Raw genomic sequence first — 53275 nt, 5'->3', positions numbered from 1 at the left:
GCGGTGGAGGCCGCGACGGGCGCCGGGCTGTAGATCGCCTCCAGCGCTTCCAGGGTGTCGATGATCGCCATGCGCCGTCTCCCGTTCGGCGGGGAGCCTAGCAGCGGCAGGCCGCGCCTGTCAGGCCCGGCGGTCCAGGGCCTGCTGGCACGCCTCGGCCAGGCGGCGGGGCGAGATCGGCTTGTCGACGATGGTGCGGCGGGCGTCGGCCAACTGGTTGGCGTTGCCGGTGACGAACACCGTCGGGATGCGCCCCAGCTTGGCCTCGATGGCCTCGACCGCCTCCAGCCCCGTGCCGCCGATGATGCGGAAGTCGGCGGTGATCAGGTCGGGCGCGCGGGCCAGGGCGCAGGTCAGGGCTTCCTGCGGACTGTCGGCGATGTCGAAGCTTGAATAGCCCTGGGCGGCCAGGAGGGCCTCGACCTCGAGCGCGATGAGGATCTCGTCCTCGATGATGAGCGCGTGGCCTTGGGACCGTTTCACTGCACTTAACGCCAATCCGCTGTCGTCCCTTACAAGACTACAACCCGAACTTTCAGTTCTCGCCAATCGATTTCGCGTGTTGGTCCTCAGAAATGTGTTGCTGCACGCACGAGCGGTCACGCCGCCGTGATGGCGCCGCCCGCGAGGCGAGAGCGTCGCCGGGCCGTTTCCCTCCCTGGCCGAAAGCCTTTATGCAGTGGGAAAAACAAGACGAGCAGGAGCGCCCCACACCCATGACCCAACCGCTGGTCCTCACCGAGAAGCGCGGCCATGTCGCCATCCTCACCCTCAACCGTCCCGAGGCGATGAACGCTCTGGGCGCGCCGGGCGACGGCGACCAGGTGGCGGCCGCCTGCGAGGCGATCAACGACGACCAGGAGATCCGCTGCGTGATCCTGACCGGCGCGGGCAAGGCCTTCTCGGCGGGCGGCGACGTCAAGGCGATGAAGGCCCGCGAGGGCGCCTTCGGCGGCAACGGCGTGGCCGTGCGCGACGGCTACCGCAAGAACATCCACCGCATCGTGCGGGCCATCTACGGCCTGGAGGTCCCGTCGATCGCGGCGGTCAACGGCGCGGCCATCGGCCTGGGCTGCGACGTGGCCTGCATGACCGACATCCGCATCGCCGCCGATACGGCCAAGTTCGGCGTGACCTTCCTCAAGCTCGGCTTGATCCCCGGCGACGGCGGCGCCTGGCTGATGCCGCGCACCGTAGGCATGAGCCGCGCGGCCGAGCTTCTGTTCACCGGCGACGTCATCGACGCGGCCAAGGCGGCCGAGTGGGGCCTGATCAGCCGCGCCGTGCCCTCGGCCGACCTGATGGGCGAGGCCCTGGCCCTGGCCGAGCGGATCGCCCAGCAACCGCCTCACGCCTTGCGCATGGCCAAGAGTCTGCTCAAGCACGGCCAGACGGCGAGCTACGACACCCTGATGGAGATGAGCGCCGCCGCTCAGGCCATCGCCCACCACACCGAGGATCACATGGAAGGCGTCGACGCCATTCTCGAAAAGCGCCAACCCACGTTCCGGGGCGCCTGAGGCATGGGCAAGGAAGCGCGGGCCTGGGGCCAGCTCAGCGACGGCGAAAGCGACGGCAAGCTCCTGTGGGAGCCGCCCAAGCTAATCTTCCGCGGAGCCGTACGCGGCATCTATCAGGGCCACGCCCTGCGGGATATCCGCGCCGAGGGCGACGACATCGTCCTGTCCGACGGCACGCGCTTCAGCCTCGATCCCGGCCAGGCCGAAAAGTGGGTGCACGCCATCCTCAATCCGCCCACGCGGCTGGACAAGCTGGGCGTCAAGCCGGGCATGAAGGTGGCGGTCGACGGCGTCGACGACGAGGCCTTCCTCGACGAACTGGCCGACCGCGTCGAGGCCGAGATCGGACCCGGCGAGGACTTCGAGGACCTGGACCTGCTGTTCCTGGCCGCCGACGACCTGGGGCAGCTCGACCGGCTGGAGGACCTGCAAGGGGCGCTGGCCGAGAAGGGCGCGATCTGGGTCGTCTCTCAGAAGGGCAAGACCGCGCCGCTTAAGGACGTCGATGTCATGGCGGCCGCGCGGGGCGTCGGCTTGGTCGACACCAAGGTCTGCGCCTTCTCCAAGACCCACACGGCGCTGCGGTTCGTGCGGCGCAAGGGCTGAGGATTGGGCGCCGCCCTTCCATCCCTCCCGTAATTGGGGCGAGGCGTTCGGGGTTTTGACCGGCGGTCCTGCGAACGGACGCCCTCAGACGGAGCGGGATCATGATCGTAGGGCGTCGCGCTGGCCTTTTCGAAATCGCCTTCGCCCTGCGTGGCTCGATCCTGCCCAGCATCGCTGGAAGGCTGGCGGTGCTGCTTTTGGTGTCCATCGGCGCGGTGCTGACGGCCCAGCGCTGGCCTGCGGCGCTGGAGCGGTTGAACGCGCTGCCCTTCACGCTGATCGGCCTGTCGCTGTCGATCTTCATGAGCTTCCGGAACAACGCCTGCTACGACCGCTGGTGGGAGGCGCGGAAGCTCTGGGGCGGCCTGATCATCGCCGCCCGCAGCTTCGCGCGGCAGACGCAAGGGCTGCCGGCCGAGCAGCGCGAGCCGCTGCTGCTGGGCCTGGCGGGCTTCGCCGGCGGGCTGGCGGCGCGCCTGCGGGGCAAGGACGAACGGGCGGCGATCGCGCGCTGGCGCGAGGTTCCGGGCATAGCGGCCGCGCCCAATCCGACCGACGCGGCGCTGGCCGCCGTCGGCGCCGACTGCGCCCGGCTGGAGGGGCTGGGCGCTGTGACCCCGATCCACCTGTCGGTGCTGGAGACCCGGCTGACCGAGCTCAGCCACGTCCAGGCCGCGTGCGAACGGATCAAGGCCACGCCGTCGCCCTTCTCCTATTCGCTGATGCTGCACCGTACGGCGCACGTCTTCTGCCTGCTGCTGCCGTTCGCCCTGGCCCACGCCTTAGGCTGGTGGACGCCGGCCCTGGTGCTACTGATCGGCTATACCTTCTTCGGCCTCGACGCCCTGGGCGACCAGCTGGAGGACCCGTTCGGCCTGGAGGACAACGACCTGCCGCTGGACGCCATGGTCCGCACGATCGAGCGCGACCTGCTGTTCTCGCTGGGCCGCGAGGAGCTGCCGCCGGTGATCGAGGCCAAGGGGTACCGGCTGACTTAGGAGGCCGGGGGAGGTCCCCCCAGTCGCTCCGCGACAGCTCCCCCAGAGGGGGAGCATCTTGGCGCCGAAGATCCTCCCCCTTCAGGAGGAGGGTCTTTTGTCTCAGAACCGCTGCTTGCAGCCTTGCTTCTGGTGCACGCCGCGAAGGAAGCCGCGACGGGCCAGGCCCGCGTCGCCGAGGGCTTCCAGGTGGCGGTCGGCGGGGGCCGCGCCGGAGATTTCGCGCACCAGGCTGCGGAACGGGATGATCGAGTTGACGATCGCCTTGCCGCCGGCCTCGGCCAGCTTGCCGGTGCGGTTCTCGGTGTATTCGTTGCCGGTCTGGTAGTCGGGGCCCAGCACGTCGTTCAGCCTCTGGATCTCGACCACGAGCTTGGCGCAGGTCTTCAGGCCCTTGAGGCTGTAGGGATCGGCCAGGGCCTCTTCCAGCACCGGCGGGATCTTCTTCTTCGACAGGCCGACATCGCGGGCCGGTTGCGTGCCGATCTCCATCGACTTCTCGCGCCAGCCGTCGGGCCGGCCGTCGCCGTCGGAGTCCTTGGCTGGCGGCGGCGGGGGCTTGCCGGCCGTGGTCGATTGGGCAGGCTTGGCGGGATAGGCCGGCTGGGCCGTGGCGCAGCCCGTGGCCAGGGACGCCGCCGCGCCCAGGATTGCAATCTTCGTCAGAACCGCCCGCATGACACCCCGCTCCACTGCTTCGCGCCCATCATAGGGTGATGAACGCCGATCAGGAACGGCAAGCTGGGCCTTGGGTTCCCGCCGTCCGCCCCGTCTCAGTCCACATTGATTTACATCTCTGTAAATTATATCTTAGGTGGTGTTTCAAGGAAAACATGGAGGAAGAAATGTTCAGGGTTGTTTCAGGCCTGTCCGCGCTCGTCCTTGCGGCGTCGCTCGCCGTTCCTTCGGCTCAGGCCCAGGTCATCCTACCGAACCCGACCACGTTCACCACCACCGGCCAGATGAACGCCTTCTATCCCGGATTCGACTGCCAGGTTTCCATGACCATCGATGTCCCGGCCAGCGGCGCCGGCGGCTTAGCCACCGTCACGAGCGCCAGCGCGCTCGGCCCCGGATCTTGCGACACGGTGGAGTTCCTGGACCTGCCATGGCAGGTGAGCGTCGGAAGCGGCAGCAGGCTCTACATCAACGGATTCAATCTCCGCTATTTTACCGGAGGCTCATACACCTATTGCTCGCCCGGGTACCTGGACGTGCACTGGCAGCATGGCGGGGTCTTCCCGAACAATGGCGGCTACTATTTCTACAACGGCAGCGGATGCACCATTCTCGGCGTCATGCAGGTGACGTCCGGCACGCCGATCTACGTGCTCTGAGGGCGAGCGCCTGGCCGGGCGGCGGCTCTCAGGCCGCCGCCTTGGCGCGCTTGCGCCAGAACCGCATGACCCCGTCGTCCAGCTTGCCCAGGCGTAGGGCCGCCAGGTCCAGGGCGTAGTTCTGGTGCACCTTCCACGGCGCCTTGGTTCCCTGCTTGGGGAACTTGTCCATCGCCCGCTGCACGTATCCCGACGAGAAGTCGAGCCAAGGGGTCGCGGCCATGTCGGGCTGGTCCAGGTGGGGGACGCAGATGTCCATGCCCGCCCGGTCCATGTGGTTGAGAAGGCGGCAGACATACTCGCTGGTCAGGTCGGCCTTCAGCGTCCACGAGGCGTTGGTGTAGCCGAAGGCCGAGGCCAGGTTCGGCACGTCGCTGAACATCATGCCCTTGTAGCTGAAGCCCTTGGCCAGATCGACGGAGCGGCCGTCGACGACGACGTCCATGCCGCTCAGGAGCTGCATGCGCAGGCCGGTGGCGGTGACGACGATGTCGGCCTCCAGCGTCTTGCCCGACTTCAGCCGCAGGCCCTCTTCGGTGAAGGTGTCGATGTGGTCGGTGACCACCGAGGCCGAGCCGTTCTTGATGGCGTCGAAGAGGTCGGCGTCAGGCACCAGGCACAGCCGCTGGTCCCAGGGATTGTAGCGCGGCGTGAAGTGGGTCTCGACGTCGTAGTCCTTGGGCAGCTGGTCGCGCACGAGGTTGATCAGCCGCTCCTTGGTCTTCTCCGGCTTCTTCCGGGCCAGGTTGAAGAACAGCATGGTGATCAGCACGTTCTTCCAGCGCGTGATCCCGTAGGCGGTCATCGCCGGCAGTTTCGCCCGCATCCAGTTGGCCAGGCCGTCCTCGGCCGGGCGCGAGACCACATAGGTCGGCGAGCGCTGCAGCATGGTGACGTGGGCGGCGGTCCTGGCCATCTCAGGCACGATGGTCACCGCCGTCGCGCCGCTGCCGATCACCACCACCGTCTTGCCGGCGTAGTCGAGGCCTTCGGGCCAGTGCTGAGGGTGGACGATCGCGCCCTTGAAGCGGTCGGTTCCCTCGAAATCGGGCGTGTAGCCGGCGTCGTAGGCGTAGTAGCCGGCGCACATGTAGAGGAAGCCGCAGGCGATCTCGACCGTCTCACCGGTGTCGACCCGCTCGGCCTGCACCGTCCAGCTGGCGGTCTCGCTGTTCCATTCGGCGCGGCGCACCTTGTGGCGGAAGCGGATGTGCTCGTTCACCCCGGCCTCGGTCGCCGTCTCGCGCACGTAGTTCAGGATCGACGGGCCGTCGGCGATGGCTTTCGCCTGCCGCCACGGCTTGAAGGCGTAGCCCAGGGTGTACATGTCGCTGTCGGACCGGATGCCCGGATAGCGGAACAGGTCCCAGGTGCCGCCGATGGCGTCGCGGGCCTCGAGAATGGCGTAGGTCTTGCCTGGGCAGCGCCGCGTCAGGTGATGGGCCGCGCCGATGCCCGACAGGCCCGCCCCGACGATCAGGACGTCGAAATATTCCGTGCTCATGGCCGTCTCCGTCCCCGTGGTCCGGTGAGCCCGGATCCTGTTTTAAGTGAACGATGTTCACCAGCAAACGACCGTTTGGACCCGACGTCAATTGCGGCGCGTGCGATGGCGTCGGTTTTCATTGCGCATGGTCCTCGTGCCCGCGTATGCGGGAGGCCATGTCCCTACGCGACTTCGGCCTGTTGGTGCTGATCTGCCTGATCTGGGCCAGCAACAACATCGTCTCCAAGATCGTGGTCGCCCATTGGGGCGTGCCGCCGCTGTTCTATGCGGCGGTGCGCTTTGCGTTGGTCGCGGCTGTGACCCTGCCGTGGCTGCTGCCCGCGCCCCGGCCGACCTGGCGGATGCTGATGGTCGGCGTGCTGATGGGGGCAGGGGGCTTTGCGCTGCTGTTCATGGGCTTCAAGACCGCCTCGCCGTCGGCCGCGGCGGTGGTGGTGCAGGCGGGCGTGCCCTTCACCACCCTGCTATCGGTGCTGATGCTGGGCGAGAAGATCCACTGGCGGCGCGGCGTCGGCATCGCCCTGACCCTGGCCGGCGCGCTGATCGTGATCTGGAACCCGCACGGCTTTTCGCTGTCGATGGGCCTGTGGCTGGTGGTGGCCTCGGCCCTGGCCGGCTCGCTTGGCGCGGTGATGATGAAGCAGATCCAGCGGGTGAAGCCGTTGCAGTTGCAGGCCTGGGTGGGCTTCACCTCGGTCTGGCTGCTGGCCGCCGCCAGTCTGGCGCTCGAGCCCGGCGCCGGCGACAAGGCCTTCGAGGCCGGCTGGCCGTTCGTGGCCGCCGTGGCCTATTCGGCGCTGGTGGTGTCGGTGATCGCCCACACCGGCTATTACGGGCTGATCCAGCGCTACGAGGCCAACCTGATCGCTCCGCTCACCCTGATGACGCCGCTGATGACCATCGGTCTTGGCGTGGCCATCACCCATGACCATTTCGACCTGCGCATGGGCCTGGGCGCGGCCCTGGCCCTGGCCGGCGTGCTGATCGTGGCCCTGCGCCGCAACCAGGTGACGCCGCTTCTGATGTTTCTCAAGGACCGCTCGCAATGACCATCGTCGAGGCCCCGTCGCCGAACTTCGACGCCCGCAAGGCCGTGCCCGACACCGTCGTGCTGCACTACACCGGCATGGAGAGCGGCGAGGCGGCCATCGAGCGCCTGCGTGATCCCGAAGCCAAGGTCAGCGCCCACTATCTGGTGGAGGAAGACGGCCGGGTGTTCCGCCTGGTGGCCGAGGAGCGGCGGGCCTGGCACGCCGGCGCGGCCTTCTGGAAGGGCGTCCGCGACATCAACTCGTCCTCGATCGGCATCGAGATCGTCAATCCGGGCCACGAGTTCGGCTATCGCGCCTTTCCCGACGCCCAGATCGCCTCGGTGATCAACCTGCTGGCCGACATCCGCTCGCGCTGGACCATCGACGACGACCGCATCATCGGCCACTCCGACGTCGCCCCCGCGCGCAAGATCGATCCGGGCGAGCTGTTCCCCTGGAAGCGCCTGGCCGAGAGCGGTCATGGCCTGTGGGTCGAGCCGCCGTCCTCGCCTGGCGCGCCGCTGGGCCGGGGCGAGGAGGGGACCGGCGTCTTCGCGCTGCAAGCGGGCCTGACGCGCCTGGGCTTCGACTGCGCCCCCTCGGGCCAGTACGACGAATGGACCGAGACCGTGGTCGGCGCCTTCCAGCGCCACTGGCTGCAAAGCCGCTTCGACGGCGTGGCCGACGGCGAGACCCGCGCGCGCCTGGTGGGTCTGCTGCGGGCCGCGGCTGGCGCCTGATGCATCCGGCCAGGGCTTTCCACGTCGAGGACCGCGCGCGGCTGCTCGCCTTCTTCGCCGAGCATTCGTTCGTGACGCTGTGCGCCAGCGTCGGCGGTCGGCCGTTCGTGGCCCAGGCCCCCGTGGTGGTGCGCGACCTGGGCGCCGACGGGCTGTTCCTCGATTTCCATCTGTCGCGGATGAACGCCCTGGCCGGGGCGGTGGTGACGGGCTTTTCCGCCGTGGCCCTGGCGAGCGGACCGCACGCCTATGTCAGCCCCGATTGGTACGGGACCGACGATCAGGTCCCGACCTGGAACTACGTCAGCGTCGAGGCCGAGGGCTTCGTGACGCCGCTGTCGGGCGCCGAGACGATCCAGCTGCTCGACGACCTTTCGGCCCAGGAGGAGGCGCGCCTCCTGCCCAAGCCGGTCTGGACGCGGGACAAGATGACGCCCGCGAAGTTCGAGGCCCTGCTGCGCGGCATCGTCGGCGCACGGCTGCACGTCGAGCGCCTCGAAGGCACGTTCAAGCTGGGCCAGAACAAGCGCGACTCCGAACGCGCGGGCGTGATCGAAGCCCTGGGGGATCATCCGGTGGCGGGCTTGATGCGGGGCGAGGGGTAGGGCTCGGCCTTTCCCATTTCTCCCGTCATTCCCGCCCTTGTGGCGGGAACCCCTCTTTCAGCCACAAGGGCGGTCGGGGCGGACTGCTGGGCAGTCCGCTTGCACTTCACCTGCGAACGGAACCAGGGTTTCCCGCCACAAGGGCGGGAATGGCGGGAGGTGGGGAGAGCATCCGTCATTGACCTTCGCCGCCGCTCGGCGCAAACAGCGCGCGGACCAGATGGCCGGGCGATCGCGGTATCCCGCAAGGGAGTCGAGGAAAGTCCGGGCTCCACGGTGACAAGGCGGTGGGTAACGCCCACCGGGAGCGATCCCAGGGAAAGCGCCACAGAAAGCAAACCTCCTCCCTACGGGGCGGGAAGGGTGAAAGGGTGGGGTAAGAGCCCACCGCGGACCTGGCGACAGGGACGGCATGGCAAGCCCCGCCTGGAGCAAGACCGAATAGGGATCCCGCGCCGGCTTGCCGGCTAGGTCGTCACTGGCCGAGAGGATCCGGGTTGGTCGCGAGAGTCGTCCAGCAATGGACGGCCAAGAGGAATGATCGTCGCGTCCCTGTTCACAGGGGCGGCACAGAACCCGGCTTACAGGCCGTCTGGTCCATCAAACTTTCCGCAACCCCAAGCGCCCCAAGGCCCCTGCAAATGGGCCGCGATGGGATGCATCTGTGCGCGAGTCTGTGGATAGAAATTCAGTTGTCTGTATGTTCCGAAATTAACCAATTTCAGCGGTTCGATATTACCGCTAGCGCCTTTGAATTCCTGGCGAAATGGCCGCTGGTGTCATTGTTTCCCACTTCATCCCATGTTAACCCATTCGGGCCGGTCGGACTCGTGCTGGGGCGACCGTGTTTTGGGCAAGGGTTGGCGGGGTGTTCCTCTCGACGTTCGAGAAGCAGCTGGACAGCAAGCGGCGCCTCGTGGTGCCGCAGGAGTTCCGCGCCGCCGTCTCGGGCCCCTTCGACGGCATCTTCTGCTTCCCCTCGATCGAGGCCGACTGCCTTGAAGCCGGCGGCAAGGCCCTGTTCGACCGCTACCAGGCGGTGATCGACGAGCTGCCCTTCGGCGACCCGGTGCGCTCGGCGCTGGAAACCAGCGTCCTGGGCGGCATGGCTCGCCTGTCGTTCGACACCGCCGGCCGCATCACCCTGCCCGACGTCCTGTGCGACATGTTCGGCCTGACGGACGAAGTGACGATCGTGGGCCTGGGCGAGCGCTTCCAGATCTGGTCGCGCGACGCCTTCCAGGCCCACCGCGCGACCCAGCGCGAACTGGCCCGCGACGGCTTGGCCGCCCTGCGCGCCCAGCAGCGCACAGCCCGCCTGGGAGGCGCCGCATGAGCGCCGCCCCGCACATCTCGGTCCTGCTGGGCGAAGTCGTCGCCGCGCTCGACGCCAAGCCCGGCGACATGATCCTGGACGGCACCTTCGGCGCCGGCGGCTACACCCGCGCGATCCTGGGTTCGGGCGCGTCGGTCACGGCCTTCGACCGCGATCCGACGGTGCAGCGCTTCACGACCGATCTTCCCGCGGCGGATGGTCGCTTTCGGCTGATTCAGGACCGTTTCTCGCAAATCACCGCCTATTTTGGGCCTGCGTCGGTGGACGGCGTAACCCTGGATCTTGGCGTGTCTTCCATGCAGCTCGACGAAGCCGAGCGCGGCTTCTCCTTCATGCGCGACGGTCCGCTGGACATGCGCATGGGCGACGACGGCCCCACGGCCGCCGATCTGGTCAACACCCTCGACCAGGTCGAGCTGGCCCGCATCCTCTATGTCTACGGCGAGGAGCACGCCTCGCGCCGCGTGGCCAGCTTCATCGTCAAGCGCCGCGCCGAAGAGCCGTTCACCCGCACGCTGGACCTGGCGGCCGTGATCGAGCGGGCGCTCGGCGGCCGCAAGGGCGCCAAGGTGCATCCGGCCACCCGCTCGTTCCAGGGGCTGCGCATCGCCGTCAATGACGAGTTGGGCGAGCTGGAGGCGGGTCTGGCCGCCGCCGAGGCCGTGCTGAAGCCGGGCGGCCGCCTGGCGGTCGTGACCTTCCACTCGCTGGAAGACCGCATCGTAAAGAACTTCCTGGCCGAGCGCGCCGGCCGCACGCCGGGCGGCTCGCGCCACGCGCCGCCGACCGCCGCCGGCGCGCCCCCCAGCTTCAAGCTGATCTCGACCAAGGCCATCGCGCCGGGCGAGGAAGAGCTTGCCGTCAATCCGCGCGCCCGCTCGTCCAAGCTGCGCGCCGCCGTCCGCACCGAGGCCCCCGTCTGGGAGGCCTCGGCATGAGGATCTCGGAGGTCTTCCATCGCCGCGTGCGCGGCTTCCGCGTCGTCGACATCGTCGGCATCGGGGTGCTGCTGACCCTGGTGCTGGGCGTCTACATGGCCAAGGCCTTCGCCGGTCGCGAGCGCGCCGAGATCGCCTCGGTCGAGCGCCAGATCGAGGAAGAGCGCATCAAGGTGCGCCTGCTGAAGGCCGAGGTCGCGCACCTCGAGCAGCCGCGTCGCATCGAATCCCTGGCCCAGGCCGCCCAGCTGGCCCCGATCGCGCCCGATCGCGAGACCAGCGAGGACGCGCTGATCGACGTCGCCCGCAAGCCGATCCCGGCCTCGAAGCTGCCCGCCCCGCCGGTGGCCGCCGCGGCCGATCCGGCCCTGGCCGCCGCCGACGCTCCCGACGGCGTCACCACCGGCGTTGAGGAGGCTCCGCGATGAGCCTGGCCAACCTCGTTCCCCACGGCGGTGGTCCGGCCTGGCGCTGGCTGGTCGAGCGCGTCTGGCGCCTGGAGCACGCTTTCGAGCGCTCGCGCGCCGCGGCCAAGCCCGAAGACGACACCAGCATCCGCATCTTCTTCGTCCTGGCGCTGTTCGCCTGCGCCTTCATGGTGCTGGCCGTCGGCGCCACTTGGGCGGCGGTGTTCTCCAGCGCCGGCAAGAACGGCGGCTTCCTGGCGGCCATGGAGGGCGCGCGCGGCGACCTGGTCGACCGCGAGGGCAAGCTGCTGGCTGTCGACCTGACCCACTACGCCCTCTACATCGACCCCAAGGAAGTCTGGGACGCCAAGGCCACCCGCGCCGCTCTGGGCAAGGCCCTGCCGCAGGTGCCGGCCAAGCGCCTGGACAAGGCCATCTTCGGCGATCGTCGCACCTTCCTGCTGGGCGGTCTCGACCCGGCCCAGAAGGACGCCATCTTCAACCTGGGTCTGCCGGGCGTGGAGTTCGAGGAACAGGCCCGCCGCGTCTATCCGCTGGGCGTCTCGGCTGCGCACTTCGTCGGCTTCGTCGACGGCGGCGGCAAGGGGCTGGCCGGCGCCGAGGGCGCGCTGAACGACGACATCCACGCGGCCGCCGCCAAGGGCGAGGGCGCGGCCCCGATCGCCCTGTCGATCGACCTGCGCGTCCAGGCCGCCCTCGAGGACGAGCTGCGCAAGGCCGCCCTGGAGTTCGGCCCCAAGGGCGCCGTCGGCATCGTCACCAACGTCCACACCGGCGAGATCCTGGGCCTGGCCAGCTATCCGGACTTCGATCCGAACGATCCGGGCAAGGCCAGCGACGACGCCAAGCTGAACCGCGCGGCCGCCTCGGTCTACGAGATGGGCTCGACCTTCAAGGCCTTCACCGTCGCCATCGGCCTGGATACCGGCGTGGCCACGCCCAGCTCGACCTTCGACGCGCGCGAGCCCTACAAGCTGGGCTACCGCACGATCCACGACTACCACGCCTCGCGGAAGATCCTGACCCTGGTCGAGGTGTTCCAGCACTCGTCCAACATCGGCACCGCGCGCCTGGCCGAGGGCGTCGGCGCCCAGCGGCTGAGCCAGTATTACGGCAACCTGGGCCTGACCAAGCCGGCCAAGGTGGAGCTGCGCGAGTCCGCCCGTCCGCTGACCCCCAAGAAGTGGGACACCGACGCGGTGGCTTCCACCTCGTTCGGTCACGGCATGAACGTCAGCCCGCTGGCGCTGGCCCGCGCGTTCGGCCCGCTGCTGAACGGCGGCACCATGCCGCCGCTGACCATCCGCAAGCTGCCGCCCGGCGTGCGCCCGGAAGGCCCGCGCGTGCTGTCGGAAGAGACCTCGCAGCAGATGCTTCAGATCATGCGCGCCAACGTCACCGGCGGCAGCGGCAAGACCGCCGACGTCAAGGGCCTGTCCGTCGGCGGCAAGACCGGCACCGGCGAGAAGTACGATCCCGCCATCCGCGGCTACAACCACCAGCGCCAGGTCTCGTCCTTCGCCGCGGTGTTCCCGACCGAGGGGCCGCTGGAGGCCGACCGTTATTTCGTCCTGATCCTGCTGGATGAACCGCACGGCACGGCCAAGACCTTCGGCTTCTCGACGGGCGGCTGGGTGGCCACGCCGGCCGCCGGCCGGGTCATCGACCGCATCGCCCCGTTCCTCGGCGTCCAGCGCCGGAACGAACTCATCATCGCCGGCGGCCAGCCGAAAGCCACCACGCCAGGGGCGGGACTTTGACCAAGACGCTTTCACAGATCCTGCACCGTCCGTTCGACGCTGACCCGGCCATCGCCGGCGTCACCGCCGACAGCCGCAAGGTGCGTGAAGGCTTCCTGTTCGCCGCCCTGCCGGGCAGCAAGGTCGACGGCCGCAGCTTCATTCCGGGCGCGATCGCCTCGGGCGCCGCCGCCATCCTGGCCCCCGACGACGTCGCCGACCTGTCGGTGCCCACCGCGCACGCCAACGACATCCGTCGCGCCTACGCCCTGGCCGCCGCCGAGTTCTGGGCGCAGCAACCGGCGACGGTGATTGCGGTCACCGGCACCAACGGCAAGACCTCGGTCGCCGGCTTCGCTCGCCAGATCCTGGCCCTGCTGGGCAAGAAGGCCGCCAGCATGGGCACCCTGGGCGTCGTCGTCAGCGCCCCGGGCGTTCCCGACGAGCAGCTGACCCCGCCGGGCCTGACCACGCCCGACGCCGCCGACGTCGCCGAGATGGCCGCCAAGCTGGCCAGCATGGGCGTGACCCACCTGGCCGTTGAGGCCTCGTCGCACGGCATCGACCAGCGCCGCCTGGACGGCCTGAAGATCAGCGCCGCCGGCTTCACCAACTTCACCCAGGACCACCTGGACTATCACGGCACCATGGGCTGCTATCGGGCCGCCAAGCTGCGCCTGTTCGAGGCCCTGCTGCCGCGCGGCGCGACTGCCGTGCTGAACGCCGACAGCGACGCCTTCCCGGCCTTCGCCGCCGCCGCAGTGACCTCGGGCGAGACCATCCTGTCGGTGGGCGAGCAGGGCCAGGGCCTGAAGCTGGTCTCGCGCGAGCCCACCCCCTGGGGCCAGCTTCTGAAGATCGCCGCCCAGGACCGCGAGTTCGAGGTGAAGCTGCCGCTGGCCGGCGACTTCCAGGCCAGCAACGTGCTGGTCGCGGCCGGCCTGGTGCTGGCCACGGGCGAGGACCTGGACGCCGTGCTCGGCGCCCTGGAAAAGCTGGAAGGCGCGGCCGGCCGGTTGCAGCGTGTCGGCAAGGGGACCGGCAAGGGCGAGGCCTATGTCGACTACGCCCACACCCCCGACGGCCTGGAGACGGTGCTGAAGGCCCTGCGTCCGCACGTTCGTGGGAAACTGGTGGCCGTGTTCGGGGCCGGCGGCGACCGTGACCGCACCAAGCGTCCGCAGATGGGCGAGATCGCCGCGCGCCTGGCCGACGTCGCCATCGTGACCGACGACAATCCGCGTTCGGAAGACCCGGCCAGCATCCGCGCCGCCATCCTGGCCGCCGCCCCCGGCGCGCGCGAGATCGGCGACCGCCGCGAGGCCATCCGCGCCGGCGTCGCCCTGCTGGAGGACGGCGACGTGCTGGTCGTGGCCGGCAAGGGTCACGAGCAGGGCCAGCTGGTGGCCGGCGTCAACCATCCCTTCGACGACGTGGCCGAGACCCTGAGCGCGCTGGAGGCCGTCCATGGCTGAGGCGCTCTGGACCGCCGATGAGATCGCCGCCGCGACGGGCGGGACTGTCGCCGGCGACTTCTCCGCCACCGGCGTGTCGATCGACAGCCGCAGCATCGAGCCGGGCGACCTGTTCATCGCCCTGGCCGGCGTGCGCGACGGCCACGAGTTCGTCGCCCAGACGGCTGAAAAGGGCGCGGCCGGGGCTCTGGTCTCGCAAGCCGTTGCGACCCCCGCCGTCGTCGTCGACGACACCTTCAAGGCCTTGGAAGCCCTGGGCGTCGCCGCCCGCGAGCGCGCCCCCCAGGCCCGTCGCGGCGCGGTCACCGGATCGGTCGGCAAGACCAGCGTCACCCGCGCCGTCGAGGCCGGCCTGCGCCGCGCCGGCAAGGCCCACGCTTCGGTGAAGTCCTACAACAACCACCTCGGCGTGCCGCTGACCCTGGCCCGCATGCCGCGCGACACGCAGCGGGCGGTGTTCGAGGTCGGCATGAACCATGCGGACGAGATCACCCCGCTGTCGAAGTTCATTCGTCCGCACGCGGTGGCGATCACCACGGTCGGCCCGGTGCACCTGGAGAACTTCGCCGACGGCGAGATCGGCGTGGCTCGCGCGAAGGCCGAAATCTTCGACGGGCTGGAGCCCGGCGGCGTCGCCGTGCTGAACGCCGACAACCAGTGGTTCGACCTGCTGAAGGGCGAAGCCGAGAAGGCCGGCGCCGTGGTGCGCAGCTTCGGCCGTGATGGGACCAGCGCCCGCCTCGTCGACTTCGTGGTCGAGGGCGCCGGCGCGACCGTCGTCGCCGAGCTGGACGGCCAGCCGCTGTCGTTCCCGATCCGCCAGACCGGCGTGCATTGGGGCCCCAACAGCCTGTGCGTGCTGCTGATGCTGGAAGCCCTGGGCGTGGATCGCGCCACGGCGCTGGCCGCCCTGGCCGAGTTCGCGCCGATCGAGGGCCGCGGCGCCGAGCAGGTGGTCGCCATCGACGGCGGGGCGTTCACCCTGGTCGACGAGAGCTACAACGCCAATCCGGTGTCGATGCAGGCCGCGTTGGCCACGCTGGGCGCGCGCAAGGTCGCTGGGCGCCGGATCGTGGCCCTGACCGACATGCTGGAGCTGGGTCCCGACAGCCCGCGCTTCCATGCCGATCTGGCGGGCCCGATCGCCCAGGCGGGCATCGATCTGGTGTTCTGCGCCGGGCCGTTAATGATGTCGCTGTGGAACGCGCTTCCGCAGGAGCGCCGGGGCGGCTATGCGGACGCCGCGCCCGCGTTGGCGCAGCAGATCGCCTCGGCCATGCAGCCGGGCGACGTGGTGATGGTGAAGGGGTCGAACGGGTCACGGGCCGGCGCAATCGCCGCCGCCCTGTCCGCGCTCGGCCGGCGGGAACAAGTCTGATGCTGTACTTCCTCTACGAATGGCTCTCGCGCGGCGGGCACGAGCACGTGCCGGTCCTGAACCTGCTCAAGTACCTGACCTTCCGCACCGGCATGTCGATGCTGACGGCCTACATCGTGGCCGTGGCCATGGGCTCGCGCTTCATCCGCTGGATGAAGGCCAAGCAGGGCAAGGGCCAGCCGATCCGCACCGACGGCATCGAGCGCCACGTTCTCGAGAAGTCCGGCACGCCCACCATGGGCGGTTTCATGATCCTGGCCGGCCTGTTCGTCGGCTCGCTGCTGTTCGCCGACCTGCGCAACGTCCACGTCTGGGTGGTGCTGGGCATCACCGCGGCCTTCGGCGTGCTGGGTTTCATGGATGACTACGCCAAGGTCACCAAGCAGACGACCGCCGGCCTTTCGAGCAGCCAGAAACTGGTCGCCCAGTTCATCGTCTCGATCCTGGCGGCCGTGGCCCTGATCATCTTCGCCCCGAAGTCGCAGATGACGCCGGGCCTGGAGACCTCGCTGGTCTTCCCGATCCTGAAGAACCTGGTGATCAATCTGGGCTGGTTCTACGTGGCCTTCGCCGCGATCACGATCGCCGGCTTCTCCAACGCCGTGAACCTGACCGACGGCCTGGACGGCCTGGCCATCGTGCCGGTGATGTTCGCCGCCTCGACCTTCGGCCTGATCGCCTACCTCGTCGGCAACTACAAGTTCGCCGACTATCTGAACCTGCACTTCGTGCCGAGCGTCGGCGAGCTGGCGGTGCTGTGCGGCGCCATCATCGGCGGCGGCATGGGCTTCCTCTGGTACAACGCGCCCCCTGCCAAGATCTTCATGGGCGACACCGGCTCGCTGGCCCTGGGCGGCGCGTTGGGCTCGATCGCGGTCTGCGCCAAGCACGAGCTGGTGCTGGGCATCGTCGGCGGCCTGTTCGTGGCCGAGGCGCTCTCCGTGATGATCCAGGTCGCCTACTTTAAGAAGACCGGCAAGCGCATCTTCCTGATGGCGCCGATCCATCACCATTTCGAAAAGCTGGGCTGGGCCGAGAGCACCGTCGTCGTCCGTTTCTGGATCGTCGCGATGATGCTGTCGTTCGTCGGTCTGGCCACGCTGAAGCTACGGTAAGGGGAGGGCGTAGGATGATCCCGGTCCGTGGGTTCGAGGACAAGACGGTCGCGGTGTTCGGTCTGGGCCGCACCGGCCTGACGGCCGCACGCGCCCTGATCGCCGGCGGCGCCAAGGTGGCGCTGTGGGACGAGAAGGAAGCTGGCCGCGAAGCCGCGCGGGCCGAGGGTCTGCCGGTCGTCGATCTCTCCACGGCCGACTGGAGCCAGTTCGCCGCCCTGATGCTGTCGCCGGGCGTGCCGCTGACCCATCCCAAGCCCCACTGGACCGTCGACAAGGCCAAGGAAGCCGGCGTCGAGATCCTGGGCGACGTCGAGCTCTTTGCCCGCACGGTCAACGCCGCGCCCGAGCACAAGAAGCCGAAGATCATCGCCATCACCGGCACCAACGGCAAGTCGACGACCACGGCCCTGATCGGTCACCTGTGCCGGCAGGCCGGCCGCGACACCCGCGTCGGCGGCAACATCGGAGCCGGGATCCTGGGCCTGGAGGACATGCACGGCGGCGCGGTCTACGTGCTGGAGCTGTCGAGCTACCAGCTGGATCTGACCTCCAGCCTGCACGCCGACGCCACGGTGCTGCTCAACCTGTCGCCCGACCACATCGACCGTCACGGCTCGATGGAAGGCTACATCGCCGCCAAGCGCCGCATCTTCCTGAACCAGGGCAAGGGCGACACCGCGATCATCGGCGTGGACGATCCCTGGTGCCAGCAGATCTGCACCGAGATCACCGCCGCCAACCGCCGCACCATCTGGCCGATCAGCGCCGGCAAGGCCATGGGTCGCGGCGTCTACGCCCTGCAAGGCGTGCTGTACGACGCCACCGGCGAGCGCGTGACGGAAATGGCCGATCTTCTTCGCGCGAGAAGCTTGCCGGGCCGCCACAACTGGCAGAACGCCGCGGCCGCCTACGCCGCCGCCATCGCCATCGGCATCCCGCCGGTCCAGGCCGTCGAGGGCCTGATGACCTTCCCGGGCCTGGCGCACCGGATGGAGACCGTCGGCAAGATCGGCAAGGTCGCCTTCGTCAACGACAGCAAGGCCACCAACGCCGACGCCGCCCGCCAGGCGATGTCGAGCTATCCCAAGTTCTACTGGATCGCCGGCGGCGTGCCCAAGGCCGGCGGCATCGAGGACCTGGTCGACCTGTTCCCGCGCGTGGCTTGCGCCTACCTGATCGGCCAGGCGGCCGAGGACTTCGGCAAGACCCTCGACGGCAAGGCTCCGGTCAAGCAGTGCGGCGACATCGAGACCGCCGTCGCCGCCGCCCATGCCGACGCCGCCGCCACGGGGCAGGACGCCATCGTCCTGCTGTCGCCCGCCTGCGCCTCGTTCGACCAGTTCAGCGACTTCGAGGCCCGCGGCGAAGCTTTCCGCGCGGCGGTCAACGGCCTGGTGAAGCCCAAGGCCAAGCGGGCCTAAGCTCTCTCCTATATCTCCCGTCATTCCCGCCCTTGCGGCGGGAACCCCTCTGTCAACCGCAAGGGCGGATGGGGCGGACTGCTTCGCAGTCCGCTGGCGCTTCACGTGCGAGCGGACCCAGGGTTTCCCGCCACGAGGGCGGGAATGACGGGAAGATGGGGGCTACGCCCTACCTCAGCACGCCCCTTTTCCCCATCGCCCAGGCGTACCAGGTGAAGAACGCCAGCAGAGCGGCGATGACGGCGCTGGTGATCGCCATCTGCTGGCCCATCACCTTGCCGCCGTCGGTCAGGGCGTAGGTGTAGAGCAGGCTGACCAGGAACGCCGCCAGCGAGACGGCGAACACCGGAAACGCCAGCTTCCGGCGCAGCAGCACCAGAACCGAGGCGCAGAAGGCCCCAAGCACGCCGATGGCCCACACGCCGGTCATCCAGGCGGGCATCTCCCGATAGTGCGCGATCTGCTCGGCCGTCATGCCGGCGCTGGCCATGTAGGCCTCGCCCTGGGTCATGCTCATCACGAAGTCGAAGACGCCGATGGCGTTGAACAGGACGGCGACTACGCCGACCAGCCAGACGTGCCACGGGGTCTTGGCGGCGACGCCGCCCAAGCTGTTCACTGCGGTCATCAAGCCCTCCCAAGCTGGACCGTTGAGGCGACAGCATCCGCCGGTTTCGTCGGCGCGTCCAGCAATCGGAGATCGCTGGTATCTCAAGGCCCTCCCCCTGAAGGGTGCGGTGGCCCGAAGGGCCGGAGGGGGAGGCGTTTGACGAAGTCCGCTCGCCCGCAAGGCTCGCAGTCCCTTCCCCCCTCAGTCGCTCCGCGATAGCTCCCCCTTCAGGGGGAGCGTCCTGATGGAAGGGCTCGCGGCTGGCGGGACATGAAAATTACACTTGTAGATTAGATCGCTCCTGTCGCAGTCTACGCGTGTAAATCTTACATCAGGGGCAATGCATGGGCACTCTAAAGACATGGCTGCGGCGGGGCGCGATCGGCGTCGCGGCCGTAGCGATCGCGGTCGTGGGAGGCGCGGCGGCGACGCGGGCGTTCTTCCAGCACCAGACGGCCGAGCGGCTGCGGATCGACGCCAAGGACGGCGTCCAGGAAAGCGGATTCGTCAAGCTGCCCAGCGGCGAGCAGTGGGTCGTGATCCGGGGCGAGAACATCGAGAACCCCGTGCTGCTGGTCGTGCATGGCGGCGGCATGCCGACCTCGTTGTTCGCCGAGGACTACAAGAGCTGGGAGAAGGACTTCACGGTCGTCCACTGGGACCGCCGCGACCATGGCAAGAGCCTGGCCCGGGCGGGTGGCAAGATCGATCCGGACCAGGGCGTCGACAGCTTCGTCGCCGACGGCCTGGCCCTGACCGACCATCTGCGAAACAAGCTGCACAAGCCGCGCATCGCCGTGCTGGGCTGGTCGTGGGGATCGCGCGTGGCCCTGACCATGGCCCGTCGGCGGTCCGACCTGTTCTCGGTTTATGTCGGCACGGGGCAGGCGGTCGACAACAGCGCCCGCGACCGGCACGTCTACGACCACATGCTGGCGGTGGCCCAGACCGGCAAGCATCCGGAGCTGCTGGCCAAGCTGACCGCTCTGGGGCCGCCGCCCTACGACCCGCCCAGCCGCTGGAAGGAGGTCGACGCGCTGGAGCCTGTCTATCTGAAGACCGAAGGCCCGAAGAAGAGCGAGGACGAGCTCTATCGCCAGGCGCTGGCCATGCCTGACTGGAGCATCGGCGATCTTCTCACCCACAAGGACGCCGGCAGGATCATCCGCCGCCAGCGCTCGCTCGCCGTCTACAACGCCAACCACATCTGGAAGGCCGCGCCGCTGGGCCGGGACTTCGCCATGCCGATGGTGCTGATCCAGGGCGAATACGACCATCCCGACTTCGTGCGGCCGTGGTTCGACGGCCTGCGGGTGCCGGCCAAGGACCTGGTGGTGCTGCCGGGCACGGGCCACGCCGCCATCCAGATGCAGTCGGTCCGCTTCGGCCAGGCCCTGCATGATCACGTGCTGCCGCTGGCCAGGGCCTGGGAGTACGGTCCGCCAAAGCGTTAGGCGGGGCGAAACCTCGCCCCCATCGGGTCGCGCCGCTGGCGCGGCCCGCCCGAGGGCATGCTTCGACAGGCTCAGGGTGGGGTTTTCAGCCATCCCGGCCTGTCCCTGGTCCTCTTCCTGAGCTTGTCGAAGGACGAGGGCCACGCAGCGCTCAAGCCTGTGGAATGATAGAAAAATTTCTGCCGGCCGTGATTTGGTCGCGGCCGGCGGCAAGACTCGATTAACCGTAACGCCCGACTCTTGCCCCCATGCGCCAGCAGACCGCCCACGCCTTCGCCCGGACCGACCGCTCGCCCCTCGGGGTGTGGTGGTGGACGACCGATCGCTGGCTCTTGGGCGCGACCGCGATCCTGGTCACCCTGGGCGTCCTGCTGTCGTTCGCCTCCAGCCCGGCCGCGGCCCAGCGGATCGGCATCGACGACCAGTTCCATTTCGCCATCCGCCAGCTGGTGTTCGGCGTGGGGGCGGCGACCATCGTGCTGGCCGTGTCGATGCTCAGCCCCAAGGGTATCCGGCGGGCGGCGTTCTTCATCTACATCGTCGCCATCGGCGTCATGGCGGCCCTGCCGTTCATCGGCCACAGCGCCAAGGGCGCGGCACGCTGGCTGATGATCGGCGGCTTCACCTTCCAGCCGTCGGAATTCATGAAGCCGGCCCTGATCATCCTGGTGTCGTGGATGTTCGCCGAGGGCCAGAAGGGCGAGGGCGTGCCCGGCGTGTCGATCGCCTTCGGCCTTTATTTCATCGCCGTGGCGCTGCTGCTGATGCAGCCCGACGTCGGCCAGACCGTGCTGATCACCATCGCCTTCGGGGCTGCGTTCTGGATGGCCGGGGTGCCGATCTCGTGGATCATGGGCCTGGGCGCGGTGGCGCTCGGGGGCCTCGCCTCGACCTATTTCCTGTTCGACCACGTGCACGCCCGCGTGCAGAAGTTCCTCAGCCCCGACCAGGCCGACACCCACCAGGTGACCCGCGCCGCCGAGGCCATCCACGCCGGCGGCCTGTTCGGGCGCGGCCCGGGCGAGGGCGTCATGAAGCGCCACGTGCCCGACCTGCACACCGACTTCATCTATTCGGTCGCCGCCGAGGAGTATGGCCTGGTCTTCTCGCTGGCCCTGATCAGCCTGTTCGCCTTCATCGTGGTGCGCGGGCTCTACAAGTCGATGAAGCTGGCCGACCCCTTCGAGCAGGTCGCTTCGGCCGGGCTTTTCGTTCTCCTGGGCCAGCAGACGTTCATCAATGTCGCTGTGAACTTGAACATGATCCCGACCAAGGGCATGACCCTACCGTTCATCAGCTACGGCGGCTCGTCGATGCTGGCCATGGGGCTCACCCTGGGTATGGCGCTGGCGCTGACGCGCAAGCGGCCCGGGTCCTATGGCGGCGGCGGACCGTTCGGCCAGACCGGCGCCTTCGACTGAAGGCTCTCGGGTTAGGGAGACTGCAGTTGCGTAACACCTTCCTGGTTTCCGCCATGCGTGCGGCGGATCTGGTCTGATGAGCGGCAAGCTGGCGATCGTCGCCGCCGGGGGCACCGGCGGCCACATGTTCCCCGCCCAGGCGCTGTCGGAGGCCCTGATCAGCCGCGGCTGGCGCGTGGTCCTGGCCACCGACGAGCGCGGCGCGTTCTATGCCGACAAGTTCCCGGCTCAGGAGCGGCTGGCCCTGTCAGCCGCTACGGCCAAGGCCGGCGACCCGATCGGCATGATCAAGGCCGGCATCGCCGTCACTCAGGGCGTGTTGCAGGCCAAGCAGGCCTTCGCCCGGCTGAACCCGTCGGTGGTGGTCGGCTTCGGCGGCTATCCGGCGCTGCCGGCGCTGCTGGCGGCGCTGCTGGAAAAGCGCCCGACAGTGATCCACGAGCAGAACGCGGTGCTGGGCCGCGTGAACCGCTTCCTGGCGCCCTATGTCACCGAGGTGGCCTGCGCCTTCCCGACCTTGCAGATGGCCAAGCCGGCCGTGAAGGCCCGCGCCCACGTGGTGGGCAGCCCCGTGCGCCCGGAGATCCGCGACCTGGCGCAGGTCGCCTACCTGCCGCCCGAGGTGCAGCTGCGCATCCTCGTCACCGGCGGCAGCCAGGGCGCGCGCCTGCTGTCGGAGCTGGTGCCCGAGGCCATCGCCAAGCTGCCCGAAGAGATGCGCGGCCGCATGAAGGTGTTCCAGCAGGCTCGCGCCGAGAGCATGGAGCACGCCCGCAAGATCTATCGCAACGCCATGGTCGACTGCGAGGTCGCGCCGTTCTTCCGCGACATGGCCGGGCGCCTGCGCCAGAGCCATATCGTGGTCGGCCGCGCCGGCTCGTCCACCTGCTGCGAGCTGGCCGTGGCCGGCCGCCCGTCGATCCTGGTGCCGCTGAAGATCGCCGCCGACGACCACCAGCGCTTCAACGCCAAGCTGCTGGAGGAGGCCGGCGGCGCGGCCGTGTGCCTGGAGGACGAGCTGACCGTCGACGCCCTGGCCGGGGCGCTGAACGCCCTGCTCAAGAGCCCCGAGCGCCTGGCCCGCATGGCCAAGGGCGCCCGTTCGGTGGCCGTGCCCGACGCGGCCGAGCACCTGGCGGACCTGGTGGAGCGCACCGCGCGTTGAGTTTTGGGGCCCAAGGCGCGGGAACATGCTTAACCCGTCGTTAAGCAACGCGCCCCAAACCCGACATGAAAGCCTGTGACAGTGCCGACACGTTGGAGCTGCGAGAAAGACACATGGACCGCCGCAAGCTGATCCTTTCGGGCATGGCCACGGGCCTGTCCTCCGCCGGCCTGGGCGCCTGCGCCAGCACCTCGCAGCCGCGCAATCCCGATCCGAACGGGCCGGCCTACGACACCGGCGCGGCGGCGACCTATTCGGCCGACGAGATGGTCCGCGCCACGTCGGATTTCCTGGGCGTGACGGCCGAAAGCGCCGGCGCGGCGATCGAGCGGATCTTCCGCGAGCGCGGCCAGCCCACCGGCTATGTGGCCGGCGAGGAGGGCTCGGGCGCCATCGCGGTGGGCCTGCGCTACGGCCGCGGCCTGCTCTACATGAAGGATCGTCCGACCCAGGAAGTGTTCTGGCAGGGCCCGTCGGTGGGTTGGGACTGGGGCGGCAACGCCAGCCGCGTCTTCACCCTCTGCTATAACCTGCAATACCCGGACGCCATCTTCCGCCGTTTCCCCGGCGTCGAGGGCAGCGCCTATCTCGTGGGCGGCCTGGGTGTGAACTACCAGAAGGCCGACACCATCGTCCTTGCCCCGATCCGCGCCGGCGTCGGCCTGCGCCTGGGCGCCAACATCGGCTACCTGGCCTACAGCCGCCAGCGCAACATCCTGCCGTTCTGATACGGCGACCGGTCTTCACCGGCTTCGTCAGAAGCCGGTGAAGTATTCGGCGATCGCCGCGTCGACGGGCTCGAGCTTGAAGTCCGGCGCGGCGGCGCGGTCGAGCGCGTTGCGGATCTGCCAAGCGCTGCGGCCGACGTGCAGCCCCATGCCCCGAAGCTCTCCGACGATGGCCTCGCGCGTGGCCTCGTCCACGGCCTTGTTGCTGCGCAGGCGCGCCTGGTCCAGCCGCCAGCCGAAGATGCCGTCGGGCGTCAGCTCGATCACCGCGCCCGGCTCGGGCAGCCACTCGTAGATGGCGCTGCGCCGGTCGAGCGCGTCGTCGATGTAGTTCTCCAGGCAGTTGCGATAGCGGCGGGCCGCGTCGCGGATGGCCGCCGCGTCCGCCAGCGGTCGCAGCCGCTCGGTGCCCGGATGCGGCGGAGCCGGCGGGTCGAGGCGGAAGTCCTCGGCCACCAGGGCGAACAGGGCCTTGGTGTCGGGCGCGCGAGCCCAGGCGGCGATGCGCTCGGTCAGCACCGCCGGCGACAGGCGACGCGACAGGGCCGCATGCGCCTCGGCCAGCAGCACCGCCTGGGCGGGGCCCATCCGCATCGGTCCTCCGCCGTGGATGCGCACGGCCGGCGGCAGGGCGTCGAGCGTGCGCACCTCGTCGGGCGTGATCGCCGCGGCGTGGCGCAGCCGCTTGGCGGCGGCCGGTTCGGTCAGCAGCGCCAGCAGCACGCGATAGTCGGCGGGGCTCCAGGCGATTTCGCCCAGGTGCTCCAGCGCCCGGCGCAGGCCGTCGGGAGCCGGGTCGAGCACCAGGTGCACGGCCTTGCGCAACGGCTCTTCCAGCAGGCGGGAGACCTCCAGCGGCGCAGGGCCGGCGGGTTCGACCGCCAGCATCAGGCAGACCAGGTGGCGCCGCGCGGCGGGCGCGGTCAGGAACGGCGTATGGGGCGCGGGCCACAGGGTGGCCAGCGTGTCGGCGTAGTCTGGCGCGATCAGGCGCAACAGCGGCGAAGCCGTCGCGGACGGCCCGGCCAGGGGCAGGATGGACATCGAAGAACTCCGGACGCGGCCGGAGCGGCCGCGATCAGCGGTTGGAAGCGGTGGGGCGAAGGGCCGGGCGCGCCTTGGTCGACGCGCGCCATTCCGCCGGCATCGGCGGCTTCAGCTGTGCGACGAGAAAGGTCATGCGGCGGTTCGGCTCCGGAGTTCTGATCGGGAGTGGGCAGATGTCATGCGTCGCGCGCCGCCGCAAGACCGGCGTTCGCCGATCTCGCGCATCGTTCGGTTGCTGTGGCGCTTGCGACACGCCTGGATGGCGTCAGCCCGCGTGCCTGACGGCGTAGCGGAAGACGCGACTTTCGCCCGGCTTCAGCGTCACGCGCCAGGCGACCTGGCCCTGGCGGATGTCGTGCTTGGCCGGTTCGGAGACCACCTTGAAGAACTGGACGTTCGGGTCGTGGCGGATCTCGACCGTGATCGGGATCGACTTGTTGTTGGCCAGGTCGACCTCGTAGGTGCGCCGGACGGTCGTCTTGTCGGCGCGCTTGTCCTCGACCAGGCGAGGTCGCATGCGTACGTCCATGCCCCAGCCGATCGCCAGGTCCACCGGTTCGCCGACCGCCACGTCGCGCACGGCCTGTTCGCCGGCGAAGGCGGGGACGTCGCCTATGGTCTCCATCACCGACAGGGCGCCGGAGGGCAGGGGCTTTCCCAGCCCCTCGGCGGTCTTGTTGTCTAGGCGCAGCACCACCTGCGGGGGGCGCACGGGCTGATCGCCGCCATAGTCGTTCCAGGGGCTGACCAGGGTGACGTAGAGCCGCTGGTAGCGCACGCCCTTCTCGTCGAGGAAGGCCATCTGCTTGGTCTGGCGGGCGGCCACCGTCACCGGTTCGGGGAGGGTGTAGAGCTTGTAGTCGCCCAGATCGGACTGCTGGGCCATGACGCGATTGGCCGCGACGACTCCCCGCATCTCCATGGCCGGCGCGGGGGGCGGCGGAGGCGGGGGCGGAGGCGGCGGGGCCATGGCCGGCATGGCGCCGACATCCATGGCGCCCGCCATGCCCGGCTGGCCATGGGTGGTGGTGTCCATCGGCCAGCAGTCGCGGCGCACGGGGACCACGCGCGGGCGGATGATGTTGACCGGCACGCGCTGAAGCTTGCCCGCCACGAGCTGGGTGGGCGCGTCGGCGAAGCTCGTGCCCGAGCTGTTCATCAGGGTCAGCCAGCCCAGGAGGTCGAGGGTCCGGCCGTCGGGATTGAGGGTGGCGACATAGTCGGCCTGCCAGTTCACGCCGATCGCCAGGTAGGTCAGGGTCAAGGCGTATCGCCCGGCCATCGGCACGTCGATTTCGGCCGAGAGGCTGGGCTTGCTGGACAGGCCCTCCGGAGCGCGGTCGAAGACCAGGCGCTCTGCCCCGCCCGAGCAGCCCAGCACCTCGACGCCATCGGCCGTGCGGACCATCAGGCCGGACGGGCCTTGGACCAGGGTGGCGTCGACGCTGGACTGGCGACCGGTCTCGCGGTTGGTGCGCACCACCTTCACCGGCTTGCCCAATGAGCGCTCGACCAAGGTTCCGGGGCTGAGCAGGGCGTAGTCGTAGTTCCGCTCGACCGCGCCGGAGGGCAGGCCCTCGATGGCCGCGCTCTGGGGGATCAGGCCCTCGGCGACACCGTCGAAGCGCAGGCTGTGGCGGCCGGCCGGCAGCTCGACCGTGCGGGTCTCGCTGACCAGGATCAGGCCTTTCTCGAAGGCCTGCTGCTTCTGCCACGGCGACAGCTTCTGCACCGGTCCCTGGCCGTCGCGATAGAGGGTGACGGCCATGGCCTCGGCGGCGGGCGATGCGATGACCTCGGCCCAAGAGGGGCCGGGGGCGGCGAGGGGGGCAATCAGAAGGGCAAGGGCTGCGAGGGCTGAGCGCGGCAGCAAGGAACCTCCCCCTGTGGGGGAGGCGGTCGCGCAGCGACCGGAGGCGGGCGTGGCAAGGTCAGCAGCCATTCCCCTCACCGTCGCCTTCGGCGACACCTCCCCCACAGGGGGAGTTTCCTTGCGGATCGGGTTAGGGCTCACCAGCCGTTGTCCACCGTGAAGGTCAGGACGGTCTCGCCGTTGGCGGGGACGGGCACGCTCCAGGCCAGGGTGCGGGCGTCGATGCGCCGGCTGGGCAGGCTTTCGTCGGTGACCTTGCCGTCGCGCCACAGGCCGGCCTGGCGCAGCTCGACCGTCACCGCCTCGGGGCGGGCGTTGCGCACCAGGTACTTCATGACGTAGCGCGAGCGGGTCTTGGAGATCTTTTCCTGCGAGACCAGGGTCGCCTGGCTGGAGACGTCGAAGGCCTCGCCGGTCTTGATCGACAGCTCCGAGCCGGCCGAGGTGTGGCCGATGTTGTTCTCGCCGATGAACTTGGGATCGCCCGCCTGGTCGCGCATGTAGACGCGTATGGTCCCGGCCGGCAGCTGGTCGCCCAGGCCCTTCAGCCTGGAATTGCTGAACTGGATGGCGGTGATGGCCTTCTGCGGGTTGGCGTCGCTGGAGAAGCCGTACTCGCGCACCTCGTAGACCTTCTTGGCGGCCACGCCCTGGGCGCTGAGGAAGCCGACCTGCTTGCTCTGGTTCGACGCGATCGTGGTCCGTTCGGGCAGGGGATAGATGTAGTAGTCGGCGATGCGCTCGCGGTCGCTGCCTTCGGTCCCGGCCGAGGTGGCGCCGGCGTTGTAGCCGCCGTTGTTGAACTGGTTGACGTTGCCGGCCACCAGCTGGGTCTGGGCGTTCTCGAAGGCGGTGCCGGCGTTGTTCTGCAGGGTGATCCAGCCTTGCAGGTCCAGCGCGCCCTTCTTCTCGTCGAACAGGGCGACATAGTCGGCCGCCCACGACAGGCCCGAGGTCAGGTAGCTGAGCGTCACCGGCGTGGGGCCGGCCTTCTCGGCGTTGACCGTCACCGACAGGGTGGGGCGCGCGCGCAGGGTCTCGGGCACCTTGTCGAAGATCACCCTGGTGGGCACGCCGTCGTCGCGCAGCACCTCGATGCGGTCGCCGATCTTCAGCACCACGCCCTCGTTGGCGGCCAGGACTGTGGCGGTCTCGGTGGTCTCCTTGCCGTCGCCGGGATTGGTGCGGACGATCTTGATCTGCCGCCCCACCGCCTTCTCCATCAGCTTGTCGGGGGTCAGGAGGTCGTAGTCGAAGTTCTGTTCGACTACGGCCAGGGTGGGCGAGGACAGGCTGACGGTCTCGGGCCGGATGGCGGCCGAGACGTCCTTGAACTCCAGCCGCTGGCGGCCGGCGGCGACGTCGATGGTCCGCTGGTCCTGAACGAGCGCCAGGTTGCTGTTGTAGATGGTGACCGAGACCTTCGGCGCGGTCTGTGCGAGCGCCATCTGGAAGGGGGCGGCGGAAGCGGCGGCCACGCAGGCGGTGGCGAACAAAGCGGCGCGAAGCATCGGCGCGGCGTCTCCCTCTATCGTTGCGGCGAGGTTTCCATGCGCGCGAGGGAATGTCGAGAGATTATGGCTGTAATTTATCGCTCTCCCTGAAGGGGGAGTTGTCGCGGAGCGACTGAGGGGGGAGAAATTACCGGGGCTTGGACTATTACCGGTTCATCAGGGAGCTTCCCCCTCCGGCCCTCCGGCCCTCCGGCCCTCCGGCCCTCCGGGCCGCCTCCCCCTTCAGGGGGAGGGTCGCATTCTACTTCCCCCAAACCTGCGCCAGCCGGCGGTCGCGGCCGCAGCCGGTGCGGTAGAGGTGGTACTCGACGGCGTTGTTCTTGGCGTAGTCGCGGTGATAGGCCTCGGCCGGCCAGAAGGTCTGCAGCGGCAGGATCTGGGCCTTCATCGCGCCGGTCTTCAGCCGCTGGGCGGCGAGCGTGCGCGAGCGTTCGGCGGCGGGGCGCTGCTCGGCGTCGACGAAGACGGCGGGGCGATAGGACGGGCCGCGGTCGCAGAACTGGCCGCCGTCGTCGGTGGGATCCACCAGTTTCCAGTAGCGCGACAGCAGGTAGGCGTACTCGATCTTGGCCGGGTCATAGGTGACGCGGACGGCCTCGTAGTGGCCGCTGCGCTCGCTGGTCACGTCGCGGTAAGTGGGGTTCTTGACGTGGCCGCCGGTGTAGCCGCTCTCGACCTTCACGACGCCGGGGATGCCGCGCATGTCGTTCTCCATGCACCAGAAGCAGCCGCCGGTGAAGACGGCGGTCTTGGTCGCGGCGGAGGCCGAGGCCGGCAGGGCGGCCAGGGGCGCGGCCAGCAGGGCCAGGGCGATGAGGAGGCGACGGATCATGGGCGGTCCTTTCAGAGGCTCGAGATAGGTACGGATCGAGCCGGCGAAAGGATGGAGGCGATCAGCGCCAGCCGTGGCCCACGCCCCGCACCACCGGAACCGACGCCAGGCGTGCGGCCAGAACCTGGGCGCGGTCGTCGCCCTGGTCGTCGATCTCCAGGCGAATGGCGATGTCAGCGCCTTCCGGCCGGGCGGTCAGGGCGCGCAGGCGCACCTGCTGCACGCTGGCCACGCCCAGCACCCGCATCAGGGCCTCGGGCGTGTCCTCGGCGGTCACAAGGAAGAGGCGACATTTGTCGTCTTCCGATTTGAGCTCGCTTACGTCGCCAAGGCTCACGGGCGCACCCACTGGTGTTCCACGCTGGCCGAGTTGACGCCGGGCCAGGCGGCCAGGTCACGGGCGAGCAGGCGGGCGGCCTGGTCGCCGAGGCGACGGACGCGCAAGGAAGCCTCGACCAGCTGGCCGACGGGCTTCAGGGACAGGTTGCACAGCTCGGCGCCGCAGTCGGCCAGGCTCTGGCGGACGGCGTCCAGCGCGCTGGGGGCGTCCTGGGCCGACAGGAACAGCTGGTGGACGGTGACGCCGTCGTCGTCGCTGTGGAAGGCGGGTGGGGAAGGCAGGTAGCTCATGTTCGAAGATCCTTTTGAGTTTGAGGACCGTCGGACCGCGCAACGAAAAAGCCCCGCTCCTTTCGGAGGCGGGGCTTTTTCGGATCTCGTGATCCTTCGGCTTGGTTTTCCAGGGAGGTCCCTAGTCTGCGCGCCGTCTTTGCCCCGTCCTGACAGGCACGGTTTTAATCTGGTTCATCTTCGACATCATGGCGCACCACATCGCAACGCCGGCCGAGAGGCCAGTCGTAAAGAGCGCGATGGTAATCAGGTGCGAGGGCATGGAGTCGGAAGGGGTCCAAGTAGGCTTGCAGGTCAACAGGTAACGCTTGCCGGCCCGCCGCGCAAGCTCTTGCCGCGCGGCGGGCTAAAATGCCTCATGTTGGGCACAAATTAGGCGAGCTCGATCGCCATGGCCGTGGCCTCGCCGCCGCCGATGCACAGCGAAGCCAGGCCGCGCTTGGCCTTGCGGGCCTGAAGCGCCGAGATCAGCGTGCACAGAATGCGGGCGCCGGACGCGCCGATCGGGTGGCCCAGGGCGCAGGCGCCGCCGTTGACGTTCAGCTTGTCGTCGGGGATGCCCAGCTCCTTCTGGGCGATCATGGCGACCACGGCGAAGGCCTCGTTGACCTCGAAGAGGTCGACGTCGGCGATGCTCCAGCCGGCGCGGTCCAGGGCCTTCTTCATGGCCGGCACCGGGGCGGTCGTGAAGAGGCCCGGCTCGTGGGCGTGGGCGGCGTGGCTGACCACGGTGGCCACCACCGGCAGGCCCAGGGCCTCGGCGACGCTCTTGCGGGTCATGACCAGGGCGGCCGCGCCGTCGCTGATCGACGACGAATTGGCCGCCGTGATCGCCCCGTCGCGCGAGAAGGCCGGGCGCAGGGTGGGGATCTTGGCCGGATCGGCCTTCAGCGGCTGCTCGTCCCTGTCGACGGTCTCGGCGCCCTTGCGGGTGGTGACCGTCACCGGCGCGATCTCGGCGGCGAAGGCGCCGCCCTCGACGGCGGCCTTGGCCTTGGCGAGACCCTTGGTGGCGTAGTCGTCCATGGCCTCGCGTGTGAACTGGTAGTCGGCCGCGGTGTCCTCGGCGAAGGCGCCCATCAGCTTGCCGGGGCTGTAGGCGTCCTCGAGGCCGTCGAGGTACATCGAATCCCAGATCTGGTCGTGGCCGATGCGGGCCCCGCCGCGGTGCTTGGCCATCAGGTACGGCGCGCCCGTCATGCTTTCCATGCCGCCGGCGACGATGACGTCGGCGCTGCCGGCCAGCAGGGCGTCGTGAGCCATGATCGCGGCCTGCATGCCGCTGCCGCACATCTTGTTGACGGTGGTGGCCTCGACCGACTTGGGCAGGCCAGCGCCCAGGGCGGCCTGGCGGGCGGGCGCCTGGCCAAGGCCGGCCGGCAGCACGCAGCCCATGATGATCTGGTCGACCTTGTCGCCGGCGACGCCGGCGCGCTCCAGCGCTGCCCTGACGGCGGTCGCGCCCAGCTCGGTGGCCTTCACCCCGCCCAGCGCGCCCTGGAAGCCGCCCATCGGCGTGCGGGCGAAGCTGACGATCACCACAGGATCGGCGCGATTGGACATGGACGAACTCCCGATACGTTTGTTTTGCGGTGGAATAGGCCCTCTATCGGCCCGTATGCGCAAGTGTCTTGCGTACGCGTTTGGCGCAAGAAGCGGCCGGCGGCGGAAGGGCGGCTCCCGTCGTCGGCCGGAAAGTCGAGCAATGAACCGAGAGAGTCAATTGCAATAAAAAACCTACTCGAGTTCGTACTGAAAAGCAACGGCCCTTGCATTCCTTCGCGGAACGCCGCACCTTCGCATCCATGGGCCGCACCGCCGACTATAGCCAGCAACGCTGCGCCATCGCCGCCACCCTCGAGGTCGTCGGCGATCCCTGGACCCTGCTGATCCTGCGCGACGCCTTCCAGGGCGTGCGGCGCTTCGAGCAGTGGCAGGAGCGCCTGGGCGTGGCGCGCAACGTGCTGGCCGCGCGGCTGAGAAGCCTGGTCGGCAACGGGGTGATGGAGACGCGCCGCTATTCGGAGCGCCCGCCGCGCCACGAATACGTGCTGACCGCCAAGGGGCGCGACCTGTCGAACGTGCTGCTGACCATGGCCGAGTGGGGCGATCGCCACGTCTATGGCGTGGGCAATGGCCCGGTGCACTTCGTGCACAAGGCCTGCGGCTGCGACTTCCATCCCAAGCTGGCCTGCGAGGCCTGCGGCCAGGTGGTCGATGGCCGCGACCTGTCACGGGTGATCCACGAAGATCCCGGCCCGACGGTGGCGCAGGCCCTGGAAGCTGTCGCGGTGAAGGTGGCGGCCGAGTAGGGCCCTTTAAGACTGCTCGCGGTCCATCTTGTCGCGCAGGCTCTTGGGCCGCATGTCGGTCCAGACGTTCTTGATGAACTCCAGACACTGGCTCTTGGGGCCCGTGAAGCCGGCGCTGCGCCAGCCTAGCGGCGGTTCGCGCTCAGCCGGCCAGATCGAGTACTGCTCCTCGTGGTTCACCACCACTGTGTAGAGCGTGTTGTCTTCCTGCTCGTGCATGGCCCCCCCCGCCTTGATCCGCACCTGAGCGGCCCAAGCTCGGCCGGGCGGCGTCGGCTGTCAATCTGGGGTCGGTGCGCGTGCGCAGCGCCTGGAAGGGTTGCGGTCTTGCGAACGGGATTCTGGGGGTAACCGCCGGGCGTCCACAGCCAAGTTAACGGCAAGGCTTGAATCGCCGGAACGCGCGCGAAACGAATCGGGACCGAATCGCTGACACGGTCCGATTCGGGATTTGTTCCCTACAAGCTATTGTAGCTTAACGCCCGTTAACCACAATGACGTTCCCTGAGCGATGTTTGGCGAGCGCAGTCAGTCGACGTTGGCGGGGCAGGTGGCGGCCAAGCGCTTGGCGCTCATCACGCCGGCGATGGGCAGGCCGTTGATGGTCTTCATCTTCACGTCGAGCTTGAAGCTCTCTGGCGTGTAGCTGCCCTTGGCGCTGACCGGGGCTACGCGGCCCTTCTTGTCGGTCCACGTGCCCTTCAGGGCGATCTTGCCGTCGTCGACCTGGTTGGTGGTGTAGTCGCACTTGTAGCGGCGGGTGCAGATGCCCTTGGAGAACTGGGCGGCGTCGGCCGGCTTGATGCACTTGTCCTCGCTGCCGGCCGGGATGATGCCGATCCGGTAGCTGTATTCCCAGTGACCGGGCAGAATCGTCGACTTCGGCGCGGCGGCCTTCGCCGGCGCGGTCGCGGTGAATCCCACGGCCAGGGCGGCCAGGGAAGCGGCGATGGCGGGGACGGCGAGGGCGATAGGGCGCATGCGGTCGAACTCCTTCATGGCCGCGTATATAGGAAGGCGCAGATGAACCGCGATTGAAGGCGAGGTGATGGCGGGCGTTCAAGCCCATGCGCCTTGACTCTGGCAGGCTCCATCGCCTATACGGCCCCCTCTCGCGCGGCGGACCTGTCCGGAAGCGCGCCTGACATTATGTTCGCGGGGCCTTCGGCTTCGCCTAGCCCAAGGTACTCGTCATGTCGCGCCGTTGCGAACTCACGGGCGTCGGTCCGATGATCGGCCACAACGTGAGCCACTCGAACATCAAGACCAAGCGCCGCTTCCTGCCGGCTCTTTCGCCTGCCACGCTGCAGTCGGAATCGCTGGGTCAATCCTTCAAGCTGCGCATCAGCAACGCTGCCCTGCGCACCCTCGACTTCAAGGGCGGCCTGGACGTGTTCCTACTGGGCGCCAAGGACGAGCAGCTGTCGCCGCGCGCCCTGAAGATCAAGGCCCAGGTGAAGGCCAAGGCCAAGGCCGCCGCCCAGGCCGCCTAAGCCTTTCGACCCTCCAGTCCTCAGGATTGGCGGTCGAATACGAAAAGCCCGCCAGGTTCGCCTGGCGGGCTTTTTCGCGTTTCTCACCCAGGACCCTCTCTCAAAGAGCGAGGAAAACAAAAAAGCCGCCGTCGCGGGGCGACGGCGGCTCTTGAAGCCTTGGAGGGCTGGTCGCGCCTTAGCGGGCGGCCACTTCCAGCGGCTTGGCCGGGTTGGCGGCGTTGTAGGCGATCAGGTCGGCGTCGCCGAGCTTGGCCACGGCGTCGTTGACCGACGAGCGGACGCAGGCCGGGTACAGGTACATGGCCAGCGACTCGCCGCGGACGTCCTGCCAGCAGACGGTCGAGGCGGCCTTGACGATGTCGGCGCGGACGTCGGCGGCGGCGCGGCCGGCGACCTTGACGCGGACTTCGGCGGCGCCGGCCGGAGCGGCGGCCAGCAGGGCCAGGGCGGAGAGAGCGAGAGCGGCGGAGCGGATCATCGGGATGGATTCCAGGTCGGGCGGCGCCTTAAGCGCACGGTTCATATCGACCGCTTCCCGACGCGTTCCTCCGGCGACTGGTCCAGGATCTCGCCCGCTCTGTCGCCGGAGAACAGCCATAGCTCATCGATGATCAGTTATCAACAGTCATGTTGCCGCAACTCTTGGGTGAAGTCATTGATTTCACGCGCTTGTTACCGGTGTCATGATCTGTGCTCCAGGCAAGCAAAAGCCCGCGGAGCGGGGGCTCCGCGGGCTCTGGTCCCGTTGGGTGCTAAGGCTTGAAGCGCTTAGCGGGCCGAGGCGGTCTTGATCAGACCGTTCGGACGCCATTGGGTCTTGTCGTAGGCGGTCAGGGTCGGGCTGCCGACCTTTTCGACGGCGGCGCGGGCCACGTCGCGGATGCAGTAGGGCAGCACGTCGGCGCCGTAGGTGGTCGAGCCGTTGTCTTCCTGGCACACCGAGGTGGCGGCCTTGACGATGTCGGCGTGCACGGCGGCGGTGGTGCGGCCGGCGACCTTCACGGTGACTTCACCGGCGAAAGCGGCGGGGGCGCTCAGGAGAGCGATGGCCGAAGCGGCCAGAACAAACACACGTTGCATTTCAGTCATTCCGGAAAGGGGGTTGGGATCAACCTCCTCCCGATGCGTTCCTCTGACGGCCGACCGGATCTCGCCAGTTCGTCGCCGTCACGAACTAGATAGTTCTGACAGCGTTGTCATATCAAGCGCCTTTTTGGCTCCCGGTGTCAATTTTTTGCGACGCCGGCGAACGGTGCGTGCGCAAAAGGCAGACTGTGCAGCAAATAAGCGCCTCAAAACCTGTTAGTTTCAGGTGAAATTATCCTCATCCGCGGTTCCCGCGCGCGACGCTGGACCCGACTTTCGGCGATCGGCGGGAAGGTCCTGGCCCCGATGGCGGCGGTGCTTAGCAGGGCCGCCCAACAGGCGATCCTTGGCCTTCGGGCGAAGCGGGCGATCCGCCGCTGTTGCCGGTGCGCCACAGGGGCTGGCGGCTTTTCGCCGTGATTCCGGCGGGGTAGGAGGCGCGACTCGGTCGGGCCTGGCGTCAGCGCTAGCGGAAGGTGCGCTTCCGACGGCGCCAGGCCCAGGTCGCCAGACAGATCATGGCCACCAGGACGCTCATGATCAGCAGGCGGGTCGGGAAGTGGCGGACGGCGTCCATGAAGCCGTCGTCGAAGACGTCGAACAGGAACTGTCCGCCCAGGATCGGCAGCGCCAGAAGCGGATATTTGGACAGGTCCCAACGCATGGGCTCAACCTAGCGCACGGCGAAGCCGTGGCAAGAAGCGGCCGGACTATGCGGGCTCAGCGACGCTTCTTCTTTGGGGAAGCAGGTGGCAGCGCGGGCTGCGGCGGCGGCGGGGTCCAGTCGAAGGCCAGCAGCAGGGTGCGCTGGTTCATCGAGCCGCCGTTGTCGTCCGACAGTAGATAGATCCGCGTGGCGCCATTGGGGCCGGCCGCCAGGGCGATGCCCTCGAAATTGTCGCGGGTGACCTGGCCGTCCAGCATCAGGGTGGCCAGCGGGTACTGCTTGGCCGCCGGCAGCAGCGGGTCGGGCAGGAACCGCACCTGGGCGCGCCAGCCGCGCACAGGGTCGTAGGCGCGGTGCAGGGTGGCCAGCGCCTTGCCCTGGAAGGCGGCGAAGCCCGACAGGCCCCAGGTGAAGTCGTTGGGCGTCTGCGGGGCGATCGACTGGCAGCTGGCCGACAGCCGGCACAACCAGGCCTCGCCCTCCTCGCCGCCGACGAGGTAGGCGTCGGGGCCGGCGGCCGGATAGGCGGTGATCGCCTCCATGCCCTCGTTGTCGGGGAAGACGGTGGCGGGCTTGGGCGCGACCGCCGGCCGGCTCCACTGGCCGTCGGCGCCGACGGCGTAGCGCCAGATGCGGTGATCGCGCTCGAAGCTGACCAGGCGTTCGCCGTTTGGCAGGCGGGCCAGGCCCTCGGCGTCGCCCTCGGACTTGCCGCGCAGGCCCTCGCCGTCGACGCCCAGCAGGGGCGACAGCTTGCCGTTCGTCAGGCCGACCAGGCGTCCATTGGCGTCGAGCTGGAGCTTGGCCGAGAAGCGGTCGCCGTCGTCGGTGATCGCCTCCAGGCCGTTGTCGTCGGTGAGGATCAGGTCCGACAGGCCGTGCAGGCGGCTGGTGTCGGCGCTGGTGACGTGGATGCCGCCGGCATAGACGAAGCGGCCCACGGCGGTCTGGCTGGCGTCCGAGGCGTTCAGCGGCACGGGCGCGACGGTCAGGCCGATCTCTGGGCCGACCTTGACCGGGGCGGCGGGCAGCACGACGGGCGGCGGCGGTGCCGGCTTGGGCCCGCACTGGGCCAGCATGCCGCCGGCCAGGCCCATGACGAGCAGGCTGCGCAGTCCGATCACGCCGAAACCTTGCGGGCGGCCTTGGGAGCCTGGGGCACGACGGTGGGCGGCGGCGGCAACAGGCCGCGGGCGCGAACCGCGGTGCGCGGCTCCTCGTCGAACAGGGCGGCCAGCTGCTCGACCAGCACCCCGCCCAGCTGCTCGACGTCGACGATGGTGACGGCGCGGCGGTAGTAGCGGGTGACGTCGTGGCCGATGCCGATGGCGATCAGCTCGACCGGGCTCTTGCCCTCGATCTCGGCGATGACCTGCCGCAAATGCCGCTCCAGATAGTGGCCCGAATTGACGCTCAGGGTGGAGTCGTCCACCGGCGCGCCGTCGGAAATCACCATCAGAATGCGGCGGGCTTCGGGCCGGCCGATGATCCGCTGGTGCGCCCACATCAGGGCCTCGCCGTCGATGTTCTCCTTGAGGAGCCCCTCGCGCATCATCAGGCCCAGGTTCTTGCGGGCCCGGCGCCAGGGCGCGTCCGCGGCCTTGTAGACGATGTGGCGCAGGTCGTTCAGGCGGCCGGGCGAGGGCGGCTTGCCGGACTTGATCCATTCGTCGCGGCTGGTCCCGCCCTTCCAGGCGCGGGTGGTGAAGCCCAGCACCTCGGTCTTGACGCCGCAGCGCTCCAGCGTGCGGGCCAGGATGTCCGCGCAGACGGCCGCGACCATGATCGGACGGCCGCGCATCGAGCCGGAATTGTCGATCAGCAGGGTCACGACCGTGTCGCGGAACTCCTGGTCCTCTTCCTGCTTGAAGGACAGCGGCGCGGTGGGGTCGATGATCACCCGCGTCAGGCGGGCGACGTCGAGCATCCCTTCCTCGAGATCGAAGGTCCAGGCGCGGTTCTGCTGGGCCAGGAGGCGGCGTTGCAGCTTGTTGGCCAGGCGCGAGACGACGCTGGAAAGGGCCGACAGCTGCTGGTCGAGATAGGCGCGCAAGCGGGTCAGCTCGTCCGGATCGCACAGCTCCTCGGCCGAGACCACCTCGTCATAGGCCGTGGTGAACACCTTGTAGGCCGGCTCGCCGCCCTTGTCGGCCGACGGATCGGGACGGGCCGGCTTGGCGCCGTCGCCCATGTCGGGCGTCTCTTCGCTGTCCTGGGCCTCGCCTTCCTGGTCGGACTGGACGATCTCCTCGTCGCCGGCCTGGCTTTCGCGGTCGGAGGCCTCGCTTTCCTGCGGCGAGGAGCCGTCGGTCTGCTCGCCCTCGCCATCGCCCTGATCGTCGTCGGCGGTGTCGGTGGGGTTTTCGTCGTCGCCCTCGTCTTCATCCGAGGACTCGGTCGCGTCGTTGACGTCGTCGCCGAGGTCGAGATCGCGCAGGATCTGGCGGGTGACCTTGGCGAAGGCGGCCTGGTCGTCGACGGCGGCGGCCAGCCGGTCCAGGTCCTTGCCGGCCTTGCCCTCGATGTCGGCGCGCAGGATCTCGACCAGGGCCTTGGCGCCGTCGGGCGGAGCGTCGCCGGTCAGGCGCTCGCGCACCATCAGGCCCAGGATCTCGGCCATGGGGGCGTTGTTGCGGTCGAAGGCGACGGCTCGGGTCAGGCCCTGCTTTTCGAGGCGGGTCTCCAGCACCGTCGTCAGGTTGGCGCGCACGCCGCCCAGGGCGTTGGCGCCGATGGCCTCGATGCGGGCCTGCTCCAGCGACTCGTAGATCGCCTGGGCGTCGGGCGCGGCCGGACGCGAGCGGGCGTGGGTCGACGGGTCATGGTGGGCCAGGCGCAGGGCGATCTGGTCGGCCATGCCGCGCAGGCGGGCGGCGTCGGGGCCGGACAGGTCGCGGGGCGGATGCGGCAGCACCGCGCGGTTGCCCACGAGGCCCGGCGACTCGCCGGAAAACACGATCTCGAGGTCCGGCGTCTCGGCGAGCGAGCGGGCGGCGTGCGCGAGGGCGCGCTTGAAGGGTTCGGTCGGGTTCTCGGGCTTGGCGGCCATGGCTTTGGAGTTAGCGGCGCGGGCCGGCGAACACAAGGAACGACGCGCGCCAAGGCGACGTTGATCCTGTGAAGCCTGCATCTCGCGGGCCCTGTGCAAGGAGCTTACCCATGCTGAAATGGGCTCTGATCTTCGCCGTGGTGGCCATCATCGCCGGCGCGCTCGGTTTCACCGGCATCGCGGGCGCCGCGGCCGGCGTCGCCAAGATCCTGTTCTTCCTGTTCCTGGTCGTGTTCCTCGTCGTCCTCGTGCTGGGCATGGGGATCTTCAAGGGCGTGACGGGGAAATGATCCTGGCCGCAAGGAACCTCCCCCTGTGGGGGAGGTGATCGCGAAGCGATCGGTGGGGGGAGTGAGTGCGAAATCAGCCGCCTTCTCGGCGGTTGAAACCGTCCCCCACCGGTCTGCGGCCGCCTCCCCCAGAGGGGGAGGTTCTCCTCCGGCCTACTTCCAGCCTTTCCCCTGCGCGCCGACCAGCGCCACCAAGTCGCCCATCGCCAGGTTGACGTCGGCCAGGTGCAGGCCCCAGGCCTTGAGCGGCGAGCCCAGCACCATCAGGTCGCCGGGGATGTCGTCGACGCGCGGGTCGGCCGGGACGCCGTGGACCTTGATGGCCAGGTAGTCGTAGGGGCCGCTCGTGGCGCATTCGGCGGTGACCAGGCCCGGCGTCGAGACGAAGGTCGTGGTCACGTCCTTGCCCTTGACCCAGGGCGTCTTGCGCGGCGCGCCGGCGATGGTCTTGTCGCTGAAATAGCTGTGCAGCGGCGCTTCGCCGCCGGCCAGGGCGGCCGGGTTGACGCAGGCCGCGCGCTTTGCGCCCTCAGCCTTGCCGAAGAAGGCGGGCTCGGCCGGCGGGCTGGAGGCGCGGAACGACACGTAGGAGACGATGCAGCCCACTTGGCCCGGCTTGCGGCACATCTTGATCGAGCCGTAGGCGTCCGTGGCCGGATCGATGGGCGTGTTCATGCCGATGATCAGGGCCGAGACCAGCTGCTTCTGGACCGGCTTGCCGTCGATCTCCTCGGCCAGCAGGCGCAGCAGCACGCGCGAGCCCTGCGAGTGTCCGATCAGCACGACGCCGCGACCGCCGTTGTCGCGGGCCAGATAGTCCTTCCAGGCGTCCAGCACGTCATTGTAGGCGAGGGTCTCGTCGCCCGGCGAGGCCTTGCCCTGCATCACCTGCCGCAGGGCCGCCAGGGTCACCTGCCGGTACATCGGCGCGAAGGTGCGGCAGGCCTGGCCGAAACGCGCGAACTGCTGCTCGGCGACGATGGTCTCGGCCGGGTCGATGGCCATGTCGCTGTTGCCGCCGGGATCGGTCGACACGGTCGGATAGACGTAGAAGCAGTCGATCGGCGCCTTGGGATCGGCCTTGAACGGCTCGACCCTGGTCGCGCCGTCGGCGGCCACGACGGTGGCGGTCTGGTCCTGGGCGCAGGCGTCCTGGCGGCCGGGACGACACAGCCAGGAGGAGTCCTGCGTGTAGTCGTTCCTGGGCTGGGGACCCGTCGGCGCCGGCTGGGCGCAGGCCGTTCCGGCCAGCCCCATCGAGACCGCCAAGGCGGCCCAGATCGTCTTGTGCATTTCCATCCCCTCGCAGGCCGAACGGCCGTTTGGCCGGGAGGATGGCTTGGCTGGGCGGGGGAGGGAAGGCAGAAAGATGCTCCCCCTGAAGGGGGAGCTGTCGCGGAGCGAATGAGGGGGAAGTGAATACGGCGCGTCAGCTGCCGCTTCCCCCTCCGGCCCTTCGGGCCACCTCCCCCTTCAGGGGGAGGATCTCAGGTCCCCGGCACGATCGCCTTCAGTCGCGCCTCGCCGGTCGGGGTCTCGTGGCGGGGCGGACCGCCGTTGGGGAAGCCGCCGGGCGGTGGGCCGGGCGGGCGGCCGTTCATGCCTTGCGGGGCGCCGGGAGGCGGGCCCATGCCTCCGGGAGGCGGGCCGCCGGGACCGCCCATGGGCCCGCCCGGGCCCATCCCCGCGTCGTCCTTCCAGTCGGCGGCGGGATCGACGCCCAGAACCAGGGCCAGCACATAGCCGCTCTCGCCTTCCTTGACGCTGGCCACCATCGCCTCGCCGCCTTGCAGGGCGATGCCGTCCTGGCGGTTGAACATGTCGCGCGCCCGGGGCCGCTTGTAGGCCGGGAGGTTCTCGTAGAGGAACTCCGACAGGGCGTCGGGCACGAACAGCTGGGCGGTCAGGGCCGTGCGCGCGTTCAGGTGCACCTTGATGTGGATGTGCGGGGTGCGGCCTTCGTACCAGCCGGGCCAGATGGTCCTGAAGGCCACCTTGCCCGCGCCGTCGGTGGTCTGGGCGCCGCGCAGGAAGGTCGCTCCCTTGGCGGCGGTCTGGTGGTCGTCGCCCTGGCCCTCGTAGCCGGAATAGATGCCTTGCGCGTCGCAATGCCAGATGTCGACCCGCGCCCCCTTCAGCGGCCGGCAGGCGCCGTCGACGACGGTCAGGGCCACGGTGACCGGCGCGCCTTTCTTGCCTTCGGTGATGTCGGCGCGATCGAGCTTGGGGTCGAACCAGTAGGGACCTTGGGTGACCTGGGGTGTCAGCGCGCAGACGTTTTCGGCGGCGGCGACCGGGCGCGTCGAGGCGGCGATGGCGGCGAACGGCGCGGCGCCGGCCAGGGCCAGCAGGCCGCGACGGCTGGGGGAAACGGGCGAGGGCATCGGGACTCCGAAACGTGAGCCGCCCTTGTGGCCGGGCGATCCTGCCGGCGTATGTCGAGGTCTTGCGGGTTTGCAATGCGGTTCGCCGCATGTGAGGCGGCGAGTGCGCGGAACCTCCCCCCGTGGGGGAGGCGATCGCGAAGCGATCGGTGGGGGGAGTGATTGGGCAACCGGCCAGAGCCGCGGAAGCTGAAAACGTCCCCCCACCGGCCTTCGGCCGCCTCCCCACGGGGTGAGGGTTCTCGTGTCGCTCCCTACAGATACTTCGTCAGGCTCAGCGACGAGAGCGTCGAGATCATCGAATACATGGCCTCCAGCTGGGTCTCGTACTGGGTGGCCAGGACGGCAGTCTCGGCGAGGTCGGCGTCTTTCAGGTTGGAGGCCAGGGTGTCGATGCTTTCGATCTTGGCCTCGTTGCGCTCGATCAGGCGGTCTAGGGTGGAGGCCTGGATCGAGACCTGCTCCTGTAGCGAGCCGATGCCGATCAGGGCCTCGCCGGCCAGCTCGTAGGCGGCCGAGACCACGTCGCTGTCGTCGGGCGAGGCGATGATCATCGACAAGGCGCGGGCCAGCTTCTCGAACGCCGCCGAGCCGCCCGAGACCGACAGGTCGATGGTCTGGCCGTCGGTGGTGGTGAAGGTCCGCGTGGCCGACGAGCCCTGGTAGTAGTCGGCGTCGACCCCGGCCGAGGGATCCCAGTCGGCGTCGCTGAAGTCGGCGGCGGCGGCGTCGCCCGCCGTGCCCGAGAACAGGTAGGTCCCGCCCGAGGTGCTGTTCATCAGCGCCTGAAGGTCATTGAGCCAGTTGGTGGCGTACTGGGCGGTGGTGGCCGAGTCGATCGTGGTGCTCGAAATCATCGAGGCCAGCTGGGTCTTGATGGTGGTGGCCAGGTCGGCGATGTCGCCCAGCGCCGAATAGGCGGCGTTGACATAGGCGGTGGCCGTCTGGGCGGCGGCGTTCTCGGCGGTCAGGGCGCTGCTCTGGCTGGACAGGCGCAGCAGGCTGCCGGTGTTGCTGCCCAGGCCCCCGTAGGTGGTGGATTTCAGGCCAGAGGCCGTCTGGGCCTGCTGGTCGGCCAGCTTGGCCTGCACCTTGAGGCTGGCGGCCAGCATGGTCGTGGAATGGCCGAAGGTGGCGATGCGGCAGATCATGGTCAGTTCACCATCTGGATCAGGGTGTCGAACAGCTCCTGCACCATCGAGACGAGCTGGGCGTTGGCCTCGTACTGCGACTGGTAGGTGGTCAGCAGGGCCAGTTCCTCGTCGACATTGACGGCGGTGGTGTTCTGCAGCCGCGTGGTCGCCGCCTCGTAGGTCGACAGGGCGCTGGCGGCGCCGGACGAGGCGTTGGAGACGAGGGTCGCCGCGCCGGAAACGAAGCTCGAGGCATAGGACGACAGGCTGACGGTCTTGGCCGCCTGGTCGCCGGCGGCGGCGAAGCTCAGCGTCCCCGACAGCATCGACGACAGCTTGTCGATCGTGGCGCTGTCGGAGGTCGACAGGGCGCGGTCGCCGGCCGCCAGGGTGGTGGAGGTGTCGAGGGCGGCGGTAGCCAGCAGGCTGTAGTCGCCCGACAGCCTGGACGAGACGGCGATGTCGGCGGCGGTCGATCCCGAGAACAGGTCGTTGAAGCCGAAATAGTCCGAGAAGCCTTGCGCCGATGCGCCGACCGAGGCGCCGATGTCGCCCAGGGCGACGCCGTTGGCGCTGCTGTCGGCGGTGATCGACAGCTTGCCGTCCGAGCCGATGCTGGCCGACAGGCCGTCCATGGCGTCCAGCGCGCTGACCAGGTCGGCCAGGGTCGAATAGGCCGACAGGTCGATGTCCTGGGTCGAGACCGTCGAGCCGCTGGAATCGACGACGGCCACCCGCAGCGTGCCGGTCGCCGAGAAGGCGTCGTCGCCCGAGACGGTGGAGGCGCTGGTCAGGGCGTTGGGCGCGGGCGTGGCCGAGCCGGCGTTGCTGATGGCGTTGACCTGGGAGATCAGGGTCGAGGCCAGGGCGTCGAGCTTGGCCTGCTCGTCCACCAGCGTCTTGTCGCGCAGGGTGACCAGCGCGCCCAACTGGCCGGAGTCGAGGCTTGCGGTGACGTCCTTGCCGTTCAGCGTGATCCCCGAGATCGAGTTCGGGTAGGCGCTGGTCGAGGAAAGCGCGCTGGAGGCGGTGTACGAAAGCTTGGCCGCCGTCGTGCCAAGCAGTTGGTCGCCGCCGGTGGTGTAGACCACCAGCCGGTTGTCGGAGGTGGTGTAGCTGTTGACCCCGATCAGGCCCGACAGGGTTGTCAGGGCCGCGTCGCGTTGGTCCTGCAGGGCGGTGACGTCGCCACCCTGGGCGGTGACCGAGACGATCTGGTCGTTCAGCGAGGCCAGGGTCGACAGGGTCGAGTTGATGGTGTCGACCGTGGTGGCGATCTCGGCGTTGGCCTGGGTGCGCAGGTCCTGGATCGAGGCCGACAGGCTGCTGATCCCCGCGGCCAGGTCGGACGCGGCCGAGACCGTCGCGGCCTTGGCCGTGTCGCTGTCGGCGCTGGCCGACAGGGCGGTCAGGGCGCTGGAAAAGGCGTCGAGCAGGCTGGACAGGTCGTCGCCGCTGTCCACCGAGCCGAGGGCGGCGTCGTAGGACTGCATGTAGGTGTCGATCGTGAAGGCATAGCCCGAGGCGGCCGCCGTCTTGACCACGGTCTTGGCCAGATAGGTGTCGGCCGCCCGCTGCACGGTGGCGCTGGAGGCCGAGTTGAGGGCCGTGGTCGCCGTCGTGCTGACCGTCTTCTTGCTGTAGGTCAGGTCGTCGGCGTTGGCCACGTTGGCGTTGGCCACCGCGATCTGCATCTGGGCGGTCGACAGGGCCGACGAGGCCGAGCTGATGATCGACGACAGCGACATGGCGTCAGTCCTTGCGTCGGCGGTGGTCGCGCAGCGACGCCACCCCGCCGCGATAGCCGGCCTGGGCGTTGAGGCCGCGGTTGACCGCCTGGATGCGCACGCGCTCCTGGGCCATCTCGGTCTCCAGGCTGGCCATGCGGTCTTCCAGCGTCGCCTGCACCTCGTGCAGGTTCGACAGCATGAGCAGGCGCTGGTCGTCCGAAAGGGCCGAGAGGCCGTCGGCGATGCTGCGGGCCAGGGCGCGAGCCTCCTCGACCGACGAGACCACGGGCGTGGCCGGATCGCGGCGGGCCTTCTGGGCGCGGGTGTGCAGGCGTTCAATCGTGCCCATGACGCTCACCGGACGGCCTGGATCAGGGTGTCGAACATGTCGCTGGTGGCGCTGATCACCTGCGAGGCGGCCGAATAGGCCTGCTGGGCGATGATCATCTTGTTGAACTCGGTCGCCGTGTCGGTGGTCGAGCCCTCCAGCGCGCTGGCCACCAGGCTGCCGGCGTTGCCCTCGCCGGGCAGGTTCAGGTGCACCTGGCCGGCGGCGGTGTTCTCGTCATAGACCGTGCCCGAGACGTGGGTCAGGCCGTTGGGGTTGCTGAAGGTGGCGACCGGGATCTGGTAGATCGCGAGACTCACCCCGTTGTCGAAATTGGCCGTGACCAGGCCGCTCTCGTCGATGCTGATCCCCGACAGCTCGCCGTAGTTGGCGCCGTCCTGCTCGAAGGTCGGGCTGATCGACAGGGTCGAGGAGGTCGAGGCGTACTGGGTCAGGCCGTCGGTGCCGCCCGTCGAGCCCAGGTCCAGCACGATGGCGCTGTCGGCCGCGCCGGTCGACAGGCCGGTGATGCTGATGTTGACCGGCGACGGATCGGTGGTGGCCAGGCTGCCGTCGGAGTTGAAGGTCACCGTCACCGTGCTCGGGCTGATCGTGCCCGAGGTGGTCGTGCTGTCCTTGGTCAGGGTCGGGTCCGACAGGCTCAGCGACCAGGTGTTGTCGCCGGTCTTGGTCCAGGTCTGGCCGACGGTGTGGCTGACGCCCAGGGAGTCGATGACCTCCATGCTGGTGTCGAAGCTCTGGCCCGTCGTGGCGTCGGCCGGCAGGTTGGCGGCCATGCTCACCGTCGAGGTGGCCTTGGCCGTGCCGCTGATCGAGTCGAGGTTGATCGCCGACAGGCTGGTCAGGTCGCTGGTGTTGGACGCCAGGACGTTGCCGTCGGAGTCCGTCGGGTAGCCCATCAGGTAATAGCCTTCGCTATTGACCAGATAGCCGTTGGCGTCCGTCGAGAAGCTGCCGTTGCGGCTGTAGACCAGGTCGCTGCCGGTGTCGCCGGCGTTGGCCGCGACCACGAAATAGCCCGAGCCGTCGATGGCGATGTTGGTCGCCACGCTGGTCGACGAGATGGCGCCGGTGACGTTCAGCGCCTGGTTTGTCTTGGCCACCACCGAGCTGGTCGAGGTGTTGGTGCCCATGGCGCCGCTGACCAGCGACTGGAACGACACTTCCGTCGTCTTGTAGGCGGTGGTCGAGGCGTTGGCGATGTTCTCGGAGATCGCCGACAGGGCGATGCTCTGGGCGGACAGGCCCGAGACGGCGGTCGAGAGGGCGGAGGACAGGCTCATCGTCGCTGGCCCCTATTCCGAGGCCGAGGCGAGCAGCTGAACCTGGGTCAGCAGCGACGACATATTGTCCGACATCGTCGTCAGCGTGTCGTTCATGTTGATCTGCTGCTCGAGCGACGAGTAGGTCGCCAGCTGGCTGGTGAACTCGGTCGGATCGGTGGGATCCAGCGGGTTCTGGTTGGTCAGCTGCGTCATCAGCAGCTTCAGGAAGTCGGTGGTGCCAAGCTGCAGCGTGCCGGACGAGCTGCTCGAGCTCGTCGTGCTGGTGCTCGTCGCCGAGGAGACGGTGGTCATGGAGAAGGCCCTCCGGTGAAGTCGGTCCGGTCGCTCTGGGCGCCGATCGACGGGTTCAACGGAGGCTCCGCGCCGGATGGGGCGGATTATTTTCCGGGGCGGGGGAGCGAAAATAATCCGCCCCATCGTCGGCGGACGTCCCGTTCAACCCGTCGAAGCCAGGCCGTCAGAACGGCGGACAGCTTCCCGACCGGACTCTCCCCCGGGCGGACTCCAGACAGAGAACCGGACTAGAACATGCCTGTTATCTCCACCAACACGGCCGCCAACACCGCCCTGCGCTACCTGAACAACAATTCGGCGGCGCAGAGCGAATCCCTGGCGAAGCTGTCGAGCGGCTCGCGGATCGTCAGCGCGAAGGACGACGCCTCCGGCCTCGCCATCGCGACGTCCATGAACGCCGACATCACCGTGCTCAACCAGGCCGCCACCAACGTGACCAGCGGCACTTCGGTGCTGAACACCGCGGACGGCGCCCTGTCGAACATCGCCGACATCCTGCAGCGCATGAACTCCCTGACGGCCCAGGCCCAGTCGGGGACGTCGAGCACTGCCGACCTGTCGTACATCAGCGCCGAGTACGAGCAGCTGACCGAGGAAATCAACGACATCGCCGAGACGACGACCTTCAACGGCGTCACTCTGCTCAACGGTGACAGCAACTACACCGAAGGCACCGGCGTCGATTTCATGGTCGGCACGTCCAGCACCGATGTCATCAAGGTCGAACTGGGTGAGGCCAACACCACGGGGCTGAACCTGACCGTCACCTCGATCACCTCCACCAGCGACGCCGTCGCTGCCATGGACGAGATCGACTCGGCGATCACGGCGGTCTCGAAAATGCGCGCCGACGTCGGCGCCACCCTGTCGCGCTTCGAGTTCCGCGGCGACGTGATCTCCACGTCGCTCGAGAACCTGGAGTCGGCGGCGTCGGCGATCACCGACGTGGACATCGCCGCCGAGCAGACCAACTTCACCAACGCCCAGACCCTGACCAGCGCAGCGATTTCGGCCCTCAGCCAGGCCAACTCGATGAGCCAGTCGCTTCTGAAGTTGCTGCAGTAGTCGCTCGTGTCGCGATGGCGGGGGCCTGGCTTCCGTCGTCCTGCAGACTGGCGGGGGGGCCTCTAAGGCTCTCCCGCCGACTTTCCGGACATTGCCATGACGACCACCAGCAGCGTCTCGACCTCGGGCTCGACGACCTATCTGACCGGCACGATCTCGGGGCTCGACACCGACTCCCTGATTGAGGCCGCCGTCGCCCAGAAGACCGCCCGCGCCGACACCATCGACGCCAAAGTCACGGCCAACGAGACCAAGATCGCCTCGTACCAGTCGCTGCAGACCCTGCTGCAGGCGATCTCGGATTCGATGACCGCGCTGGCGGGCACGACCTACAGCTCGGTCACGACCACCACCAACGCCTTCGACGAGAAGAGCGCCTATCTGACCGCCTCGGACGGCACGGACGCCACCTCGGTGATCGCCGTCGACGCCGACAGCGACGCGGTGGCCGCCTCCTACGAGATCACCGTCACCCAGCTGGCCAAGGCCATGAAGGCAGCCTCCACCGCCCAGGCCTCGGGCACGGCGCTTGGCCTGTCGGGCGTGATGTCGGTGGGCGTCGACGGCGGGACCGCCGCCGAGATCACCGTCACCTCGACCATGACGGTCAGCGACATCGCAGCAGCCATCAACGCCAAGACCAGCACGACCGGCGTCACAGCCACCCTGATCACCAGTTCGACCGGCACGCGCCTGGTCATGTCGACCAGCGACACCAACCAGCAGATCAGCCTGTCGTCGGTCTCGGGCGACGACATCGGCCAGTCGCTGGGCCTGACCGACAGCTCGGGCGCCTTCGCCAACGTCCTTCAAGCCGCCCAGCCCTCGATCGTCACCATCGATGGGGTCGAGATCGAGAGCGACGGCAACGAGCTGACCGACGTCATTCCCGGCCTGTCGATCTCGCTGCTGCAAGCCACCAGCGGCCAGACCATCACCCTCGACATCGAGGCCAACTACGACGACATCAAGACGGCGATCACCGACTTCATCGACGCCTACAACGCCCTACGCGCCTTCGTGGTGACCAACCAGACGGTGGGCTCGGGCGGGGTGGTGGCCGACGACGCGGTGCTGTTCGCCGACGGCATACTGCGCGACGTCAATCGCCAGCTGAACGCCCTGCTGGGCGGCAAGTCGGGTTCGGACGACGAGCTGACCGACCTGTCGGCCCTGGGCATCACGCTGAACAGCGCCAACCAGCTGGAGCTGTCGGACGAGACCTCGCTCGACAATCTGCTGCTGACCGACCTGTCCAGCGTCGCGGCCTTCTTCGAGACCAAGTTCGAGGCCAGCGACAGCAACCTCAAGCTCCTCAAGAACGACACTACCCTCTCGTACGACTTCGACCTGGAGGTCACCGTCACCGACGGGGCGATCTCCAGCGTGTCGGTGAACGGCGACTCGAGCCTGTTCACGATCTCAGGCAGCCGGATCATCGGCGCGACGGGGTCGATCTACGACGGCCTGTCCTTCGCCCTGGCCAACCCGACCAGCGGCACGATCTCGGTGCAGATCACCCAGGGCTTCGCCAACCTGATCACCAGCCTGATGGGCGACTACGCCAACACCACGACCGGCGTGATCCAGCAGCGCATCAACACCCTCGACACGGTCAACAGCGACCTGACCGAACAGTCGGAGACCATCCGCGACAACGCGGAGACGTACCGCACCAAGTTGATCGCGAAATACTCGGCGATGGAGACAGAGCTCTACGCCGCCCAGATCCTTCAAGAGCAGATCAAGGCCATCCTCGGAGCCAGCAGCGATGACGACGACTAACAGCCAGGCGTTCAGCGCCTATGCGGCCTCGAGCCGCCTGACCGCCAGCCCGCGCGACGTGCTGGCCTCGGTGCACGAGGAGCTCTACCGGGCCGTCGGCTCGGCAAAATTCGCCCACGAGCAGGGGCGGCTGGATCAAATGTGCCGACACGCCATGCGGGCGACCCAGATCCTCACCGTGCTGTCGACAAGCCTGGATTTTTCGGCCGCCGGACCGGACGGCAAGACGTTGCGCAGCTTCTACCAGTACGTGCTTGACAGCATGGTTCGCGCCAGTCGCCGCAAAGATGTGTCGAATTCGTATCAAATCGTACTCGACTTGTTGCGCCCATTCTGTAAAGAGCTCCGTTCTGAAAAATAGAAATGCGCCGATGTATTGCGAACGTATCGGGTGAATTCAATAATGTAGTTATCTGATATATGGCATGCTGTTTGCCAATCCCATTGCGATACAGCGATGGAGGCGAGTAATCGCCATGGCGAATTCAGCGATGACTGTGACGGGCGGGTTCGGATTGGCGGATGTCCGCTCGGACGAAGACCTGTTCCTGGCCTGCCGCGAGGGTGACCAGGTGGCGTTCCGGGTGCTGGTCGACCGGCATCTGCGGATGGTCCGGCGGCTGGCCCTGAACGTCCTGGGCGACGTGCAGGAGGCCGAGGACGCGGCCCAGGAGGCATTTATTGCCGCCTGGCGCGCCCGCGAGCGCTGGACGCCGGAGGCGCGGTTCTCGACCTGGCTGCACCGCATCGCGGTCAACAAGGCCATCGACCGTCGCCGCGTCCGCAAGGCCGTGCCGGAAAGCCAGGAAGTCATCACCCGCCTGGCCGACGCCGAGGTGCAAGGGCCGGCCCAGGCCGACGCCCTGGCCAACCTCGAACGGTCGGAGGTCGCCGTGACCTTGCAGCAGGCCCTGGGCAAGCTGCCGGACACCCAGCGCCAGGCTTTGACTTTGTTCTATTTCGAAGAGCTCGAGGTCGGTAGAATCGCCGACGCCATGGGCTGTTCGGAACAGGCGGTCCGCTCGCTCCTGAAACGGGGCCGGCAGACCTTGAAGACGAGACTCCAGAGGCAGAAGAAGATCTGTGGCTATGGACCTGAAACTGTTCGAAGCGCGCCTGAAGGCGCTGGGCGCCCGGCTTGACCGCTGGCCCGAAGGCGAGGCGGAGGCCGCGCTCGACCTGCTGACGACCTCGGAGGCGGCGCAGGAGCTGTTCGCGCAAGTGACGGCCCAGGACATGGGCGTGTTCGACTACGACGGCGGCGACTTGTCGCCCCTGGCCGACCGCATCGCCAGGAACCTCTGAGCGCGCGACGCCTTGATGCCGTCGAGATCGGCGGGGCATCCTCGCCGCCGAAAGCGAGGGTCCGCATGCTGCTTCGACGACTGGTTCCCGGCCTGCTGGTGTTGGCCCTGGCGGCCCCCGAGGCCTTCGCCGCTTCGGATCCGATTGATCCCCAGAAGGAATACTCGCCGGCTTACGACGCCTGCCTCAACAGCGGCGACGCCATCAAGGGCGTCACCGTGGCCATGGCCGGCTGCACCAACGAAGAACTCCAGAAACAGGACGCCCGCCTGAACCGCGCCTACAAGGCGGTGATGGCCAGGCGCTCCAAGGCCGAGCAGGCCAAGTTGCGCACCGTCCAGCGGGCCTGGATCAAGCGCCGCGACGCCGAGTGCCAGGAAGACCTGACCGGCGGCACCATCGACATGCTCAACATCGGCGGCTGCCACCTCAGCATGACCACCGTGCGAGCGGTGGAGCTGGAGCGGATGGCGAAGAAGCGCTGACCAGGAACCTCCCCCTATTGGGGGAGGCGATCGCGTAGCGATCGGAGTGGGGGAGGTGTTGCAAGCTTCTGTCCGCCTAGAAAGCTGAAGCCGGCCCCCCACCGGCCTTCGGCCGCCTCCCCCACAGGGGGAGGTTCCATCGCGGCGCCTACGCAGAACCCCTTATGCGGCGCACCCGAATTTACCCGCACGAAGAGTAGGGGGAATGTGCCGGCGTCGGGGCGGCGTCTTTCGCCCCCATTCCTTCGGGAGTCGTCTGATGCTGTCGCCCCTTCGCTTCGAGCCCGCCTACGCCCAGCCGACCCTGCCGGTCGCCGCCGCCAGCGTCATCCGCTACGCCGCCGGCGAGGAGATCTTCGCCGAGGGAGATTCCGCCGACCACGTCTACGAGCTGGTCGAGGGCACGGTGCGCACGGGCCGCCTGCTGCGCGACGGCCGCCGCCAGATCGACGCCTTCCATTTCGCCGGCGAGGCCTTCGGCTTCGAGGCAGGCGAGGTGCGCCGCACCACGGCCGAGGCGGTCAGCGAGGTCACGGTTCGCATCGTCCGCCGCCGGGCGCTCAGCGACCTGGCCGCCCGCGACGGGCAGGTGGCCCGCCAGCTCTATCAACTGACCATCTCCGGCCTGCAGCGCAGCCAGGACCACGTGCTGATGCTGGGCCGCCGCAGCGCCTGCGAGCGGGTGGCGGGCCTTCTGCTGCTGCTGGCCGACCGCACCGGCGAGGCGGCCTTCGACCTGCCGATGAGCCGCCAGGACATGGCCGACTATCTGGGCCTGACCATCGAGACGGTGTCGCGCACCCTGACCGGCTTCCTGCAGGAAGGCCTGATCGCCCTGCCGACCGTACGCCATGTCGAGTTGCTCGACCGCGACGCGCTGGAAGCGCTCTGCGAATAGGCCTGGGCGAATAGCAAAACGGCCTCCCCGCCGGGGCGGGAAGGCCGTTTGGAAGTCGTGGCGAAACCCTCGTCCCTCGACAGGCTCAGGATGAGGGTTTTCTAGCGCCGCGCCTGCCTTGGTCCTCACCCTGAGCTTGTCGAAGCATGTCCTCGGGCGAGCCGCGCCTGCGGCGCGACCCGATGGGGCGGGACCAGGCGTCAGGCCGCCGGCAGTTCGCCCATGGCGCTCTGCAGGTAGTTCTGCTCGCCCAGCGACTTGATCAGCGACAGCTGGGTTTCGAGGTAGTCGATGTGCTCCTCGGTGTCGTTGAGGATCTCGCGCAGCAGTTCGCGACTGATGTAGTCGCGGGCCTGCTCGCACTGGACGATGCCCGGCACCAGCAGTTCGCGGTTGAACAGCTCGATCGACAGGTCGGCGGCCAGGCATTCGGGCACGGTCTCGCCAATCTTCAGCTTGTGCAGGTCCTGCAGGTTGGGCAGGCCCTCGAGGAAGAGGATGCGGTTGATCAGCTTGTCGGCGTGTTTCATCTCGCCGATCGATTCCTGGTAGACGATCTGGCCGAGGCGCTTGAAGCCCCAGTTGTCGTGCATGCGGGCGTGCAGGAAGTACTGGTTGACGGCCGTCAGCTCGTTGGTGAGCACAGCGTTCAGGACGCGGATAACGCCGGGATCGCCTTGCATGGCGGCCTCCTAAGGTTCGAGTTCGCCCGCACCCTTAGTCGGCTTTTTCAGCGCTTCAACAGTAATGTGTGCAAGTGTTTCGCAGCCTCACAGAAAAGCGTGAGAGTGCTTCGCGGTAACCTGAAATCGTCGACTTTGCGTCGCAGGAAGCCTTACTCGGCGGCGTAAGCCAGAGCTTCCTGGGCTTCCTGAATCATTTGGCGCATCTCGCAGACGCACTTGGCGCACTGGGCCTGGCAGCCCTTGTGGCGGAAAATCTCGGCCGGACGAGTCGCGCCCGCGTCGATCGCGGCGCGGACTTCACGTTGGCGGATGCCGTTACAATTGCAGACGTACAAGGAGAGAACGCCCTACCGAATGATTGTCATTCTCATCTAACAGTTTTCCACCGGTTTGCAACTGACTCTCAGTCGAGTTACCGGCGGCGCGTCGTCGCAGGCGAGGCCCTTCGACAGGCTCAGGGTGAGGGCATGGGGCGCTCGCTTTGAAAACCTCATCCTGAGCCTGTCGAAGGACGAGGTTTTCATGCTCTGCTGGCAGGGCTTCGCCCCCAAAGTCGCGCTGCGCGTCAAATCGGCGTAAAGGCGGCGCATGACGCTCGACTGCCGCCTCTATCTGATCACTCCGCCGTCCCTGCCGGACCTGGCCGCCTTCGGCCGCCAGTTGGCCCGCGCCCTGGAGGGCGGCGACGTCGCGGCCCTGCAGATCCGCCTCAAGGACGCGCCCGACGACATCGTGGCCGCCGCCGTCGAGGTCTTCTCGCCGATCGCCCGCGCCCGCGACGTGGCGGTGATCCTCAACGACCGTCCCGACCTGGCCGCCCGCCTCGACTGCGACGGCGTGCACGTGGGGCAGGGCGATACGCCCTACGCGGCCGCCCGCAAGCTGATGGGCAAGGACCGCATGGTCGGCGTCACCTGCCACGACAGCCGCCACCTGGCCATGGAGGCCGCCGAGGCCGGGGCCGACTACGTGGCCTTCGGGGCCTTCTTCCCGACCACCACCAAGGACGCGCCCATCGTCGCCGAGCCCGACATCCTGTCGATCTGGCAGGAGACGATGGAGGTTCCGTGCGTGGCCATCGGCGGCATCACCGCCGCCAACGCCGCGGGCCTGGCGACCGCCGGTGCCGACTTCCTGGCCGTCTCGGGCGGGGTGTGGGCGCATCCCGAAGGTCCCGACGCGGCCGTGGCGGCGCTGAATGCGGCGATCGCGCAAGGGCTCGCAGAGCGGCGTTAGGCGGATCGACCTTCAGCGGTTCTAGCTATTTTCACCGAGCATCCCCGCCTTCGTGTTGTGTCCCGAGAGCTTAGCGAGGAGTTCGGCGGGAGCCTTGTGATCGAGGCATAGCAATCGGGTCTGATTGTAGAGCTCGACGAAGTTGAAGAGGAAGGCGTCGCGCTGGGCGTGATCGGTGAAGCGGTTTCGGCCGGCGTTCTTGCCCGACGCGGGATGGCCTCGCAGAGCCTCGGCCAGGCGTCGATTGAAGCGTTCGGCCATGCCGTTGGTCTGAGGGCGGTAGGGCCT

The 53275-nt window shown here is 68.5% G+C and carries 59 protein-coding genes and 1 other RNA gene (1 of these 60 cut by a window edge); 31 read left to right on the top strand and 29 right to left on the bottom strand.

Annotated elements, in window-relative coordinates; all coding sequences use genetic code 11:
- A protein-coding gene (locus tag SGCZBJ_RS22170; protein WP_101720099.1) for a pyridoxamine 5'-phosphate oxidase family protein crosses the window boundary here: on the bottom strand, nucleotides 1-71 show its 5' end (the start). The gene continues 544 nt to the left of window position 1, outside the view; 71 of the gene's 615 nt are visible here — the first part of the coding sequence; the start codon lies at nucleotides 69-71; its stop codon lies beyond the left edge, outside the window.
- A gap of 49 nt (nucleotides 72-120) precedes the next feature.
- The gene (locus SGCZBJ_RS22165; protein WP_240621608.1) at nucleotides 121-483 is read right to left on the bottom strand and encodes a response regulator; all 363 of its coding nucleotides are present in this window, start codon (nucleotides 481-483) and stop codon (nucleotides 121-123) included.
- Nucleotides 484-716: 233 nt separating this feature from the next.
- On the opposite strand from SGCZBJ_RS22165, the gene SGCZBJ_RS22160 reads away from it, so the two are divergent.
- The 3 genes from SGCZBJ_RS22160 to SGCZBJ_RS22150 all read left to right on the top strand — a co-directional run bounded on the left by SGCZBJ_RS22160 (nucleotide 717) and on the right by SGCZBJ_RS22150 (nucleotide 3124).
- Nucleotides 717-1520, top strand: coding sequence for a crotonase/enoyl-CoA hydratase family protein (locus tag SGCZBJ_RS22160; protein ID WP_101720097.1), 804 nt, complete (start codon nucleotides 717-719; stop codon nucleotides 1518-1520).
- A gap of 3 nt (nucleotides 1521-1523) precedes the next feature.
- Nucleotides 1524-2126 carry a DUF3052 family protein gene (locus tag SGCZBJ_RS22155; RefSeq protein ID WP_101720096.1) on the top strand — a complete coding sequence of 201 codons (603 nt, stop codon included), beginning with the start codon at nucleotides 1524-1526 and terminating at the stop codon, nucleotides 2124-2126.
- A 101-nt stretch (nucleotides 2127-2227) separates the two neighbouring features.
- Nucleotides 2228-3124, top strand: a complete 897-nt coding sequence (locus SGCZBJ_RS22150; protein WP_101720095.1) for a bestrophin family protein — start codon at nucleotides 2228-2230, stop codon at nucleotides 3122-3124.
- Nucleotides 3125-3226: 102 nt separating this feature from the next.
- Here SGCZBJ_RS22150 and SGCZBJ_RS22145 read toward each other — a convergent pair whose 3' ends face one another.
- Nucleotides 3227-3802 carry a hypothetical protein gene (locus SGCZBJ_RS22145; RefSeq protein ID WP_101720094.1) on the bottom strand — a complete coding sequence of 192 codons (576 nt, stop codon included), beginning with the start codon at nucleotides 3800-3802 and terminating at the stop codon, nucleotides 3227-3229.
- 155 nt (nucleotides 3803-3957) lie between these two features.
- Here SGCZBJ_RS22145 and SGCZBJ_RS22140 point away from each other — a divergent pair, with 155 nt between their 5' ends.
- A complete protein-coding gene (locus tag SGCZBJ_RS22140) occupies nucleotides 3958-4461 on the top strand; it encodes a hypothetical protein (protein WP_101720093.1) in 504 nt (167 codons plus the stop codon).
- Between the two features lie 28 nt (nucleotides 4462-4489).
- Here SGCZBJ_RS22140 and SGCZBJ_RS22135 read toward each other — a convergent pair whose 3' ends face one another.
- Entirely contained in the window at nucleotides 4490-5965 is a 1476-nt protein-coding gene (locus tag SGCZBJ_RS22135; protein ID WP_101720092.1) for a flavin-containing monooxygenase, read from the bottom strand.
- Between the two features lie 158 nt (nucleotides 5966-6123).
- On the opposite strand from SGCZBJ_RS22135, the gene SGCZBJ_RS22130 reads away from it, so the two are divergent.
- The 12 genes from SGCZBJ_RS22130 to murD all read left to right on the top strand — a co-directional run bounded on the left by SGCZBJ_RS22130 (nucleotide 6124) and on the right by murD (nucleotide 18177).
- Entirely contained in the window at nucleotides 6124-7017 is an 894-nt protein-coding gene (locus tag SGCZBJ_RS22130; protein ID WP_101720091.1) for a DMT family transporter, read from the top strand.
- The gene (locus SGCZBJ_RS22125; protein ID WP_101720090.1) at nucleotides 7014-7739 is read left to right on the top strand and encodes an N-acetylmuramoyl-L-alanine amidase; all 726 of its coding nucleotides are present in this window, start codon (nucleotides 7014-7016) and stop codon (nucleotides 7737-7739) included. The genes SGCZBJ_RS22130 and SGCZBJ_RS22125 overlap by 4 nt, the downstream gene beginning before the upstream one ends.
- Complete coding sequence (locus SGCZBJ_RS22120) at nucleotides 7739-8344, top strand: FMN-binding negative transcriptional regulator (RefSeq protein WP_101720089.1); 606 nt, start codon at nucleotides 7739-7741, stop codon at nucleotides 8342-8344. Before SGCZBJ_RS22125 ends, SGCZBJ_RS22120 begins: the two co-directional genes overlap by 1 nt.
- A gap of 216 nt (nucleotides 8345-8560) precedes the next feature.
- Nucleotides 8561-8944: RNase P RNA component class A (rnpB, locus tag SGCZBJ_RS22115), an RNA gene on the top strand.
- Between the two features lie 268 nt (nucleotides 8945-9212).
- A complete protein-coding gene (locus SGCZBJ_RS22110) occupies nucleotides 9213-9680 on the top strand; it encodes a division/cell wall cluster transcriptional repressor MraZ (RefSeq protein WP_101720088.1) in 468 nt (155 codons plus the stop codon).
- The gene (rsmH, locus tag SGCZBJ_RS22105; protein ID WP_101720087.1) at nucleotides 9677-10618 is read left to right on the top strand and encodes a 16S rRNA (cytosine(1402)-N(4))-methyltransferase RsmH; all 942 of its coding nucleotides are present in this window, start codon (nucleotides 9677-9679) and stop codon (nucleotides 10616-10618) included. The genes SGCZBJ_RS22110 and rsmH overlap by 4 nt, the downstream gene beginning before the upstream one ends.
- Nucleotides 10615-11046, top strand: a complete 432-nt coding sequence (gene ftsL / locus SGCZBJ_RS22100; protein WP_101720086.1) for a cell division protein FtsL — start codon at nucleotides 10615-10617, stop codon at nucleotides 11044-11046. Before rsmH ends, ftsL begins: the two co-directional genes overlap by 4 nt.
- Nucleotides 11043-12806, top strand: a complete 1764-nt coding sequence (locus SGCZBJ_RS22095) for a peptidoglycan D,D-transpeptidase FtsI family protein (RefSeq protein ID WP_101720085.1) — start codon at nucleotides 11043-11045, stop codon at nucleotides 12804-12806. The genes ftsL and SGCZBJ_RS22095 overlap by 4 nt, the downstream gene beginning before the upstream one ends.
- Complete coding sequence (locus tag SGCZBJ_RS22090; protein WP_101720084.1) at nucleotides 12803-14260, top strand: UDP-N-acetylmuramoyl-L-alanyl-D-glutamate--2,6-diaminopimelate ligase; 1458 nt, start codon at nucleotides 12803-12805, stop codon at nucleotides 14258-14260. Before SGCZBJ_RS22095 ends, SGCZBJ_RS22090 begins: the two co-directional genes overlap by 4 nt.
- Complete coding sequence (locus SGCZBJ_RS22085; protein WP_101720083.1) at nucleotides 14253-15638, top strand: UDP-N-acetylmuramoyl-tripeptide--D-alanyl-D-alanine ligase; 1386 nt, start codon at nucleotides 14253-14255, stop codon at nucleotides 15636-15638. Before SGCZBJ_RS22090 ends, SGCZBJ_RS22085 begins: the two co-directional genes overlap by 8 nt.
- The gene (mraY, locus tag SGCZBJ_RS22080) at nucleotides 15638-16753 is read left to right on the top strand and encodes a phospho-N-acetylmuramoyl-pentapeptide-transferase (RefSeq protein ID WP_101720082.1); all 1116 of its coding nucleotides are present in this window, start codon (nucleotides 15638-15640) and stop codon (nucleotides 16751-16753) included. The genes SGCZBJ_RS22085 and mraY overlap by 1 nt, the downstream gene beginning before the upstream one ends.
- Before the next feature lie 14 nt (nucleotides 16754-16767).
- The gene (gene murD, locus SGCZBJ_RS22075) at nucleotides 16768-18177 is read left to right on the top strand and encodes a UDP-N-acetylmuramoyl-L-alanine--D-glutamate ligase (protein ID WP_101720081.1); all 1410 of its coding nucleotides are present in this window, start codon (nucleotides 16768-16770) and stop codon (nucleotides 18175-18177) included.
- A 169-nt stretch (nucleotides 18178-18346) separates the two neighbouring features.
- On the opposite strand, the gene SGCZBJ_RS22070 is transcribed toward murD, so the two are convergent.
- Complete coding sequence (locus SGCZBJ_RS22070; RefSeq protein WP_101720080.1) at nucleotides 18347-18805, bottom strand: hypothetical protein; 459 nt, start codon at nucleotides 18803-18805, stop codon at nucleotides 18347-18349.
- Nucleotides 18806-19131: 326 nt separating this feature from the next.
- Here SGCZBJ_RS22070 and SGCZBJ_RS22065 point away from each other — a divergent pair, with 326 nt between their 5' ends.
- From SGCZBJ_RS22065 to SGCZBJ_RS22050, 4 genes are all read left to right on the top strand, one after another.
- Nucleotides 19132-20241, top strand: coding sequence for an alpha/beta fold hydrolase (locus tag SGCZBJ_RS22065; protein ID WP_101720079.1), 1110 nt, complete (start codon nucleotides 19132-19134; stop codon nucleotides 20239-20241).
- 248 nt (nucleotides 20242-20489) lie between these two features.
- Nucleotides 20490-21662 (top strand): putative lipid II flippase FtsW, encoded by a 1173-nt coding sequence (ftsW, locus tag SGCZBJ_RS22060; RefSeq protein ID WP_101720078.1) that lies wholly within the window; start codon nucleotides 20490-20492, stop codon nucleotides 21660-21662.
- Nucleotides 21663-21738: 76 nt separating this feature from the next.
- Entirely contained in the window at nucleotides 21739-22827 is a 1089-nt protein-coding gene (murG, locus tag SGCZBJ_RS22055; RefSeq protein WP_101720077.1) for an undecaprenyldiphospho-muramoylpentapeptide beta-N-acetylglucosaminyltransferase, read from the top strand.
- Between the two features lie 113 nt (nucleotides 22828-22940).
- A complete protein-coding gene (locus SGCZBJ_RS22050; protein ID WP_101720076.1) occupies nucleotides 22941-23555 on the top strand; it encodes a DUF1134 domain-containing protein in 615 nt (204 codons plus the stop codon).
- Between the two features lie 27 nt (nucleotides 23556-23582).
- Here the strand turns inward: SGCZBJ_RS22050 and SGCZBJ_RS22045 are convergent, their stop codons facing one another.
- The 7 genes from SGCZBJ_RS22045 to SGCZBJ_RS22015 all read right to left on the bottom strand — a co-directional run bounded on the left by SGCZBJ_RS22045 (nucleotide 23583) and on the right by SGCZBJ_RS22015 (nucleotide 31014).
- A complete protein-coding gene (locus SGCZBJ_RS22045) occupies nucleotides 23583-24599 on the bottom strand; it encodes a hypothetical protein (RefSeq protein WP_101720075.1) in 1017 nt (338 codons plus the stop codon).
- Between the two features lie 268 nt (nucleotides 24600-24867).
- Entirely contained in the window at nucleotides 24868-26370 is a 1503-nt protein-coding gene (locus SGCZBJ_RS22040) for a DUF4139 domain-containing protein (RefSeq protein ID WP_101720074.1), read from the bottom strand.
- A 242-nt stretch (nucleotides 26371-26612) separates the two neighbouring features.
- Nucleotides 26613-27986 (bottom strand): DUF4139 domain-containing protein, encoded by a 1374-nt coding sequence (locus SGCZBJ_RS22035; RefSeq protein ID WP_101720073.1) that lies wholly within the window; start codon nucleotides 27984-27986, stop codon nucleotides 26613-26615.
- A 244-nt stretch (nucleotides 27987-28230) separates the two neighbouring features.
- Nucleotides 28231-28821, bottom strand: a complete 591-nt coding sequence (gene msrA, locus SGCZBJ_RS22030) for a peptide-methionine (S)-S-oxide reductase MsrA (RefSeq protein ID WP_101720072.1) — start codon at nucleotides 28819-28821, stop codon at nucleotides 28231-28233.
- Nucleotides 28822-28882: 61 nt separating this feature from the next.
- The gene (locus SGCZBJ_RS22025) at nucleotides 28883-29170 is read right to left on the bottom strand and encodes an ACT domain-containing protein (RefSeq protein WP_240621607.1); all 288 of its coding nucleotides are present in this window, start codon (nucleotides 29168-29170) and stop codon (nucleotides 28883-28885) included.
- Nucleotides 29155-29451 (bottom strand): hypothetical protein, encoded by a 297-nt coding sequence (locus tag SGCZBJ_RS22020; RefSeq protein WP_101715332.1) that lies wholly within the window; start codon nucleotides 29449-29451, stop codon nucleotides 29155-29157. The genes SGCZBJ_RS22025 and SGCZBJ_RS22020 overlap by 16 nt, the downstream gene beginning before the upstream one ends.
- 372 nt (nucleotides 29452-29823) lie before the next feature.
- Nucleotides 29824-31014: an acetyl-CoA C-acyltransferase gene (locus SGCZBJ_RS22015; protein ID WP_101720070.1), complete on the bottom strand. Its 1191-nt coding sequence runs from the start codon at nucleotides 31012-31014 to the stop codon at nucleotides 29824-29826.
- A 242-nt stretch (nucleotides 31015-31256) separates the two neighbouring features.
- Between SGCZBJ_RS22015 and SGCZBJ_RS22010 the strand changes: the two genes are divergently transcribed.
- Nucleotides 31257-31763: a winged helix-turn-helix transcriptional regulator gene (locus tag SGCZBJ_RS22010; RefSeq protein ID WP_101720222.1), complete on the top strand. Its 507-nt coding sequence runs from the start codon at nucleotides 31257-31259 to the stop codon at nucleotides 31761-31763.
- A 6-nt stretch (nucleotides 31764-31769) separates the two neighbouring features.
- On the opposite strand, the gene SGCZBJ_RS22005 is transcribed toward SGCZBJ_RS22010, so the two are convergent.
- Entirely contained in the window at nucleotides 31770-31982 is a 213-nt protein-coding gene (locus SGCZBJ_RS22005) for an MbtH family protein (RefSeq protein WP_101720069.1), read from the bottom strand.
- A 309-nt stretch (nucleotides 31983-32291) separates the two neighbouring features.
- On the bottom strand, nucleotides 32292-32744 hold the full coding sequence (locus SGCZBJ_RS22000) for a DUF3617 domain-containing protein (RefSeq protein WP_101720221.1): 453 nt from the start codon (nucleotides 32742-32744) through the stop codon (nucleotides 32292-32294).
- A 212-nt stretch (nucleotides 32745-32956) separates the two neighbouring features.
- Between SGCZBJ_RS22000 and rpmB the strand changes: the two genes are divergently transcribed.
- Entirely contained in the window at nucleotides 32957-33256 is a 300-nt protein-coding gene (rpmB, locus tag SGCZBJ_RS21995) for a 50S ribosomal protein L28 (RefSeq protein ID WP_101715328.1), read from the top strand.
- A gap of 178 nt (nucleotides 33257-33434) precedes the next feature.
- Here rpmB and SGCZBJ_RS21990 read toward each other — a convergent pair whose 3' ends face one another.
- The 5 genes from SGCZBJ_RS21990 to cobT all read right to left on the bottom strand — a co-directional run bounded on the left by SGCZBJ_RS21990 (nucleotide 33435) and on the right by cobT (nucleotide 38061).
- Entirely contained in the window at nucleotides 33435-33737 is a 303-nt protein-coding gene (locus SGCZBJ_RS21990; protein WP_101720220.1) for a hypothetical protein, read from the bottom strand.
- A 290-nt stretch (nucleotides 33738-34027) separates the two neighbouring features.
- Entirely contained in the window at nucleotides 34028-34339 is a 312-nt protein-coding gene (locus SGCZBJ_RS21985) for a hypothetical protein (protein ID WP_058346490.1), read from the bottom strand.
- 472 nt (nucleotides 34340-34811) lie between these two features.
- Complete coding sequence (locus SGCZBJ_RS21980) at nucleotides 34812-35009, bottom strand: hypothetical protein (protein ID WP_101720068.1); 198 nt, start codon at nucleotides 35007-35009, stop codon at nucleotides 34812-34814.
- 56 nt (nucleotides 35010-35065) lie between these two features.
- Nucleotides 35066-36136 (bottom strand): esterase-like activity of phytase family protein, encoded by a 1071-nt coding sequence (locus SGCZBJ_RS21975; protein ID WP_101720067.1) that lies wholly within the window; start codon nucleotides 36134-36136, stop codon nucleotides 35066-35068.
- Entirely contained in the window at nucleotides 36133-38061 is a 1929-nt protein-coding gene (cobT, locus tag SGCZBJ_RS21970; protein ID WP_101720066.1) for a cobaltochelatase subunit CobT, read from the bottom strand. Before cobT ends, SGCZBJ_RS21975 begins: the two co-directional genes overlap by 4 nt.
- A 110-nt stretch (nucleotides 38062-38171) precedes the next feature.
- On the opposite strand from cobT, the gene SGCZBJ_RS21965 reads away from it, so the two are divergent.
- Nucleotides 38172-38351, top strand: a complete 180-nt coding sequence (locus SGCZBJ_RS21965) for a DUF1328 family protein (RefSeq protein ID WP_101720065.1) — start codon at nucleotides 38172-38174, stop codon at nucleotides 38349-38351.
- A 153-nt stretch (nucleotides 38352-38504) separates the two neighbouring features.
- Here the strand turns inward: SGCZBJ_RS21965 and SGCZBJ_RS21960 are convergent, their stop codons facing one another.
- The 7 genes from SGCZBJ_RS21960 to SGCZBJ_RS21930 form a co-directional block, all read right to left on the bottom strand.
- The gene (locus SGCZBJ_RS21960; RefSeq protein WP_101720064.1) at nucleotides 38505-39644 is read right to left on the bottom strand and encodes a DUF3089 domain-containing protein; all 1140 of its coding nucleotides are present in this window, start codon (nucleotides 39642-39644) and stop codon (nucleotides 38505-38507) included.
- Nucleotides 39645-39838: 194 nt separating this feature from the next.
- The gene (locus SGCZBJ_RS21955; RefSeq protein ID WP_101720063.1) at nucleotides 39839-40735 is read right to left on the bottom strand and encodes an intradiol ring-cleavage dioxygenase; all 897 of its coding nucleotides are present in this window, start codon (nucleotides 40733-40735) and stop codon (nucleotides 39839-39841) included.
- A gap of 254 nt (nucleotides 40736-40989) precedes the next feature.
- Nucleotides 40990-41886: a flagellin gene (locus SGCZBJ_RS21950; RefSeq protein ID WP_101720062.1), complete on the bottom strand. Its 897-nt coding sequence runs from the start codon at nucleotides 41884-41886 to the stop codon at nucleotides 40990-40992.
- A gap of 2 nt (nucleotides 41887-41888) precedes the next feature.
- Nucleotides 41889-43616: a flagellar hook-associated protein FlgK gene (gene flgK, locus SGCZBJ_RS21945; RefSeq protein ID WP_101720061.1), complete on the bottom strand. Its 1728-nt coding sequence runs from the start codon at nucleotides 43614-43616 to the stop codon at nucleotides 41889-41891.
- A 4-nt stretch (nucleotides 43617-43620) separates the two neighbouring features.
- Nucleotides 43621-43947, bottom strand: a complete 327-nt coding sequence (locus SGCZBJ_RS21940; protein ID WP_101720060.1) for a hypothetical protein — start codon at nucleotides 43945-43947, stop codon at nucleotides 43621-43623.
- 5 nt (nucleotides 43948-43952) lie between these two features.
- The gene (gene flgE / locus SGCZBJ_RS21935; protein ID WP_101720059.1) at nucleotides 43953-45230 is read right to left on the bottom strand and encodes a flagellar hook protein FlgE; all 1278 of its coding nucleotides are present in this window, start codon (nucleotides 45228-45230) and stop codon (nucleotides 43953-43955) included.
- A gap of 12 nt (nucleotides 45231-45242) precedes the next feature.
- On the bottom strand, nucleotides 45243-45524 hold the full coding sequence (locus SGCZBJ_RS21930) for a flagellar hook capping FlgD N-terminal domain-containing protein (protein WP_101720058.1): 282 nt from the start codon (nucleotides 45522-45524) through the stop codon (nucleotides 45243-45245).
- A gap of 237 nt (nucleotides 45525-45761) precedes the next feature.
- Between SGCZBJ_RS21930 and SGCZBJ_RS21925 the strand changes: the two genes are divergently transcribed.
- From SGCZBJ_RS21925 to fixK, 7 genes are all read left to right on the top strand, one after another.
- Nucleotides 45762-46592: a flagellin gene (locus tag SGCZBJ_RS21925; protein ID WP_101720057.1), complete on the top strand. Its 831-nt coding sequence runs from the start codon at nucleotides 45762-45764 to the stop codon at nucleotides 46590-46592.
- A gap of 96 nt (nucleotides 46593-46688) precedes the next feature.
- Complete coding sequence (gene fliD, locus SGCZBJ_RS21920) at nucleotides 46689-48377, top strand: flagellar filament capping protein FliD (protein ID WP_101720056.1); 1689 nt, start codon at nucleotides 46689-46691, stop codon at nucleotides 48375-48377.
- On the top strand, nucleotides 48364-48738 hold the full coding sequence (locus SGCZBJ_RS21915) for a flagellar protein FliS (protein WP_101720055.1): 375 nt from the start codon (nucleotides 48364-48366) through the stop codon (nucleotides 48736-48738). The genes fliD and SGCZBJ_RS21915 overlap by 14 nt, the downstream gene beginning before the upstream one ends.
- Nucleotides 48739-48868: 130 nt before the next feature.
- Complete coding sequence (locus tag SGCZBJ_RS21910) at nucleotides 48869-49519, top strand: RNA polymerase sigma factor (protein WP_101720054.1); 651 nt, start codon at nucleotides 48869-48871, stop codon at nucleotides 49517-49519.
- Nucleotides 49467-49682, top strand: coding sequence for a hypothetical protein (locus SGCZBJ_RS21905; protein ID WP_101720053.1), 216 nt, complete (start codon nucleotides 49467-49469; stop codon nucleotides 49680-49682). Before SGCZBJ_RS21910 ends, SGCZBJ_RS21905 begins: the two co-directional genes overlap by 53 nt.
- A gap of 65 nt (nucleotides 49683-49747) precedes the next feature.
- Nucleotides 49748-50167: a lysozyme inhibitor LprI family protein gene (locus SGCZBJ_RS21900; protein WP_101720052.1), complete on the top strand. Its 420-nt coding sequence runs from the start codon at nucleotides 49748-49750 to the stop codon at nucleotides 50165-50167.
- Between the two features lie 259 nt (nucleotides 50168-50426).
- Nucleotides 50427-51065, top strand: coding sequence for a transcriptional regulator FixK (fixK, locus tag SGCZBJ_RS21895; protein ID WP_101720051.1), 639 nt, complete (start codon nucleotides 50427-50429; stop codon nucleotides 51063-51065).
- Nucleotides 51066-51265: 200 nt separating this feature from the next.
- On the opposite strand, the gene bfr is transcribed toward fixK, so the two are convergent.
- Together bfr and SGCZBJ_RS21885 are read right to left on the bottom strand one after the other, a co-directional pair.
- Complete coding sequence (gene bfr, locus SGCZBJ_RS21890; protein WP_058349593.1) at nucleotides 51266-51748, bottom strand: bacterioferritin; 483 nt, start codon at nucleotides 51746-51748, stop codon at nucleotides 51266-51268.
- 152 nt (nucleotides 51749-51900) lie between these two features.
- Nucleotides 51901-52086, bottom strand: a complete 186-nt coding sequence (locus SGCZBJ_RS21885; protein WP_058349592.1) for a (2Fe-2S)-binding protein — start codon at nucleotides 52084-52086, stop codon at nucleotides 51901-51903.
- 253 nt (nucleotides 52087-52339) lie between these two features.
- On the opposite strand from SGCZBJ_RS21885, the gene thiE reads away from it, so the two are divergent.
- The gene (thiE, locus tag SGCZBJ_RS21875) at nucleotides 52340-52987 is read left to right on the top strand and encodes a thiamine phosphate synthase (RefSeq protein ID WP_101720049.1); all 648 of its coding nucleotides are present in this window, start codon (nucleotides 52340-52342) and stop codon (nucleotides 52985-52987) included.
- A 21-nt stretch (nucleotides 52988-53008) separates the two neighbouring features.
- Here the strand turns inward: thiE and SGCZBJ_RS21870 are convergent.
- On the bottom strand, nucleotides 53009-53275 hold a 267-nt coding region (locus tag SGCZBJ_RS21870), incomplete at its 5' end, for an integrase core domain-containing protein (protein WP_165799411.1).

The organism is Caulobacter zeae, assembly GCF_002858925.1.
Classification (GTDB): domain Bacteria; phylum Pseudomonadota; class Alphaproteobacteria; order Caulobacterales; family Caulobacteraceae; genus Caulobacter; species Caulobacter zeae.
The sequence above is the reverse complement of the archived record's forward strand: the minus strand, read 5'-3'. Positions and strand labels throughout refer to the sequence as shown.

Excerpts from the sequence above, each read along its gene's own strand:
- ftsW (WP_101720078.1), top strand. The coding sequence starts at position 20,490 with ATGCGCCAGCAGACCGCCCACGCCTTCGCCCGGACCGACCGCTCGCCC.
- SGCZBJ_RS22005 (WP_101720069.1), bottom strand. The coding sequence starts at position 31,982 with ATGCACGAGCAGGAAGACAACACGCTCTACACAGTGGTGGTGAACCAC.
- SGCZBJ_RS21985 (WP_058346490.1), bottom strand. The coding sequence starts at position 34,339 with ATGCAACGTGTGTTTGTTCTGGCCGCTTCGGCCATCGCTCTCCTGAGC.
- thiE (WP_101720049.1), top strand. The coding sequence starts at position 52,340 with ATGACGCTCGACTGCCGCCTCTATCTGATCACTCCGCCGTCCCTGCCG.
- rsmH (WP_101720087.1), top strand. The coding sequence starts at position 9,677 with ATGAGCGCCGCCCCGCACATCTCGGTCCTGCTGGGCGAAGTCGTCGCC.
- SGCZBJ_RS21955 (WP_101720063.1), bottom strand. The coding sequence starts at position 40,735 with ATGCCCTCGCCCGTTTCCCCCAGCCGTCGCGGCCTGCTGGCCCTGGCC.
- SGCZBJ_RS21980 (WP_101720068.1), bottom strand. The coding sequence starts at position 35,009 with ATGCGTTGGGACCTGTCCAAATATCCGCTTCTGGCGCTGCCGATCCTG.
- SGCZBJ_RS21940 (WP_101720060.1), bottom strand. The coding sequence starts at position 43,947 with ATGGGCACGATTGAACGCCTGCACACCCGCGCCCAGAAGGCCCGCCGC.
- mraY (WP_101720082.1), top strand. The coding sequence starts at position 15,638 with ATGCTGTACTTCCTCTACGAATGGCTCTCGCGCGGCGGGCACGAGCAC.
- SGCZBJ_RS22140 (WP_101720093.1), top strand. The coding sequence starts at position 3,958 with ATGGAGGAAGAAATGTTCAGGGTTGTTTCAGGCCTGTCCGCGCTCGTC.
- SGCZBJ_RS22145 (WP_101720094.1), bottom strand. The coding sequence starts at position 3,802 with ATGCGGGCGGTTCTGACGAAGATTGCAATCCTGGGCGCGGCGGCGTCC.
- SGCZBJ_RS22160 (WP_101720097.1), top strand. The coding sequence starts at position 717 with ATGACCCAACCGCTGGTCCTCACCGAGAAGCGCGGCCATGTCGCCATC.
- fixK (WP_101720051.1), top strand. The coding sequence starts at position 50,427 with ATGCTGTCGCCCCTTCGCTTCGAGCCCGCCTACGCCCAGCCGACCCTG.
- SGCZBJ_RS22010 (WP_101720222.1), top strand. The coding sequence starts at position 31,257 with ATGGGCCGCACCGCCGACTATAGCCAGCAACGCTGCGCCATCGCCGCC.
- msrA (WP_101720072.1), bottom strand. The coding sequence starts at position 28,821 with ATGATCCGTCGCCTCCTCATCGCCCTGGCCCTGCTGGCCGCGCCCCTG.
- ftsL (WP_101720086.1), top strand. The coding sequence starts at position 10,615 with ATGAGGATCTCGGAGGTCTTCCATCGCCGCGTGCGCGGCTTCCGCGTC.
- SGCZBJ_RS22155 (WP_101720096.1), top strand. The coding sequence starts at position 1,524 with ATGGGCAAGGAAGCGCGGGCCTGGGGCCAGCTCAGCGACGGCGAAAGC.
- SGCZBJ_RS22135 (WP_101720092.1), bottom strand. The coding sequence starts at position 5,965 with ATGAGCACGGAATATTTCGACGTCCTGATCGTCGGGGCGGGCCTGTCG.
- SGCZBJ_RS21925 (WP_101720057.1), top strand. The coding sequence starts at position 45,762 with ATGCCTGTTATCTCCACCAACACGGCCGCCAACACCGCCCTGCGCTAC.
- SGCZBJ_RS22045 (WP_101720075.1), bottom strand. The coding sequence starts at position 24,599 with ATGTCCATCCTGCCCCTGGCCGGGCCGTCCGCGACGGCTTCGCCGCTG.
- SGCZBJ_RS21930 (WP_101720058.1), bottom strand. The coding sequence starts at position 45,524 with ATGACCACCGTCTCCTCGGCGACGAGCACCAGCACGACGAGCTCGAGC.
- cobT (WP_101720066.1), bottom strand. The coding sequence starts at position 38,061 with ATGGCCGCCAAGCCCGAGAACCCGACCGAACCCTTCAAGCGCGCCCTC.
- flgE (WP_101720059.1), bottom strand. The coding sequence starts at position 45,230 with ATGAGCCTGTCCTCCGCCCTCTCGACCGCCGTCTCGGGCCTGTCCGCC.
- SGCZBJ_RS21915 (WP_101720055.1), top strand. The coding sequence starts at position 48,364 with ATGACGACGACTAACAGCCAGGCGTTCAGCGCCTATGCGGCCTCGAGC.
- SGCZBJ_RS22095 (WP_101720085.1), top strand. The coding sequence starts at position 11,043 with ATGAGCCTGGCCAACCTCGTTCCCCACGGCGGTGGTCCGGCCTGGCGC.
- SGCZBJ_RS22150 (WP_101720095.1), top strand. The coding sequence starts at position 2,228 with ATGATCGTAGGGCGTCGCGCTGGCCTTTTCGAAATCGCCTTCGCCCTG.
- SGCZBJ_RS21905 (WP_101720053.1), top strand. The coding sequence starts at position 49,467 with ATGGACCTGAAACTGTTCGAAGCGCGCCTGAAGGCGCTGGGCGCCCGG.
- SGCZBJ_RS21960 (WP_101720064.1), bottom strand. The coding sequence starts at position 39,644 with ATGCACAAGACGATCTGGGCCGCCTTGGCGGTCTCGATGGGGCTGGCC.
- murD (WP_101720081.1), top strand. The coding sequence starts at position 16,768 with ATGATCCCGGTCCGTGGGTTCGAGGACAAGACGGTCGCGGTGTTCGGT.
- SGCZBJ_RS21900 (WP_101720052.1), top strand. The coding sequence starts at position 49,748 with ATGCTGCTTCGACGACTGGTTCCCGGCCTGCTGGTGTTGGCCCTGGCG.
- SGCZBJ_RS22000 (WP_101720221.1), bottom strand. The coding sequence starts at position 32,744 with ATGCGCCCTATCGCCCTCGCCGTCCCCGCCATCGCCGCTTCCCTGGCC.
- SGCZBJ_RS22065 (WP_101720079.1), top strand. The coding sequence starts at position 19,132 with ATGGGCACTCTAAAGACATGGCTGCGGCGGGGCGCGATCGGCGTCGCG.
- SGCZBJ_RS22020 (WP_101715332.1), bottom strand. The coding sequence starts at position 29,451 with ATGAGCTACCTGCCTTCCCCACCCGCCTTCCACAGCGACGACGACGGC.
- SGCZBJ_RS21910 (WP_101720054.1), top strand. The coding sequence starts at position 48,869 with ATGACTGTGACGGGCGGGTTCGGATTGGCGGATGTCCGCTCGGACGAA.
- SGCZBJ_RS21950 (WP_101720062.1), bottom strand. The coding sequence starts at position 41,886 with ATGATCTGCCGCATCGCCACCTTCGGCCATTCCACGACCATGCTGGCC.
- fliD (WP_101720056.1), top strand. The coding sequence starts at position 46,689 with ATGACGACCACCAGCAGCGTCTCGACCTCGGGCTCGACGACCTATCTG.
- SGCZBJ_RS22040 (WP_101720074.1), bottom strand. The coding sequence starts at position 26,370 with ATGGCCGTCACCCTCTATCGCGACGGCCAGGGACCGGTGCAGAAGCTG.
- flgK (WP_101720061.1), bottom strand. The coding sequence starts at position 43,616 with ATGTCGCTGTCGTCGATCATCAGCTCGGCCTCGTCGGCCCTGTCGACC.
- SGCZBJ_RS22035 (WP_101720073.1), bottom strand. The coding sequence starts at position 27,986 with ATGCTTCGCGCCGCTTTGTTCGCCACCGCCTGCGTGGCCGCCGCTTCC.
- SGCZBJ_RS22015 (WP_101720070.1), bottom strand. The coding sequence starts at position 31,014 with ATGTCCAATCGCGCCGATCCTGTGGTGATCGTCAGCTTCGCCCGCACG.
- SGCZBJ_RS21965 (WP_101720065.1), top strand. The coding sequence starts at position 38,172 with ATGCTGAAATGGGCTCTGATCTTCGCCGTGGTGGCCATCATCGCCGGC.
- SGCZBJ_RS21990 (WP_101720220.1), bottom strand. The coding sequence starts at position 33,737 with ATGATCCGCTCCGCCGCTCTCGCTCTCTCCGCCCTGGCCCTGCTGGCC.
- SGCZBJ_RS22130 (WP_101720091.1), top strand. The coding sequence starts at position 6,124 with ATGTCCCTACGCGACTTCGGCCTGTTGGTGCTGATCTGCCTGATCTGG.
- SGCZBJ_RS22085 (WP_101720083.1), top strand. The coding sequence starts at position 14,253 with ATGGCTGAGGCGCTCTGGACCGCCGATGAGATCGCCGCCGCGACGGGC.
- SGCZBJ_RS22120 (WP_101720089.1), top strand. The coding sequence starts at position 7,739 with ATGCATCCGGCCAGGGCTTTCCACGTCGAGGACCGCGCGCGGCTGCTC.
- rpmB (WP_101715328.1), top strand. The coding sequence starts at position 32,957 with ATGTCGCGCCGTTGCGAACTCACGGGCGTCGGTCCGATGATCGGCCAC.
- SGCZBJ_RS22070 (WP_101720080.1), bottom strand. The coding sequence starts at position 18,805 with ATGACCGCAGTGAACAGCTTGGGCGGCGTCGCCGCCAAGACCCCGTGG.
- SGCZBJ_RS22125 (WP_101720090.1), top strand. The coding sequence starts at position 7,014 with ATGACCATCGTCGAGGCCCCGTCGCCGAACTTCGACGCCCGCAAGGCC.
- bfr (WP_058349593.1), bottom strand. The coding sequence starts at position 51,748 with ATGCAAGGCGATCCCGGCGTTATCCGCGTCCTGAACGCTGTGCTCACC.
- murG (WP_101720077.1), top strand. The coding sequence starts at position 21,739 with ATGAGCGGCAAGCTGGCGATCGTCGCCGCCGGGGGCACCGGCGGCCAC.
- SGCZBJ_RS22050 (WP_101720076.1), top strand. The coding sequence starts at position 22,941 with ATGGACCGCCGCAAGCTGATCCTTTCGGGCATGGCCACGGGCCTGTCC.